The organism is Lysobacter sp. P5_B9, from assembly GCF_054049835.1.
On record NZ_JBFULP010000010.1, the window covers coordinates 1 to 49,338 of the forward strand.

Here is a 49,338-nt window from a genome sequence, read left to right on the forward strand (position 1 = left end):
GATCTGCACCGCGTCGGGACGCAGCGTCGCCTTGTCGAAGTCGAAGTTCACGCCCTTCAGGTCGATCGACACCGGCACCGGGCAACCGTCCGGACCGATCGTCTGGCCGGCCTGCGAACCCGGGCACTTGTCGTCGCAGTTGTTCACGCCGTCGCCGTCGTCGTCGCCATCGGCGCAGCTCGGAGCCGGCGGCGGCGGCGGAGCGGCCACCACGGGTTCCGGACCCAGCGGGATGATGATGCCGACCGAGGCGAGGATGTCGCCGTACCAGTTCGAGTCGGAGTGCACGCTCTGGTCGTCGAAGTCGGCGCGGTAGGCCAGTTCGGTGCGGACGCCCCAACGACCCATGTCGGCCTGGATGCCGGCGCCGACCTTGGCGGCGAAGTTACCGTCCTTGCGCTGGTCCGGCGAGTCCGCGTTCGGGAATGCATCGAACTCTTCCTCGGAACGCTGATAGCCCAGCCCACCCATGAGGTACGGGTTCCAGTTGCGGCCTTCAGAGATGAAGTGATAGCGCGCGTCGAACGAGATGCCGTACTGGCTCCAGTTGAGGTCCTGGTTGTCGTCGAAGTTGGGGTTCTGGTAATTCAACTCGGCATCCACCGACCAGTTGTCGGTGAAGAACTTGCCGACGCCGAGGCTCACGAAGGGGTCGTTACCGGTGCCGCGATCGTTGTCCTGGAAGTTGAAACCTACAGCACCGGTCAGGTACCAGCGGTCATCGAAGTCTTGCGCTTGCGCTACTTGGGCAAGGCTCAGCCCACCCAGCAGGGCGGCGCAGAGGAGTTTCTTATTCATCTTGTGCTCCTTTGAATTGGAAAGCCGCCACTGCGGGGTTCCTTGGTCTTGGGGGATGGCATACCTGAACGACACGCCACCCGCGCAGGCTAGGTACCCCCTCGTGAAAGCAGTGTTAAAAAATACGTGTTTCGTACAAGTCTGAATCCGCATTTGAAACGCCTGCGCTTGTCAGCAGCGCCATGAAGGCAGTTACCGGGAGGGCATCCAGCCTTTCGGGGTCGCCGGCCAGTGCCAACAGGGTCTCGACATTGGCGGCAGGCAGCTTCGTGCGGACCGCGGCTTCGAACTTGGCCATCAATAAAGGGATCGCTTCGGCGCGGCGCTTGCGGTGGCCCAGGGGGTAGTCGATCGAGATCTTGGCGGTGGCCGTACCGTCCTTGAAAAAGGCCTGCACCGAATTACCGATGTAGCGCTTGTCCGGATCGAAGTAGTCGCGGGTGAAGCGTGGGTTCTCCTTCACCACCATCCTGTCGCGCAGTGCATCGAGGCGCGGGTCCGCGGCCACTGCATCGCTGTAGTCGGTCGCGACGAGGCGACCGAAGACCAGCGGCACCGCGACCATGTACTGCAGGCAATGGTCCCGGTCCGCGTAGTTGGCGAGCGGGCCGGTCTTGTCGATGATGCGGATAGCCGCCTCCTGGGTTTCCAGTTCGATGCGTTCGACCTGGTCGAGCCGATCCTTCACCTGGTCGTGCAGCCGCAGCGCGCATTCGACCGCGGTCTGCGCATGGAACTCGGCCGGAAAGCTGATCTTGAAGAGCACGTTCTCCATCACGTAGCTGGCCAATGGGCGTTCGAACTCGAACGGCTTGCCTTCGAAGGCGATGTCGTAGAAACCCCAGGTCGGAACACTCAGTGCACTCGGGTATCCAACCACGCCCTTCACCGCGTTCAACGCATGGATGACGGCACGGCGACAGGCATCGCCAGCGGCCCAGCTCTTGCGCGGGCCGGTATTGGGGGCATGGCGATAGGTGCGCAGCGCGCCGTTGTCGATCCAGCTGTGCGAGATGGCGGTGATCACTTCGTCCCTGCCGCCGCCGAGCATTCGCGTACTGACGGCGGTCGAGGCCAGGCGCACCAGGATCACGTGGTCAAGGCCAACGCGGTTGAACGAATTCTTCAACGCGTAACAGCCCTGGATTTCGTGCGCCTTGATCGCATGACCCAGCACCTCCCTCATGGCCAGGGCCTTGCCGCCTTCCCGCTCCGCCTTTCGGCCGAGATAGTCGGCGACCGCGAGGATCGCGCCGAGATTGTCGGACGGGTGCCCCCACTCCGCGGCCAGCCAGGTGTCGTTGAAGTCGAGCCAGCGGATCTGGACGCCGATGTTGTAGGCGCCCTGTGCCGGGTCCAGCGCGTGCGAGGTGAATGGCACGCGCGCACCACCGGGCATGTCGGCGCCGGCAACCAGCGGCCCGAGGTGCTTCACGCATTCCTTGTGGTCCATTGCCAGCGCGGCGCAGGCCAGTGAATCGAGCAGCATGTAGCGTGCGGTGTCGAAGGCCTCCCGGGAATCGATCCGGTAATCGACAACGTAGTCCGCGATCTCCGCCATCGGCGGGTCGGGCTCCGGGCGGACGGTAGAACGGGTGTTGAACTGGCCCATGGGTGTGCTCCGCAGGTGGGCGACGCTCGCGGGGTTGGCCGCGGCGCATTTCGCCGGGCGGGATGCCGGACGGCTCGCGCATTGTGGAACGCATCGACGCGAAGGGCGTGCTTGGAATCCAGCGGTGCCGGGCTCACCCTGACGGCATGGATATCGAACGCCTGCCCACCGTTTTCCTCTCCCACGGCTCGCCGATGCTGGCGACGGACGACTCGCCGGCGGGTCGCTTCCTCGATGGGCTCGGCGCGGCCCTGCCCCGCCCCCGCGCGATAGTGGTTGCCTCTGCGCACTTCCTGACCGACCGGCCCGTGCTGGGGGGCCATGCCCAACCGCATACCGTCCACGACTTCGGCGGATTTCCAGAACCGCTGTACCAGCTCCAATACCCCGCGCCCGGTTCGCCCGAACTGGCGGAAGACATCGCCGGGCGACTGGCAAGCGCCGGCCTGGCGGCCAGGGTGCGCCCCGGCCATGGCCTGGATCACGGCGTCTGGGTGCCGCTGCGGCGCATGTATCCGCAGGCGGATATTCCGGTCGTGCCGCTGTCGGTGAATCCCCTTGCCGATGCCGCCGCGCACTTCGCGCTCGGGCAGGCGCTGGCCGGCCTGCGGGGGGAAGGCGTGCTGGTGATCGGCTCCGGCGGCTTCGTCCATAACCTGGGCGACCTGGACTGGCAGCACCGCGATGTCCCGCTGGCCCCCTGGGCGGCTGCCTTCGCCTCCTGGATGCACGAGAAGCTGGCCAGCCATGACTGGGCCGCCCTGCTCGACTGGCAGGCGCAGGCGCCCAATGCCCGGCACGCCCACCCCACCACGGAGCATCTGATGCCCTTGTTCGTCGCGTTGGGCGCCGCGGGGGCCGACCCGGAAGTCGAAGTCCTGCATCGCTCGCACGAGTTGGGCACCCTCGCCCTGGACGCCTTCGCCTTCCGCTGACCCTCCATGACGGATACTCGCGCCTAGCACCGGACCGGGCTGGGCACAATCCGTGACCGGCTTCACCAATTCAGCTACGGTTAGGAAAACCGCCGCTACCGTGCGCCAACTTTTCAGCCGCCCCCCGGCGGCACCGTCGCAACGCCCGCGCCCTCGCGCGGTCCCGATGCCCGGGCAAAGCACGCCAGAGAGCGTGCCGCCCTCCCCAGTACGCCATACCGGATCCCGCCCCCGGCAGCCGCCTCCCGAATGGAGACGACGCCGACGTGCGGACCGGCCAACGGAGCAAGGAGTACGACATGAAACTCGCCTGGATCCTGTGGCTGGCGTCCGTGCTGCCACCGCAATCAGCCGATTCGCTGTGCCTGAGTACCACCGTCTACCTCGAAGCCCGCGACCAGTCGGTCCGTGGCCAACAGGCGGTGGCCGAGGTCGCCCTGCGCCGCCGTGACAGCGGCCTGTGGGGCAACACCGTGTGCGACGTGGTGACGGCCCGCAAACAGTTCGCGCCGACCCTGGTCTCGCCCTCGACGCAACTGGGCAATACCGAAGCCTGGGCGCAGGCCGTGACCGTGGCGCTGGAGGCGGAGAACAACTGGTCGCTGCCCGCCGGCAAGCGCAAGGAAATCGTTCCGGGCGCCAGCCACTTCGCCGCGCTCGGCATCGCCAGTCCTACGTGGCGCAACGCCTACCAGGTGGCGACGATCGGCGATCACACCTTCTATAAGGTGCAATCGCTCAAGCCGCGCAGGACCTGATCCGAAAGCCCCCTGGAAGAAGCAAAAAGCCGCGCAATGCGCGGCTTTTTTTCGGGCTTCGCAATCCATCAGCGCGAGGCTGGCTCGCGCCAAAGGCGCGACATCTCCAGGTAAGTGAAGGAAGCCGACCAGGTGATCAATAACAATCCGGTCAAGGACTCCATGCCGGATACCAGCCGAATGGCGCCCACCGGCGCCAGGTCGCCAAACCCGACGGTGCTGAACGTGATCGCCGACAGGTAGACCGCGTCGAAGACTGTGTCGGTGCCTGGGTTGCCATGCAGGAATCCGGTCCCCGGCACCTGGATCAGGCCCCAATAAGTGAGGCCATAACACCAGATCTCCACGATGTGCAGCCCCAACAACGCGAAGATGATCTGGAGCATCGCGCCGCGGTCGTGCCTGGGCGCGCGCCGCGAATAGCGGCGCGCCAGCCAATGCACCCCTTCGTAATGGATCACCACCACCAGCGCCGTCACCACGAAGGCGACTGCGGCGACCAGCAGGTGCGCCCTGAACTGACCTTCCGGGATGAACCAGCTCAAGGACGGCACCTCGCGCGTTGTCAGCGCTTGTCGATCGCCACGTATGCGCGATCTTCCGGCCCGATGTAGTTCGCGCTCGGGCGGATGATCTTGCCGTCCTCGCGCTGCTCGATGACGTGCGCGCTCCAGCCGGTGGTGCGGGCGATGACGAACAGCGGCGTGAACATCGGCGTCGGGATTCCCATCATGTGGTAGGCCGATGCCGAGTACCAGTCGAGGTTCGGGAACATCTTCTTGGTGTCCATCATCAGGTTCTCGATGCGCTCGGACACGTCGAACAGCGTCTGGTTGCCGCCGTCCTTGCACAGCTTGCGCGAGAGTTCCTTGATGATCGGATTGCGCGGATCGCCGATGGTGTAGACCGGATGTCCGAAGCCGATGATGATCTCCTTGCGTTCCATGCGCGCGCGGATATCGGCTTCGGCCTCGTCGGCGCTGTTGTAGCGGCTGATGATGTCCATCGCCACTTCATTGGCGCCGCCGTGCTTGGGACCGCGCAATGCGCCGATCGCGCCGGTGATGCACGAATGCAGGTCCGACCCGGTGCCGGCGATGACACGCGCGGTGAAGGTCGACGCATTGAATTCGTGTTCCGCGTACAGGATCAACGACTTGTCGAGCGAGTCGGCATGCAGGGCGGACGGCTCTTCGCCGTGCAGGAGATGCAGGAAATGTGCCGCGACGCTGTCGTCGTCGGTTTCAACGTCGATGCGGCGTCCATTGCGGGTGAAGTGCCACCAGTACAGCAGCATCGAACCGAAGCTGGCGATCAGCTTGTCGGCGATGTCGCGCGCCTCGGACGCCGGGTGGCCCTCGCGTTCCGGCAGTACGGCGCCCAGCACGGAGCAACCGGTGCGCAGCACATCCATCGGATGCGCGTTCGCCGGCACCAGCTCCAGTGCTTCCTGAACGATCGCAGGCAGGCCACGCAGGCGCTTGAGCTTGACCTTGTAGGCATTGAGCTGCGACTGCGTGGGCAGCGCCCCGTGCACGAGCAGGTGTGCGACTTCCTCGAACGTCGACTTCGTTGCGAGGTCGTGGATGTCGTACCCGCGGTAATGCAGGTCGTTGCCACTGCGGCCCACGGTGCACAACGCGGTGTTGCCCGCGGCGGTGCCGCTCAGGGCGACGGATTTCTTGGCCTTCGGCAGGACCTGGGCAGCGGAATCGGTCATCGGATCTCTCCTTGGGGTTGCAGCAGGATGTTGTTCATCCTGCTTGTCATTGCCGTGTCCGGAATCGGTAAGCAGCGGCGTTTTCTGTTGTAGGAAATAGCCTGGATGCGACCATTGGGGGTCGCGACGACTGCGGCGGGCCAGATCGCGCTCGCCGCAGTCGGAGGGCGGACGGACGCGCCGGCGGAGGAGGCTACAGGGGGCACGCATCGCGTGAACCTGTTCCGCTCCGTCGGCCGACCCCGCATGTTCAGTCCTTGCCGCCGGCAAACAACGCGTCGAGCTTGTCCTCGTAGGCGTGATAGCCGAGGAAGTCATACAGCTCGGCGCGCGTCTGCAGCGTGTCGACAATGTTCTTCTGCGTGCCTTCGCGACGCACGGTCTCGTAGAAGTTGAGCGCCGCCTTGTTCATGGCACGGTAGGCACCGCAGCAGTAGAGCGCGATGTCGACATTGGCATCACGCAGTTCACCGGTGGTGAAGAACGGGGTGGAACCGAATTCGGTGAGGTTGGCCAGGATCGGCACCTTCACCGCTGCCTTGAACCGGCGGTAGTCGTCGAGCGAGTTCATCGCTTCAGGAAAGATCATGTCGGCGCCGGCCTCGACATAGGCCACGGCACGCTCGATCGCCGAATCGACGCCTTCCACGGCCGCGGCATCGGTGCGGGCCATGATCACGAAGCTGTCGTCGGTGCGCGCATCGACGGCGGACTTCACGCGATCGACCATTTCGTCCTTCGACACCACTTCCTTGCCCGGGCGGTGGCCGCAGCGCTTCTGCCCCACCTGGTCTTCCATGTGCACGGCGGCAACGCCGACGTTGATGAAGGAACGAATGGTGCGGCCGATGTTGAAGGCTCCGCCCCAACCGGTGTCGATGTCGACGAGCAGCGGCATCTGCGTTGCGTCGACTATCCGGCGTGCGTCGGTGAGGACGTCCTCCATCGTGCTGATGCCGAGATCCGGCACGCCAAGCGAATTGGCGGCGACGCCGCCGCCGGACAGGTACAACGCCTTGTAGCCCGTACGCTTGGCCATCAGGCCGGCGTAGGCGGTGATGGCACCCATCACCTGCAGCGGGGATTCTTCGGCAACGGCAGCACGGAAACGCGCGCCGGCGGAGGGTGACGTGGTCATGGCTTCTCCAGAGGGACCGGCCATTTTAGCCGAGTGCCCCAGGCTGGTTGCCCCCCGATCACCCCCCCGTGGGCGGCTCTGGCGCTCCAAAGCAATGGGGCGGCCGAAGCCGCCCCACTGTGCACTCTTGTTACTGCTTGCCCGGTTCGCGCCGGCACGGGTGTCCGTCGGCACGACCCGTGGCTCGCAAGTCCGCTCACCCCAGGAGGTGAGCCACACCGGCACGCTCTTCTTCCAGTTCGGCCAGCGTCTTGTCCATCGCCGCGCGGCTGAAATCGTCGACCGGCAGGCCTTCGATGCGCGTGTACTCGCCATTCGCGCAGGTCACCGGCACGCCGTACATCACGCCTTCCGGGATGCCGTAGCTGCCGTCCGACGGCACACCCATCGTCACCCACTTGCCGTTGGTGCCCAGTGCCCAGTCGCGCATGTGGTCGATGGCCGCATTGGCGGCCGAGGCGGCCGACGACAGGCCGCGCGCCTCGATGATCGCCGCGCCGCGCTTGCCGACCACCGGAATGAAGGTGTTGGCGTTCCAGTCGGCGTCGTTGATCTTGTCCTTCAGCGACGCGCCATTGACGGTTGCGAAGCGGTAATCCGGGTACATGGTCGGGCTGTGGTTGCCCCACACGACCATCTTCTCGATGTCGGCGACGGCGACACCGGCCTTGCTGGCCAGCTGCGACAGCGCGCGGTTGTGGTCGAGGCGCAACATTGCAGTGAAGTTCTTCGCCGGCAGCGACGGTGCCGACTTCATGGCGATGTAGGCGTTGGTATTGGCCGGGTTGCCCACGACCAGCACCTTGACGTTGCGCGAGGCCACGTCGTTCAGCGCCTTGCCCTGCACCGTGAAGATCTCGGCGTTCTTCAGCAGCAGGTCCTTGCGCTCCATGCCCGGGCCGCGCGGCATCGCGCCGACCAGCAGGGCGTAGTCGGCGTCCTTGAACGCGACCTTGGGATCATCGGTGCCGACCATGCCGGCGAGCAGCGGGAACGCGCAGTCCTCGAGCTCCATCATCACGCCCTTGAGCGCGGCCTGGGCCTTCTCCATCGGCAGCTCCAGCATCTGCAGGATGACGGGCTGGTCCTTGCCAAGCATTTCGCCGGAGGCGATGCGGAACAGCAGGGCATAGCCGATCTGGCCGGCAGCACCGGTGACGGCAACGCGGACGGGGGTCTTCATGTGGGGCAACTCCTGGATGGAAAGGCGGGGCGTTCACGCGCCCCGCGACAAACGGATCGTTGGATCAGGACAGTTCGTTGAAGAAGTCCTGGAAACGCTGCAGGCCCGGGGCAAGCTGCGGTGTCGGGCAGGTGTAGCTGATGCGCAGCGCGCGCGGCTCGCCGAAAGCCGAGCCGGGTACGCAGGCCACGCCCTTGGCTTCGAGCAGCGCATCGCAGAAATCAACATCGTTGTTGACCTTGATGCCGGTCGGACCGTGGGTCTTGCCGAAGGCGACGCTGACGTCGGGGAACACGTAGAACGCGCCCTGCGGACGCGGGCACACCACGCCCGGCAGCGAATTCATCACCGCCATGACCTGGTCGCGCTTGGCCTGGAACTCGGCGTTCTTCTGCGTCGGCACGTCCTGCGGTCCGCACAGCGCGGCCACCGCGGCGGCGGTGACGATTTCCGGAATGTTGGTGATGTGATTCGAGTTCATTGTCGCGATCGCCTGCGCGACCACTTCGGGACCGGCCATGAAGCCAACGCGCCAGCCCGGCATGCCGTAGGTCTTTGACAGCGAGTCGATGAAGATCACGCGGTCGCGCAGTTCCGGCCGTGCGTGCACGAAGTTGTGGTAACCCACGCCATCGAACACCATGCGGTTATAGATGTCGTCGGTGATGATCCAGGTGTCGGGATACTTCGCGGCGACGTCGGCGAGCGCGCTGATTTCTTCCTTCGAGTAGACCATCCCGGTCGGATTCGAAGGGTTGTTGAACAGGAACACCTTGGGCTTCTTCGCCAACGCCACGTCGAGCTGGGCCGGCGTGAGCTTGTAGTCCTGCGAAGGCGGGCACGGCAGCAGGTCGATCTTCGCGTTGACGATTTCCGCGATGTCGAGGTAGCTGGTCCAGTACGGCGTCGGGAAGGTGATGGTGTCGCCTTCGTCGAGCAATGCCTCGGCCAGGTTGTAGATCACGTGCTTGGCACCGATGCCGGTGGCGACGTTGACCTTGGCGTAGCCGTCCAGGCCGATCTTGTGGATATGGGCAAGGAACGCATCCAGCAACACGTCGGCACCGCGGTTGCTGCCGTACTGGCCGCTGTCCTTGGTCAGCGCCTCGCGCGCGGCGGCGTAGACATGCTCGGCGGGGAGGAAGTTGGGGACACCGATCGAGAAGCTGATGATGTCGCGGCCTTCGGCCTTGAGGCGCTTGGCCTTCTCGGCCACCTGCATGATCGCGCTGGGCTTGGCGCGACCGATGCGCCGGGCAAGCTGAGGCATGGGGCGGAACCTGTGGAGAGGAAGCTTCATATTGTAGCGGCGCAAGTGTTGCGTGGCAGCCACGCAGTTTTCCGCCGGCCCAAATGAAAAGGGGCGCTTGCGCGCCCCTTCCCTGCTCCACCCGGCCGACTCAGGCCGCGAGGATCTTGTTCCACTCGGCCACGCGGTCGGCCTTGGCGGCCAGCGCCGCGGCGGCGTCGCCTTCGATCTTGAGCGAGTTGATCTTGTCGCCCTGCTTGATCGAGTCGACCACGTCCTGGCCCTCGAGCACCTTGCCGAAGACGGTGTGCTTGCCGTCCAGCCAGCCGCAGGGCACGTGGGTGATGAAGAACTGGCTGCCGTTGGTATTGGGGCCTGCATTGGCCATCGACAGGACGCCGCGCTCGTGGCGCAGGCCGTTGTTGGCCTCGTCCTCGAACTTGTAGCCCGGGCCGCCGGTGCCGGTGCCCAGCGGGCAGCCGCCCTGGACCATGAACTCGTTGATGACGCGGTGGAACTTGAGACCGTCGTAATAACCGCGCTGGGCCAGGTTGACGAAGTTGGCGACGGTCAGCGGCGCCTTGTCGGCGGCCAGTTCGACGCGGATCGTGCCGCGGTCGGTGTCGAAATTGGCGATCAGGCTCATGGGGAACGGCTCCGGTAGTGGAATTCACGGCCCGATATGGGGTCCGTGAACAGGACCGACAAGAATACCGCAGCTGTTCAACCTGAACAGGACGCGGGTAATCGGGGCGGGCTATACTTACCGGCTTCCTTCCGCTGACTTTGCGTCCTCGCCGGCGCCTTCCTGCATGTCTATCGAACGCCTGCGCAATATCGCCATCGTCGCCCACGTCGACCACGGCAAGACCACCCTCGTCGACTGCCTGCTGAAGCAGTCGGGCACCCTGTCCGAACGCACGGTGCTGGCCGAACGCGCGATGGACAGCAACGACCAGGAAAAGGAACGTGGCATCACGATCCTGGCCAAGAACACGGCCATCACCTGGCAGGGCAACCGCATCAACATCGTCGACACCCCCGGACACGCCGACTTCGGTGGCGAGGTGGAGCGCGTGCTGTCGATGGTCGACTCGGTCCTGATCCTCGTCGACGCGATGGACGGCCCGATGCCGCAGACCCGCTTCGTCACCCAGAAGGCGTTCGCGATGGGCTTCAAGCCGATCGTGGTCGTCAACAAGATCGACCGCCCCGGCGCGCGTCCGGACTGGGTGATCGACCAGGTGTTCGACCTGTTCGACAAGCTCGGCGCCACCAACGAGCAGCTGGATTTCCCGATCGTGTACGCCTCGGCGCTGCACGGCTATGCCAGCCTCGACGATGCCGCGCGCGACGGCGACATGACCCCGCTGTACGAAGCGATCATGAAGCACGTCCCGCCGCCGCAGGTCGACCTCGACGGTCCGTTCCAGATGCGCATCAGCCAGCTGGACTACAGCAATTTCGTCGGGCTGATCGGCATCGGCCGCATCCAGCGCGGCAAGGTCCGCCGCAACATGCCGGTCAGCGTGGTCGACCGTGAAGGCAAGAAGCGCCAGGGCAAGGTCCTGCAGGTACTGGGCTTCATGGGCCTGGAGCGCCTGGAGACCGAGGAAGCCGAGGCCGGCGATATCGTCGCCATCTCCGGCGTCGCCGACCTGTCGATCTCCGACACGGTTTGCGCACTCGACACCCCGGAAGCTCTGCCCGCCCTCACCGTGGACGAGCCGACCATCAGCATGACCTTCCAGGTGAACAACTCCCCGTTCGCCGGCAACAAGGAACTGAGCGGCGGCAAGTTCCTCACCAGCCGCCAGCTGCGCGAGCGCCTGGAGCGCGAAACGCTGCACAACGTGGCGCTCAAGGTCGAGGAAGGCTCCGATCCGGACAAGTTCCTGGTCTCGGGCCGTGGCGAACTGCATCTCTCGGTGCTGATCGAGAACATGCGCCGCGAAGGCTTCGAGCTGGCCGTGTCGCGCCCGGAAGTCATCATCAAGGAAATCGACGGCAAGCTCATGGAGCCGATCGAACAGCTGGTGGTCGACATCGAGGAGCAGCACCAGGGCGGCGTCATGGAGAAGCTGGGCACCCGCAAGGGCCAGCTGAAGAACATGGAATCCGACGGCAAGGGCCGTGTGCGCCTGGACTACATGATCCCGGCGCGTGGCCTGATCGGCTTCCAGAACGAGTTCCGCACCCTCACCCAGGGTTCGGGCCTGCTGTTCCACGTGTTCGACCATTACGGTCCGAAGGAAACCGGTGCGATCGCCAAGCGCATCAACGGCGTGATGATCGCCAATGCCCCCGGCACGACCCCGGCCTACTCGCTCGGCCCGCTGGAAGAGCGCGGCCGCCTGTTCGCCGCGGAAGGCGACCAGGTGTACGAAGGCCAGCTGATCGGCATCCACTCCAAGGACAACGACCTGACCGTCAACGCGATCAAGCCCAAGCCGCTGACCAACATGCGCGCCTCGGGCAAGGATGACGCGATCAAGCTGACGCCGGCGATCAAGTACACCCTTGAGCAGGCGCTGGACTTCATCGAGGAGGACGAGCTCGTCGAAGTCACCCCGAAGGAAATCCGCCTGCGCAAGAAGTTCCTCACCGAAAGCGATCGCAAGCGCGCCTCGCGCGCCGCGTAAGCCATGCTGCTGATTGCCACGGGCGTCGCCTGTCCATGACCGACGTCGCCCAGCATCAGCATCCGCACTACAACCCGGATCCGCATGCGCATCCGGGACTGCATGTCATCGCGATCTTCGAAGCGGCCAAGGGCCTGCTCGCCCTGGTGGCGGCCAGCGGCCTGGAAATCCTCGGCCCTGCCCCGCTGCAGCGCTGGCTGCATGAGCTGATCAACCGCTTCCAGCTCGATCCGCACCACGGCGCGATCGACTGGTTGTCCCACGTCATCAATCCCGGTTCCGTGCACCTGGCCGCGGCGATCGGCTTCGGCTATGCGGCGCTGCGTTTTGTCGAGGCCTGGGGCCTGTGGCGCGTGCGCAGGTGGGGATCGTGGCTGGGCTGCATCAGCGCCGCCGTGTACCTGCCCCTCGATGTGTATGCGCTGGTCCAGCATCCCGGCTGGCTGGCGGTGACCGTGCTGGTGGTCAACCTGATCGTGGTCTGGGTGCTGGCGCGCGACCTGTTCAACCGCCGCTACTGACCGCGCCCCTCGGCGACGCAGGCGGCGAAATATCCGCAGCGTGACCGCGACCACAGCTTCAAGCCCGCCCTGCCCTTGTCTGCACGCCCGTCCGCGGTGATGCTGAACGGGGCCCGCGCCATGCCGCGGCAAGGGGAAAATGCAATGTCCGTGTTGAGCCGAATCCGCGGCGGCCATGGCGTGCGCGCCGCCGCATTGTCTGTTGCCGTGATCGTCGCGCTGGGCGCCTGCGACCGGATCAGGGACCTGATGACCTCCGCCGACGGAGACGCGGTCCGGCCGGAAGCCACGTCCCCCACCGATTTCGCCTTCGCCGAAGCCGGCATCGGCGATCTGTCCGCGCGAATGGACCGCGGCGAACTGAGCAGCCATGCACTCACGCGTGCCTATCTCGATCGCATCGCCGCCATCGACGACGCCGGGCCAACCCTCAACGCGGTGATCGAACTCAATCCCCTCGCGCTCAAGGAAGCCGACGCGCGCGATGCGGAGAGAAAGGCAGGTCGCGTCCGCGGTCCGCTGCACGGCATCCCGGTGCTGCTCAAGGACAACATCGATGCCACGCCCATGGTGAATTCCGCCGGCTCGCTGGCGCTGGCAAACCACAAGCCCGGGCGCGACGCATTCGTCGTCGCGCGGCTGCGTGCGGCCGGCGCGGTGATCCTCGGCAAGGCCAACCTCAGCGAATGGGCGAACTTCCGCTCGCCGCATTCGACCTCCGGATGGAGCGCACGCGGTGGGCTGACACGCAATCCTTACGTGCTTGACCGCAGCGCCTGCGGCTCCAGTTCCGGCACTGCGAGCGCGATCGCCGCCAACCTGGCCACCGCGGGCATCGGCACCGAAACCGACGGCAGCATCATCTGCCCCGCTGCGGTCACCGGCCTGGTCGGCCTGAAGCCGACCGTGGGCCTGGTCAGCCGCGACGGCATCATTCCGATCTCCCGCAGCCAGGACACCGCCGGTCCGATGGCACGCAGCGTTTCCGATGCGGCCTATCTGCTTGCGGCCATGGTCGGGCGTGACGAAGGCGACGCGGTCACCGCCAACAGCGTCGGGCATGCGGTTTTCGACTACCCGCTGCACCTCAAGGTCGACGGCCTGCGCGGTGCACGCATCGGCGTGCTGCGACAGAAGATGGGGGCCAACCCGGTCGTCGATGCCGCGATGGAACGGGCCATCGCCGCGATGCGGCGCGCAGGCGCCCTCGTGGTCGATGCCCAGATCCCCACCGACGGGCAGTGGCAAGCGGGTGAACTCGACGTGCTCACCTGGGAATTCAAGGCCGGCCTCGAGCATTACCTGGAAAGCCATGACGCACCGGTGCGCACGCTCGCCGAGCTCATCGACTTCAACAAACGCCATGCCGGCGACGAACTCAGCTACTTCGGCCAGGAATTGTTCGAGCAGGCCGACGCGAAGACCCCACTGAGCGATCCGGTCTACCTCGACGCGCGCAGCACGATCCGCCGGCTGGCCGGCGTGCAGGGCATCGATGCGGCCCTGCAGGCGCAGCAACTGGATGCGCTGGTCGCACCGGCGGCCGGCGCCGCGTGGTTGGCCGACATGACCAATGGCGATCCCCACATGGGTGCAGGCTCCGACGCCGCCGCGGTGGCGGGCTATCCCAGCCTGAGCGTGCCCATGGGCGAATCGCGCGGACTGCCGTTGGGCATCGTCTTCATGGGCACGGCGTGGAGCGAGCCACGACTGCTCGAACTCGGTTACTCCTTCGAACAGGCGACGAAGGCACGCAAACGGCCACGGTTCCTTGCCACCCTGCCGGCCCTCAATTCCCCGACGGCCAGAGCCGCGAGGTAGCTATTCCAACCGCGCCAGCTGGGCCTGCTTGCGCACGATCAGCATCGCGATTTCCAGCGCCTGCTCGTAGTTGAGGCGCGGATCGACGGTGGAACGGTAGGCGCGCTCCAGATCGCTCTCGGTAAGCTCGCGCGCGCCGCCGAGGCACTCGGTCACGTCTTCGCCAGTCAGTTCCAGGTGCACGCCGCCCAGGCGCGTGCCTGCCGCGCCATGCAGGTCGAAAGCCTGCTCCAGCTCGCTGCGGATGTTGCGGAAGCGGCGCGTCTTGTAGCCGTTGCTGGTGCTTTCGGTGTTGCCGTGCATCGGATCGCAGATCCACAGCACGCGGCGGCCTTCGCGCTTGACCGCTTCAAGCAGTGCCGGCAGTTTCTCCGCCACGTGGGCGGCGCCCATGCGGTGGATCAGTGTCAGGCGGCCGGCCTCGTCGTTGGGGTTGAGCACATCGATCACGCGCAGCAACTGGTCCACCGTCGCCGACGGCCCGACCTTCAGGCCGATCGGATTGCGGATGCCGCGGAAGTATTCGATGTGGGCGCCATCGAGCTGCGCGGTGCGCATGCCGATCCACGGGAAATGGGTGCTGAGGTTGAACCAGCCCCATTGCCGCGGCACCTGCCGCGTCTGCGATTCCTCGTAGGGAAGCAGCAGCGCTTCGTGTGAGGTGTAGAAGTCGACCCGGTTGAGGTTGTGCACCTCGCTGCCGGACAGCGTTTCCATGAAGCGCACCGCATCGCCCACGCCGTCGACCATGCGCTGGTACTCGTCCGCGAGTGGCGAGTGACCGACCCAGCTCAGGTTCCAGTATTCGGGATGGTGGAGGTCGGCGAAGCCGCCATCGATCAGCGCGCGGATGAAGTTCATCGTCATCGCCGAGCGCGCATGCGCCTTCACCATGCGCCGCGGGTCGGGAACGCGCGCCTCCTCGGTGAAATCCGGTCCGTTGATGATGTCGCCGCGGTAACTCGGCAGCGTCACGCCATCACGCGTTTCCGTGTCGGTCGAACGCGGCTTCGCATACTGGCCGGCGAAACGTCCCACGCGCACTACCGGCAAACGCAAGCCATGCACGAGCACCAGGCTCATCTGCAGCAGCACCTTCAGCCGGTTGGAAATCACCTCCGGCGTGCAGCCCTCGAAGACCTCCGCACAATCGCCACCCTGCAGCAGGAAGCGCTTGCCTTCCTGCGCCTCGGCGATCTGCTTCTGCAGCGCCAGGATTTCCCACGATGTCACCAGTGGCGGCAGCGCATGCATTTCCTGCAGCACGCCCTCGAGCGCGGCGGCGTCCGGATACGTCGGCATCTGCAATGCAACCTTTCTGCGCCAGCTTGCCGGCGACCACTCGGTCGGCAGGTTGACGGCGCGGAGATTGCGATCGGAAGCGGACATGGCACTGGAAACGAGAAGGTGCTGCGGTGCAGCGAACTTGCATCATCCGCCGTAAATGCGGGCGCTGCAACGGTTGCAGGGGCAACCGCTGATTCCGTTTCTGCATGGGAAATTCTGCATGGGAAACGCCGCACCTGCACGGCGTGCGATCAGCGGCGACGGAATGCGGCGTAGCCCGCCCACAGCGCCAGCAGGATCAGGCAAAGCAGGCTCCATGCCGGCATCGACAGGCCCAGAAACGTCCAGTCGACCTTCGCGCATTCGCCCGAACCGGTCATCACTTTCTGGATGAGTTTCATCGGCCCCATGGTCTGGCGCATGAACTCGAACGGCGCGCCGCAGCTGGGCACCTGGTCGGCGGGCAGATGGGTGATCCAGACATGGCGGCCGGCCACCGCGATGCCGACCCCCGCAGCGATCAGGGCCAGGACGCCATAGACGCGGCGCCAGCCCCGCTGCGCAGGACCATGCAGCGCACCGAGCAGGAACACCACGCCCAGCGAGAAGAACGCGATGCGCTGGAAGATGCACAGCGGGCACGGATTGAGCGGGTTCACATCGCGGAACTGCGTATGGAACGCATAGGCAAGCATCCCGGCACAGGCCAGGAAACCCAGCAGGAACTGGATGCGGAACGAAGCGCGGAAAGGATTGATCATGTCGCTACCTTAGCGGTTGGCCAGATCCATGCAAAGACAACGGCCGCGTTGTCCCGGTTCCACCGCGCGGGAATCGAACCGAACCAGCGGCGGGGAATTTACGACCCCCGAAAAGACGAAAGCTCCGGCCGGGGGCCAGAGCTTTCGCGATCGAATACTGCAGCGACTCACACCGCGCGAGGCGGCACCCGAAGCGGATTACTGCGCGGCTTCAGGACGGTCGACCAGCTCGACGTAGGCCATCGGCGCATTGTCGCCAGCGCGGAAGCCGCACTTGAGGATGCGCAGGTAGCCGCCCGGGCGAGCCTGGTAACGCGGACCGAGGGTCGTGAACAGCGTGCCCACGGCTTCCTTGTCGCGCAGGCGCGAGAAGGCAAGACGACGGTTGGCGACGCCATCGACCTTGGCGAGGGTGATGAGCGGCTCGGCGACGCGGCGCAGCTCCTTGGCCTTCGGCAGGGTGGTGCGGATGAGGCCGTGCTTGATCAGCGAGGCAGCCATGTTGCTGAACATCGCTTCGCGATGGGCAGTGGTGCGGCTGAGGGCACGTCCGGATTTCTGGTGGCGCATGGCTTTGATTCCTGATGAATGTTGGAACTATTGGATTTCGCTGTCGCCATCGTGGCGTTGGAACTTGGACTGCGGATGGTCCGAACCGATCTTTTCCCTGACCGGCGTGTCGCGAACCTTCTGGTCCGTCGACTGGTGTTGCACGATCCCCGTCCGGGGACGGGGATCGCTTATTGCTCTTAGCCCATCATCCCGTGCGAAGCGATACCGGCCGGCGGCCAGTTCTCGAGCTTCATGCCGAGCGAAAGACCACGCTGGGCGAGGACTTCCTTGATCTCGGTGAGCGACTTCTTGCCGAGGTTCGGCGTCTTGAGCAGCTCGACTTCGGTCTTCTGGATCAGATCGCCGACGTAGTAGATGCTCTCGGCCTTGAGGCAGTTGGCCGAACGCACGGTCAGTTCGAGATCGTCGATCGGACGCAGCAGGATCGGATCCACGCCACCGGTCTGCGGCTTGGCAGCACCGCGGTCGCGGTGGGTGAAGTCACCGAACACCGACAGCTGGTCGCTGAGGATGTCGGCGGCGGTGCGCACGGCTTCCTCGGCGTCGATCGTGCCGTTGGTTTCGATGTCCAGAACCAGCTTGTCGAGGTCGGTACGCTGTTCGACGCGCGCGGCTTCCACGGCGTAGGCAACACGACGGACCGGCGAGAACGACGCATCCAGCATCAGGCGACCGATCGTGCGGGTTTCCTCATCCGGACGACGACGCGCGGCAGCCGGCTGGTAGCCGAAACCGCGTTCGATCTTCAGACGCATGTTCAGCGCAGTGTCCTTGGTCAGGTGCGCGATCACGTGCTCCGGATTGAGGATCTCGACGTTGTGGTCGGTCTTGATGTCGGCAGCGGTGACGATGCCGGGACCCTGCTTGCTCAGCGACAGCATGGAGCTGTCACCGGTGTGCATGCGGATGGCGACGTCCTTGAGGTTGAGGAGGACTTCCAGCACGTCCTCTTCGAGGCCTTCGACCGTGGTGTACTCGTGGAGCACGCCGTCGATCTCGACTTCGGTGATCGCGAAGCCGGGGATCGAGGACAGCAGCACGCGGCGAAGCGCGTTGCCGAGGGTGTGGCCGTAACCGCGTTCAAGCGGCTCGATCACGACCTTGGCGCGGTGGCCGGAGATGCGTTCGATCTGGGGACCACGCGGGCGTAGTACCTGGTTTGCGGTAACCGTCATGTTGTTGCGTTCTCCTGCAATGCCTTCGTTCGTTGTGGGGGTAACGACGTCGGCTGAGGCTTTTGGAGCTCCCTCTGTTCGAGGGAGAGGCCGGTGCGCAGGGCGCACCAGCCTGGGTTTTGGCGGGAGCGACCCTTGCGGGTCGCGGCCGTCCTTACTTCGAGTACAACTCGACGATCAGCGCTTCGTTGATGTCGCTCGGCAGGTCGGAACGATCCGGCACGGCCTTGAACACACCAGCGAACTTCTTGGCATCCACTTCGACCCACGACGGCGACAGGTCCATCTGGGCGGCGACGCCCAGGGATTCCTGCACGCGCAGCTGCTTCTGTGCGCGTTCCGACAGGGCGATCGCGTCGCCGGCCTTGACCTGGTAAGACGGCAGGTTGACCGACTTGCCGTTGACCGTGACGCCGCGGTGCGAGACCAGCTGGCGAGCGGCCGGACGGGTCACAGCGAAGCCCATGCGGTAGATGACGTTGTCAAGACGGGTCTCGAGGAGCTGCAGCAGGTTCTCACCCGTGTTGCCCTTCTTGTTCGAGGCCTTCTTGTAGTAGTTGCGGAACTGACGCTCCAGCAAGCCGTAGATGCGCTTGACCTTCTGCTTCTCACGCAACTGGGTCGCGTAGTCCGACAGCTTGCCCTTGCGGGCAGTCGGGCCATGCTGGCCAGGTTTTTGTTCGAGCTTGCACTTCGAGTCGAGAGCGCGGACGGGCGACTTCAGCGAGAGGTCGGCGCCTTCACGACGGGAGAGCTTGCACTTGGGACCAATATAACGAGCCATGTGTCTTCAGCTCCTCAGACGCGACGCTTTTTGGGCGGACGGCAGCCGTTGTGCGGGATCGGCGTGACGTCGATGATGTTTACGATCTTGTAGCCGACGTTGTTCAGAGAACGAACGGCGGACTCGCGACCGGGGCCCGGGCCCTTGATGCGCACTTCCAGCGACTTGACGCCGTAGTCGAGCGCAGCACGGCCGGCCTTTTCCGCGGCAACCTGCGCGGCAAACGGGGTCGACTTACGCGAACCGCGGAAACCCGCGCCGCCCGAAGTCGCCCACGAGAGCGCGTTGCCCTGGCGGTCGGTGATCGTGATGATGGTGTTGTTGAAAGAAGCGTGGACGTGGGCGATGCCGTCGGTGACGACTCGCTTGATCTTCTTCTTGGTCTTGGCAGCAGCAGCCGGCTTGGCCATGGTTGTCTACCCCTTACTTCTTGATGGCCTTGCGCGGACCCTTGCGGGTACGTGCATTGGTACGGGTGCGCTGACCACGCAGCGGCAGGCCGCGACGGTGACGCAGGCCGCGGTAGCAGCCCAGGTCCATCAGACGCTTGATCGACATGCCGATCTCACGACGCAGGTCGCCTTCGACCACGAACTTCGCGATCTCGCCACGCAGGCGCTCGACTTCCGGTTCCGACAGGTCGCGGATCTTGGTCGACAGGGTGACCCCGGCCGATTCACAGACCTGCTTCGAACGGGTACGGCCAATGCCGTAGATGCTTTGCAGCCCGACCCAGACGTGCTTCTGGGCAGGCAGGTTGACGCCAGCAATACGCGCCATGACGCGATTCTCCAACTGGTTTGACGGCCGGGGAATAAACCCGGCGGAGTGAACAAGAAATTTTAGCAGGGTCTCGGGTTACTTGGAAGCACTGCGACCGAAGTCGCACTACCCGGCATGGGGAGTGTGCCCATGCTCCGGCGACAGCCCCGGACTGGCCGAACCGGACGGGGCGCCCTGGTGGGAGCTCCGCCTTGTCCGGCCCCGCGCGCTACTCTGGCGCGCGAAAGGCCCGGAACCACTCGTGCGCGAGACGCCGCCCGAGTCGCCCATCTGAATCCCGGGGTCTATCCCGGGATTCGTTGCGGCCAGGATTCACCCTGGCCACCAATCGGTCCCGGCCAGGCCGGAACCGCCTTGTCTTGCTTAACGGCCGAGTCCGCTGCGCGAACCCTTGAGGTTCGCCTTCTTCAGCAGGCTCTCGTACTGGTGCGACATCAGGTGCGCCTGGATCTGCGCAATGAAGTCCATCACCACCACCACCACGATCAGCAGCGACGTGCCGCCGAAATAGAACGAGGTACCGAGCTGCGTGCGCATGATTTCCGGCAACAGGCAGACGATTACCAGGTAAATGGCACCGGCGGCCGTCAGGCGGGTCAGCACGCCGTCGACGTAGTCGGCAGTGGCCTTGCCAGGACGGATGCCAGGGATCAGCGCGCCCGACTTCTTCAGGTTGTCGGCGGTTTCCTGCGAGTTGAACACCAGCGCGGTGTAGAAGAACGCGAAACCGATGATCAGCGCCGCATACAGGATCATGTGCAGCGGCTGGCCCGAATTGAGCATCTGCGCGACCTTCTGCAGCCACGTCGCGGAACTGCTCTGGCTGAACCACGCCGCGGCCGTCGCCGGGAACATCACGATGCTCGAGGCGAAGATCGGCGGGATCACGCCCGCCATATTGAGCTTGAGCGGCAGGAACGAGGACTGGTTCATGTACGCGCTTCGGCCGCCTTGGCGCCGCGCGTAATTGACCGTGATCCGCCGTTGCCCGCGCTCAACGAACACCACCAGGTAGGTGAAGCCCAGCACCAGCGCGGCAATGACGATCGCCGCCAGCGCGTTCATGTCGCCGTTGCGGATCTGCTCGAACATGCCGATGACCGCAGCCGGCAGACCAGCGACGATGCCGGAGAAAATGATCAGCGACACGCCGTTGCCGATGCCGCGCTCGGTCACCTGCTCGCCGAGCCACATCAGGAACATGGTGCCCGCGGTCAGCGCGATCACCGCAGTCAGGATGAAACCCGGGCCGGGGTTGTAGACCACCGGAATGCCCTGGGCGGCGCCGCCGCTTTGCAGCGCAGTTGCAATCCCCCAGGCCTGGAACACGGCCAACGGAATCGCACCCATGCGGGACCACTGGTTGATCTTGCGACGACCCGACTCGCCTTCCTTCTGGATGGCCTTCAGGCTCGGCACGATCTGCGTCAGCAGCTGCACGATGATGGATGCCGAGATGTACGGCATCACGTTCAGCGCGAACAGACTGAAGCGATGCAGGGCGCCACCGGAGAACATGTTGAACATGTCCACGATGGTGCCCTGCTGGGTCTTCATCAGTTCCAGCATGGCATCCGGATTGACGCCCGGCACCGGGATGTAGCAACCGATGCGGTAGACCATCAGGGCGCCGACGACGAACAGCAGGCGTTGACGGAGCTCGGTGAACTTTCCGAGACCGCCGCCGAGGCCGGCCGCTGCGTTGCTGCTCTTCGCCATTCGTGGATTACTCCGCCGAGACCTTGCCGCCAGCCGCTTCGATCGCGGCCTTCGCACCGGCCGTAGCCAGCACGCCCTTGAGCACGAACTTCTTGGTGAGCTCGCCCTTCTTCACGATCTTGGCCTGCTTGGCGTTCGGCGGCACGAGCTTGGCTGCCTTCAGGGCGGCCAGGTCGATGTCACCGGCGGCGAGCTTGTCCAGCGCGTACAGCAGGACTTCGGCCGTGTCCTTCTTGATCAGCGAACGGAAGCCGACCTTCGGGAGGCGACGCTGCATGGGCATCTGGCCGCCTTCGAAGCCAGCCTTGATCTTGCCCTTGCCCGAACGAGCGAACGAGCCCTTGTGGCCGCGGCCGGCGGTCTTGCCCAGGCCCGAACCGATGCCGCGACCGACGCGCTTGCGATCGGTGCGCGCACCGTCAGCGGGTTGCAGAGTGTTGAGACGCATGTTGATTACTCCTCGACGCGAACGAGGTAGTGGAGCTGATTGATCAGGCCGCGCACAGACGGGCTGTCCTTCAGTTCACGCACATCGTTGAGCTTGTTCAGGCCCAGCGCCTTCACCGACAGACGGTGACGGGACTGGGTGCCACGCAGACCCTTGACCAGGCGCACCTTGACGGTGCCGGCAGCTGCCGCTTCCTTCTTAGCCATGGTTCAGGTCCTCCACCTTCTTGCCGCGCTTGGCTGCGATCTTGGCCGGCGAATGCATTTCGCCCAGGCCACGCAGGGTGGCGCGCACCAGGTTGATCGGGTTGCGCGAACCGACGGCCTTGGCCAGCACGTTCTTGACGCCAACCGCTTCCAGCACGGCGCGCATCGCGCCACCGGCGATCACGCCGGTACCTTCGGAAGCCGGCTGCATGAACACGCGCGCCGCGCCGTGGCCGGACTTCACCGCATGCCACAGGGTGCCGTTGTTCAGGTCGACATTGACGAAGCTCTTGCGGGCGTATTCCATCGACTTCTGGATCGCGACCGGCACTTCGCGTGCCTTGCCGTAACCGAAACCGACCTTGCCATTGCCGTCGCCCACAACCGTCAGCGCGGTGAAGGTGAACTGGCGGCCGCCCTTGACGGTCTTGCTGACGCGATTGACCGCGATCAGCTTCTCGATCATGCCGTCATCGACTTCTTCGCGGTTGCGATCGCGATCGCGGCCCCGCGGTGCACGTTGTTCTTCTGCCATTTCGATTACTCGGTAGTTGAAGGATTTGCGGCGTGGCCGCTTATCGTTGTTGAGTACTTCGGGCGTTTCGCCATACCGGCAATCCGGCATGGCGCCCGATGCGGCCCGCATCGGCAGGTTGGGTCAAGGTGCGCTTGGTGCGGCATTGCCGCGCCGCCTTGGCGAACGCCCGGCCATGGATGGCCGGGCCGGACGATCCGAAGGCACGTGACGTCTCGCCATGGATGGCTGCCGTCACTCGCACTTTCAACCCGTGGGCGGGCAGGCTTCCAACAGCGAAGCTGGTCAACCCTCCCCTACAGCAAATCAGAACTGCAGACCGCCGTCGCGCGCGGCATCGGCCAGCGCCTTGATGCGGCCGTGGTAGCGGTAGCCAGAACGGTCGAATGCGACCTTCTCGACGCCCGCGGCCTTGGCCTTCTCGGCGATGGCGCGACCGACCTTGGCGGCAGCGTCGGTGTTCTTGCTGCTCTTCAAGCCGTCCTTGACGTCGGCCTGCACGGTCGAGGCGGCGGCCAGGACCTTGGAGCCGTCGGCGGTGAACACCTGGGCGTACAGATGCTGGCCGGTGCGCAGCACCGTCAGGCGCGGCACGCCGAGGTCGCGGATGTGCGCGCGGGTCGATTTGGCGCGGCGCAGACGGGCGTTGTTCTTGATGCTCATGATCTGGTTCCTCGAAAGCTGAAGACCGATTAGGCCTTCTTGGCTTCCTTGCGAATGATGACTTCACCGGCGTACTTCACACCCTTGCCCTTATAGGGCTCCGGCGGACGGAAGCCACGGATCTTGGCGGCGACTTCACCGACGCGCTGCTTGTCCGCTCCGGAGACCAGGATTTCGGTCTGCGTCGGGGTGGCGATGGTGATGCCTTCCGGCGTCTGGAACAGCACCGGGTGCGAGAAACCCAGCGACAGATTCAGATCCTTGCCCTGCATGGCGGCGCGATAACCGACGCCCACCAGCTCGAGCTTGCGCTCGAAGCCTTCGGAGACGCCCTTCACCATGTTGGCGAGGATCGCGCGCAGGGTGCCGGTGAGGGCGATCTGCTCCGCGTTTTCGGTCGAGAACAGGGCATTGCCGTCTTCGACCTTGAGTTCGATCCCGGCCGGCTTCGCGATGCTCAGGGTGCCCTTCGGGCCCTTGGCACTGATGCTGTCGGCGGCGACGTTGACTTCGACACCCTTCGGGAGGGCGACCGGCTTCTTGGCTACACGAGACATGTCAGTGGGCTCCCGTTAGGCCACGAAGCACAGGACTTCACCGCCGACGCCCTGCTGGCGCGCCTGCGCATCGGTCATGATGCCCTTGGAGGTGGAAATGATGGCGACGCCGAGGCCACCGAGAACCTTCGGCAGCGCGTCCTTGCCGCGGTACTGGCGCAGGCCGGAACGCGAGTAGCGCTCGAGGCGCTCGATGACGGGCTTGCCTTCGAAATACTTCAGCACGACTTCCAGCTGGGCCTTGGCGCCATCCTGGGTCACGCGAAAATCAGCGATATAGCCCTCGTCCTTCAGGACGGTGGCGATCGCAGTCTTGATCTTGGACGACGGCATCTTCACCGTCTGCTTCCGAACAGCGGCCGCATTCTTGATGCGGACCAGCATGTCGGCGATGGGATCAGTCATGCTCATTAAAAGTCACCTATGAGTGCACCGATATCCGCAGGATTGCGAATACTTCAGTTGTGACGCCCAGCCGGGCTGAATAGCCGGGCCGGGCGTTGGAGCAGCCGGCAAGTCTAGCAGACTTCCCGGCTTTTTTACTGCTGCTTACCAGGACGCCTTGCGCAGGCCCGGAACGTCGCCGTTCATGGTCGCCTTGCGCAGCATGTTGCGGCCGAGGCCGAACTTGCGGTAGACGCCGCGCGAGCGGCCCGACAGTTCGCAGCGGTTGCGCTGGCGGCTCTCGGAGGAGTCGCGCGGCAGCTTCTGCAGCTTGGTCGCGGCTTCGATCTTCTCTTCGTACGACGCGGTCAGGCTGGAGATGATCTTCTTCAGCGCTTCGCGCTTCGCGCCGTGCTGCTTGTTCAACTTCTTCCGCTTGATTTCGCGGTTGATCATTGAGGTCTTGGCCATGATCTATGTCTCTCGAAATCAGTTACGGAACGGGAAGCGGAACGCTTCGAGCAGCGCCTTGGCTTCGGCGTCGGTCTTGGCGGTGGTGGTGATGGCGATATCCATGCCGCGGATCGCGTCGACGGCGTCGAAGTCGATTTCCGGGAAGATGATCTGTTCCTTCACACCCATGTTGTAGTTGCCACGGCCGTCGAACGAACGGCCCGACACGCCACGGAAGTCGCGGACGCGCGGCAGCGAAACGTTGATCAGGCGATCGAGGAACTCGAACATCTGGGCGCGGCGCAGCGTGACCTTGCAGCCGATCGGCCAGCCGTCACGGATCTTGAACGAAGCCACCGACACGCGGCTCTTCGTCACGATCGGCTTCTGGCCCGCGATCTTGGTCAGGTCGGCGACGGCGTTTTCCAGGATCTTCTTGTTCGTGGCGGCTTCGCCGACGCCCATGTTGATCGTGATCTTGGTCAGGCGCGGCACTTCCATCGGGTTCGTGTAACCGAACTTCTTGGTCAGGGCCGGGACGACTTCGTCCTTGTAGAACTTTTCAAGACGGGTGTTCATGTCAGATAGCCTCGCCGCTGGAGCGGAACACACGCAATTTGCGTCCATCCTCCAGCACCTTGAAGGCAACGCGTTCGCCCTTGCCCGAGGCAGGGTTGAACAGCATCACGTTGGAAATGTGGATCGGCGCTTCGCGCTCGATCACGCCGCCGGGCTGGCCGGCCTGCGGGTTCGGCTTGGTGTGGCGCTTGATGATGTTGATGTTGGACACGACGATCTTGTCGCCGGCCACGCGGATCACATCACCCTTCTTGCCCTTGTCCTTGCCGGCGATGACGACAACCTGGTCGCCCTTGCGGATACGGTTCATCTCAATTCCTCCGCTCAGAGCACTTCAGGTGCCAGCGAGACGATCTTCATGAACTTCTCGGTACGCAGCTCGCGGGTTACTGGCCCGAAGATGCGGGTACCGATCGGTTCCTGCTTGTTGTTCAGGAGCACGGCGGCATTGCCGTCGAAGCGGATCAGCGAACCATCCGGGCGACGGACGCCTTTGCGGGTGCGGACCACGACGGCGTCATAGACGTCGCCCTTCTTGACCTTGCCACGCGGGATCGCGTCCTTCACGGTGACCTTGATGATGTCGCCGATGCCGGCGTAACGGCGCTTGGAGCCGCCCAGCACCTTGATGCACATCACTTCCTTGGCACCCGAGTTGTCAGCCACGTCGAGGTAGCTCTGCATCTGGATCATGATTCAGCCCTCCTCTTATTCGGCCGCACGGGTGACGATCGTCACCACGCGCCAGTTCTTGGTCTTGGACAGCGGTGCGCATTCGGCCACGCGGACGATGTCGCCCTCGTTGCACGAGTTGTCGGCGTCGTGGGCGTGCAGCTTGGTCGAGCGGCGGATGTACTTACCGTACAGCGCGTGCTTGACCTGGCGCTCGACGAGCACCGTCACCGTCTTGTCCATCTTGTTGCTAACGACCCGGCCTTCTACCGTGCGCAGCGCCTTCTCTGTTTTGTTGTCGGTCATGACTGCGGGTCCTTACTTCTTCTGCCCGAGCAGCGTGTTGACGCGAGCAATCTCGCGGCGCACGCGGCGGGCTTCGTGGGTCTTGGCGAGCTGGCCGGTAGCCTTCTGCATGCGGAGAGCAAACGTCTCCTTGTGCAGCGCGGCCAGGTGGGCCTTCAGCTCGTCGGCCGACTTCGCGCGGAGTTCTTTCAGTTCCATTAGCGCACCGTACGGGTCACGAAAGTGGTGGTGACCGAGAGCTTGGCCGCGGCCAGACGGAACGCTTCGCGCGCCGTGGCTTCGTCCACACCTTCGATCTCGTAGATCATGCGGCCGGGCTGGATCTGGGCGACCCAATACTCGACGTTGCCCTTACCGGAGCCCATTCGGACTTCGATCGGCTTCTTGGTGATCGGCTTGTCGGGGAACACGCGGATCCACATCTTGCCGCCGCGCTTGACGTAGCGGCTGATGGAACGACGTGCAGCCTCGATCTGGCGCGCGGTCAGCTGACCGGTCGCGGTCGACTTGAGGCCGTACTCGCCGAAGCTGACGGCGTTCGCGCTCCAGCTCAGACCGTCGTTACGGCCCTTGTGCATCTTGCGATACTTGGTTCGCTTGGGTTGCAACATGGTCAATTACCTCGCTTCGCGGGCCGGACGGCCACGACCGGGACGATCGTTGCGATCCTTGCGGTCGCCACGGTCCGGACGGTCACCACGCTCAGCGCGCGGCGTGTCGTCCTGCTTTTCCTGGCCAACCTGGGAGAAATCGAAGATCTCGCCCTTGTAGACCCATACCTTGATACCGATGATGCCGTAGGTCGTCTTGGCTTCTGCGAAGCCGTAGTCGATGTCGGCACGCAGCGTGTGCAGCGGCACGCGACCTTCGCGGTACCACTCCGAACGCGCGATTTCGGCGCCATTGAGACGGCCGGCGACGTTCACCTTGATGCCCAGCGCGCCCAGGCGCATCGCATTGCCGACCGCGCGCTTCATCGCACGGCGGAACATGATGCGGCGCTCCAGCTGCTGCGCGATCGACTCGGCGACCAGCTGTGCGTCCAGTTCGGGCTTGCGGACTTCGGTGACGTTGATGTGCGCCGGAACGCCCATCACATCGCTGACTTCCTTACGCAGCTTCTCGATGTCCTCGCCACGCTTGCCGATCACCACGCCCGGACGGGCGGTGTGGATCGTGACGCGCGCGTTGTTGGCCGGACGCTCGATCAGGATCTTGGAGATGCCAGCCTGTGCAAGCTTCTTGCGCAGCATCTCGCGAACCTTGAGGTCGGCCGCCAGGAACGAGGCGTATTGCTTCTTGCCAGCGAACCACTTCGACGTCCAGTCCTTGGAGATGCCCAGGCGGATGCCGGTCGGATGTACTTTGTGACCCATATCTATGCTCCGCCTTACTTGCCCGCGCCCACAACCACAGTGATGTGGCTGGTGCGCTTGAGGATACGGGTGCCGCGGCCCTTCGCACGCGCCATGAAGCGCTTCAGCGAGGGACCCTCGTCCACCGTGATGGTCTTGACGCGGAGGTCGTCGACGTCGGCGCCCTGGTTGTTCTCGGCGTTGGCGATGGCGGACTCGACGACCTTGCGGATCATCGCGGCTGCCTTCTTGTCCGAGAACTTCAGCAGGTTCACTGCGCGCTCGGCCGACAGGCCACGGACCTGGTCGGCGACCAGGCGGGCCTTCTGGGCGGAGATGCGCGCGCTGCGCAGGATGGCTTTCGCTTCCATTGTCATCTCCTTACTTGCCCGACTTCTTGTCGCCGCCGTGACCCTTGAACGTACGGGTCAGGGCGAATTCGCCAAGCTTGTGGCCAACCATGTTCTCGTTGACCAGCACGGGGATGTGGTTCTTGCCGTTGTGGACGGCGATCGTGAAACCCACCATGTCCGGCAGGATCATCGAACGGCGCGACCAGGTCTTGATCGGCTTCTTGTTGCTACCGGCCGTCTCCACCTTCTTGAGGAGGTGGTGGTCGACGAACGGACCTTTCTTGAGGGAACGTGCCATGGCCGATTAGCTCCTACGATCGCGCACGATGAACTGCGAGGTGCGCTTGTTCTTGCGCGTCTTGTAACCCTTGGTCGGCACGCCCCACGGGGTGACCGGGTGCGGGTTGCCCTGACCGGCCTTGGCTTCACCACCACCGTGCGGGTGGTCGACCGGGTTCATGGCCGCACCGCGGACGGTCGGCTTGATGCCGCGCCAGCGCTTCGCACCGGCCTTGCCGAGCTTCTCGAGGTTGTGTTCGTCGTTGCCGACTTCACCAATCGTGGCGGCGCATTCGACCGGCACCTTGCGCATTTCGCCGGAGCGAAGACGCAGCGTGGCGTAGCCCTGCTCGCGAGCGACCAGATAGGCGCTGGCGCCGGCCGCGCGGGCCAGCTGGGCGCCCTTGCCCGGCTTCATCTCGACGCAGCACACGGTGGTGCCCACCGGGATGTTGGTCAGCGGCAGCGTGTTGCCGACGCGGATCGGGGCTTCGCGGCCCGCGATCACCTGGTCGCCATCCTTCAGGCCCTTCGGCGCGATGATGTAACGACGCTCGCCGTCGACGTAGCACAGCAGTGCGATGTGCGCGGTGCGGTTCGGATCGTATTCAATGCGCTCGACGCGGGCGGGGATGCCGACCTTGTCGCGCTTGAAGTCGATGATGCGGTAATGCTGCTTGTGACCACCACCGATGTGACGGGTGGTGATTCGACCGTGGTGGTTGCGGCCACCGGTCTTGCTCTTGGCCTCAACGAGGGCCGCGTGCGGCGCGCCCTTGTGCAGGCCCGGCGTCACCACGCGGACCGCGCTGCGGCGGCCGGGTGAGGTGGGCTTGAAAGTCATCAATGCCATGAATCTATCCTCAGGCCGTGGCCATCACGTCGATCGACTGGCCTTCGGCCAGCGTCACGTACGCCTTGCGCGAATCGGCGCGGCGGCCCATGCGGAACTTGAAGGCCTTGTTCTTGCCCTTCACGTTCACGACGTTGACCGCTTCGACCTTGACCGCGAAAAGCTTCTCAATGGCCGACTTGATGTCTGCCTTGGTAGCGTCCGTCGCGACTTCGAAGACGTATTTGTTGGAAACTTCCTGCAGGCGCGCGGTCTTTTCGGACACGAGCGGTGCGCGGATGATGTTGTAGAGCTTGGCGTCGTTCATGCCAGCCACTCCTCGATCTTCTTGACAGCGTCGGCGGTGACCACGACCGAGTCGGCGCCGACGAGGGCTACCGGATCCAGGCCCTGGACGTCACGCACTTCGACGTACGGCAGGTTGCGTGCCGAGAGATACAGGTTCTCGGTGGCGTCTTCGGTAACGATCAGCGGACGCTTGCCGACTTCCAGGCCCTTGAGCTTGGCGATCAGGCCCGAGGTCTTCGGTGCGTCGACGTCGAACGATTCGACGACCATGATCCGGCCCTGGCGGTTCAGCTCGGACAGGATCGCGGCGATCGCGGCGCGATACATCTTGCGGTTGACCTTCTGCGCGAAGCTGCGCGGCTTGGCCGCGAAGGTCACGCCGCCGCCGACGAAGATCGGAGCCGTCAGCGCGCCGTGACGCGCACCGCCGCCCTTCTGCTTCTTCGACTTCTTGGTCGTGCCGTTGACTTCCGAACGGGTCTTCTGTGCCTTGGTGCCAGCGCGACCGGCGTTGCGGTAGGCAACGACCACCTGATGGACCAGGTCTTCGCTGAATTCGCGGCCGAAGATCGCGTCGGAAACCGACACCGTCTTGGTGCTGTTATTGATTGCGAGTTCCATCATCAAACTCCCTTGCTCGACGGACGCACGATCACGTCGCCGCCCGGAGCACCCGGAACCGCGCCCTTGATCGCGATCAGACCGCGCTCGGCGTCGACCTTGACTACTTCCAGGCCCTGCGTCGTCTGCTGTACGTCGCCCATGTGACCGGACATCTTCTTGCCCGGGAACACGCGGCCCGGCGTCTGGCGCTGGCCGATGGAGCCCGGCGAGCGGTGCGAGAGCGAGTTACCGTGGGTGGCGTCACCCATGGTGAAGTTCCAGCGCTTGATCGTGCCCTGGAAGCCCTTGCCCTTCGTTACGCCCTGGACGTCGACGATCTGGCCGGCTTCGAAAATGTCGGCCTTGATCTCGCCGCCAATTTCAAAGCCACCGATCTGGTCGGCTTCAACGCGCAGCTCCCACAGGCCACGACCAGCATCAACCTTGGCCTTGGCCAGGTGACCGGTTTCCGGCTTGCTCAGCAGCGAAGCGCGCTTCACGCCAGCGGTCACCTGCACGGCGCTGTAGCCGTCGGTTTCGACCGTCTTGATCTGGGTGATGCGGTTCGGCGTGGCTTCGATCAGGGTCACCGGGACCGACTTGCCGTCGGTGGTGAAAAATCGGCTCATGCCGGCCTTACGGCCGACGATGCCCAACGAATACTTCTTCGCGGTCATGGTGGCGGGCCTCAGGTCAGCTTGATCTGCACGTCGACGCCAGCCGCGAGTTCGAGCTTCATCAGCGCGTCCACGGTCTTGTCGTTGGGGTCGACGATGTCGAGCACGCGCTTGTGCGTGCGGGTCTCGTACTGGTCACGCGCGTCCTTGTCGACGTGCGGGGAGACGAGAATGGTGTAGCGCTCGATCTTGGTCGGCAGCGGGATCGGGCCGCGCACTTGCGCGCCGGTCCGCTTGGCCGTCTCGACGATCTCGCTGGCCGAGCGGTCGATCAGGCGATGATCGTACGCTTTGAGCCGAATCCGGATCTTTTGGTCCGCCATGGCGGAAACTCCTTCGTTTAAAGAGCGACAGGTCCGATAACTGGGTGTATCGGACCCCTGGACTTGGTGCTTCAACTTCCCCGGGACCGCACCAAACCCCGGACAACCTTCAAAAACAAAGGCAGACCGGTTTCCCGGCCCGCCCAGACTGGAAGTCATGAACGCGCAAACGGCCCCGTCATCGATGTCCCGAACTATCTTTCGGGACGGACGGAGCACTGCCGCGCGACATTTCCCTGTCTGGCGAAAACGAAGCGCTTCCTGCACCTCATTTCGCTGGTTCGCACCCTTTCCCGAGAGAAAGGCCGCGAGGGTCTTGCATTCTAGAGGGTCTGGGCAGGTCTTTGCAAGCCTGCCCAGTCCTTTTTCTGCCTCCCGGCGTTGACCGGCCGGAGCTGGTCAACGATGGGTTGCCATCCCGGACCGTTTTGTGGCCGGGACAACCAGACATCAGCCTTACTTGATGATCTTGGCCACGACGCCGGCGCCGACGGTACGACCGCCTTCGCGGATCGCGAAGCGCAGGCCGTCGTCCATCGCCACGGGGTGGATCAGCTCCACCACCATCTTGATGTTGTCGCCCGGCATGACCATTTCCACGCCTTCCGGCAGGGTCACGGCGCCCGTGATGTCGGTCGTGCGGAAGTAGAACTGCGGACGGTAGCCCTTGAAGAACGGGGTGTGACGGCCGCCTTCGTCCTTGCTCAGCACGTAGACTTCGGCTTCGAACGTGGTGTGCGGGGTGATCGAACCCGGCTTGCACAGCACCTGGCCGCGCTCGACGTCGTCACGCTTGGTGCCGCGCAGCAGCAGGCCGGCGTTGTCGCCCGCCTGGCCCTGGTCCAGCAGCTTGCGGAACATTTCCACGCCGGTCACGGTGGTCTTCTGGGTCGGACGGATACCGACGATTTCGATTTCGTCACCGACCTTGATGATGCCGCGCTCGATACGACCGGTCACCACGGTGCCGCGGCCCGAGATCGAGAACACGTCTTCCACCGGCATCAGGAACGGCTTGTCGATCGCGCGCTCCGGCTGCGGGATGAACGTGTCCAGCGCGTCCACCAGCTTCAGGATCGCCGGCACGCCGATTTCCGACTGGTCGCCTTCCAGCGCCAGGCGGGCCGAACCCTTGATGATCGGGGTGTCGTCGCCCGGGAAGTCGTACTTGCTCAGCAGCTCGCGCACTTCCATCTCGACCAGCTCGAGCAGCTCGGCGTCGTCGACCATGTCGGCCTTGTTCAGGAACACGACGATGTACGGCACGCCGACCTGGCGCGACAGCAGGATGTGCTCGCGCGTCTGCGGCATCGGGCCGTCCGCGGCCGAGCACACCAGGATCGCGCCATCCATCTGCGCTGCACCCGTGATCATGTTCTTCACGTAGTCGGCGTGGCCCGGGCAGTCAACGTGCGCGTAGTGGCGGTTGGCCGATTCGTATTCCACGTGCGCGGTCGAGATCGTGATGCCGCGCGCCTTCTCTTCCGGCGCCGCGTCGATCGCGTCATAGGCCTTGAACTCGCCGCCGAAACGCTCCGCGCCCACCTTGGTCAGCGCTGCCGTCAGCGTGGTCTTGCCGTGGTCCACGTGGCCGATCGTGCCGACGTTTACGTGGGGCTTGGTGCGCTCGAACTTACCCTTAGCCATGGTATGTCTCTCTTTAAATTACGTATTGATTGAACTGGAAAGCTTGCTTCGAAATTCGATCGGAAACCGATCAGGCCTTCTTCATCACCGCTTCGGCGATGTTGTTCGGCGCTTCAGCGTAGTGATCGAACTCCATCGTGAACGTCGCACGGCCCTGCGTCAGCGAACGGATGGTGGTCGCGTAGCCGAACATTTCGCCCAGCGGCACCATCGCGTTGATCGTCTTGCCCGACGGCGTGTCGTCCTGGCCTTGGAGCAGGCCGCGACGGCGGCTCAGGTCGCCCATGACGTCACCGACGTACTCTTCCGGCGTCACGACTTCGACCTTCATCATCGGCTCGAGCAGGACCGGATCGGCCTTGCGGAAGCCTTCCTTGAACGCCATCGACGCGGCGAGCTTGAACGCCATTTCCGACGAGTCGACGTCGTGGTACGAACCGAACACGAGCTTGGTCTTGACGCCCACGACCGGGAAGCCCGCGAGCGGACCGCTGGTGATGGTTTCGCGCAGGCCCTTCTCGACCGCCGGAATGAATTCCTTCGGAATGACGCCGCCGGTGATGTCGTTGATGAACAGGAAATCGTTCTCGACATCCGGATTCGCCTTGTCGGCGTCGTTCATCGGCGACAGCTCGATCACGACGTGGCCGTACTGACCCTTACCGCCCGACTGCTTGGCGTGCTTGTAGTCCGACTTGACGTCCGACTTGCGGATCGTCTCGCGGTAGGCCACCTGCGGCTTGCCGACGTTGGCTTCCACGTTGAACTCGCGACGCATGCGGTCGACGATGATGTCCAAGTGCAGCTCGCCCATGCCGGCGATGATGGTCTGGCCGGATTCCTCGTCGGTACGCACGCGGAACGAAGGATCTTCCTGCGCCAGGCGACCCAGCGCCATGCCCATCTTTTCCTGGTCGGACTTGGTCTTCGGCTCGACCGCCATCGAGATGACGGGCTCCGGGAAGATCATGCGCTCAAGGGTGATGATGTGGTCCTGCGCGCACAGCGTGTCGCCGGTCGTCACGTCCTTCAGGCCCACGGCCGCGGCGATGTCGCCGGCGCGGACTTCCTTGATTTCAGCGCGCTCGTTGGCGTGCATCTGCAGGATGCGGCCCACGCGCTCCTTCTTCGACTTGACCGGGTTGTAGACCTGGTCGCCGGAGTTGAGCGTGCCCGAGTAGACGCGGAAGAACGTCAGCGAACCCACGAACGGGTCGGTCATGATCTTGAACGCCAGCGCCGAGAACGGCGCCTTGTCGTCGGCGGTGCGGGTGTCTTCCTTGTCGTTATCGTCGATGCCCAGAACCGGCGGACGATCGGCAGGAGACGGCAGCAGGTTGATCACGCCGTCGAGCATGGCCTGCACGCCCTTGTTCTTGAACGCCGAGCCGCAGAACACCGGCACGATCTCGACCTTCAGCGTGCGCGCGCGCAGGCCGGCGATGATTTCGGCCTCGCTCAGTTCGCCTTCGTTGAGGTACTTGTCCATCAGCTCTTCGGTCGCTTCGGCGGCGGCTTCGATCATGAAAGCGCGCGCTTCCTCGGCCTTGGACTGCAGGTCAGCCGGGATGTCGCCGTATTCGAACTTGGTGCCCTGCGATGCGACGTCCCAATGGATCGCCTTCATCTTGAGCAGGTCGACCACGCCTTCGAAGCCGTCTTCGGCGCCGATCGGCACCTGCATCGGCACGGCATACGCGCCCAGGCGCGACTTCAGCTGCTCGACGACCTTGTCGAAGTTGGCGCCGGTGCGGTCCATCTTGTTGACGAACGCCATGCGCGGCACCGAGTACTTGTTGGCCTGGCGCCACACGGTCTCGGACTGCGGCTGCACGCCACCGACGGCGCACAGCACGAACACCGCGCCGTCGAGCACGCGCAGCGAACGCTCGACTTCGATGGTGAAGTCAACGTGGCCGGGGGTGTCGATGATGTTGAAGCGATGCTGCGGCAGGGACTTGTCCATGCCGGTCCAGAACGCGGTCGTCGCAGCCGACGTGATGGTGATGCCGCGCTCCTGCTCCTGCTCCATCCAATCCATGACGGCGGCACCTTCGTGCACTTCGCCGATCTTGTGGCTGACGCCGGTGTAGAAAAGGATGCGCTCAGACGTGGTGGTCTTGCCGGCATCGATGTGGGCCATGATGCCGAAGTTGCGGTAACGCTCGATGGGAGTGGTGCGGGCCACGGGTCACTCTCTTAAGTTTGCGATCTTTGAACTGCGATCTGCAGATGGCCAGATGCCGCCTCGGGGGCGGCGTCCGGTCTGCCGGGCGACATGACGTCACCACGGCAGCAAGGCTGGTTCAGGTGGGCCGCGACGAACGCGGCGCCTGGATTACCAGCGGTAGTGGGCGAACGCCTTGTTCGCTTCCGCCATGCGGTGGGTTTCTTCGCGCTTCTTGATCGCGCCACCACGGTTCTCGGAAGCGTCCATCAGCTCAGCGGCCAGCTTGCGCGGCATGCTGTTTTCGCCACGCTTGCGGGCCGATTCGATCAGCCAGCGCATTGCCAGCGCCAGGCGGCGCGAGGAACGCACTTCAACCGGGACCTGGTAGGTCGCGCCACCGACACGGCGGGACTTCACTTCGACCGCCGGGGACACGTTACCAAGGGCCTTTTCGATCAGCTCGACGGCATTGGGATTCTTTTCGCCGATCACGTCCATGGCGCCATAGACGATCTTTTCAGCGATCGACTTCTTGCCGCTCTGCATGACCATGTTGATGAAGCGCGCGATCGTCTCGCTGCCGTGCTTGGGATCGGGCAGGACCGAACGCTGCGGGGTGGAACCTTTACGCGACATGGTGCGTACCTTTTGCTAAATCTTTGACAAAGCCGGTGCGGATGCAGCGGCGCGGATCGTATGCCTGGAAATCAGGACTTGGGACGCTTGGCGCCGTACTTCGAACGGCTCTGGCGACGCTTGGTCACACCAGCGGCGTCGAGCGAACCGCGCACGGTGTGGTAACGCACACCCGGCAGGTCCTTGACGCGGCCGCCGCGGATCAGCACCACGGAGTGTTCCTGCAGGTTGTGGCCTTCGCCGCCGATGTACGAAATGACTTCGTAACCGTTGGTGAGGCGCACCTTGGCCACCTTGCGGAGCGCCGAGTTCGGCTTCTTCGGGGTGGTGGTGTACACGCGGGTGCAAACGCCACGACGTTGCGGGCAGTTCGCCAGCGCCGGCGAGGCGCTCTTGTAGGTTTCAGGGTTGCGCGGCTTGCGCACCAGCTGATTGATCGTCGCCATCTGTGACTCTTTGTTGAAGGCCGAGGCCTGCGGGTGAATCCCGGGAAAACGAACGGCAAGCCGGATGCAATCCGGCCCGCCGAGACGAAAAAGCATAGCTCGCGTTTGACCTTGTCGTCAACGCGAACTATTGGCCCCAAGCGCGACGCATCTGCGCGCCCGGGAAACTCAGCGATCCCGCCCTGCCCTGGGCCCAACACGAGGCGCTCCGTGCGCCTCATTTGGTGATCTGGACGGATCCCACTCATGGAGCGGACCGTCGGAAAGCGGGCGATTCTACATCGAATCGCCCGCCTTGTGCAGCTTTGACGCGAAATTACGAAGCTTCGGCCTCGTCGCCCGTCACTTCGGCCGTTTCAGCCGGGGCTTCAGTGCTGCCACCCGTCAGGGTTTCCAGCTCGGAAGCCGTCAGGCCAGCGGCATTGCGGCGGCGCTGGGTGTGATAGGCCAGACCGGTACCCGCCGGGATCAGGCGGCCGACGATCACGTTTTCCTTGAGGCCGCGCAGGCCGTCGCGGGTGCCGCGGACGGCAGCCTCGGTCAGCACGCGGGTGGTCTCCTGGAACGACGCCGCCGAGATGAACGACTCGGTGGCCAGCGAGGCCTTGGTGATGCCCAGCAGGACCGGGTCGGCCTTGGCCAGGATCTCGCCCTTGGACTGCAGGCGGGCGTTCTCTTCGACCAGGCGCTGGCGCTCGACCTGTTCACCGTTGAGGAACTTGCTGTCGCCAGCGTCGGTGATCTCGGCCTTGCGCAGCATCTGGCGGACGATCACCTCGATGTGCTTGTCGTTGATCTTCACGCCCTGCAGGCGGTAGACGTCCTGGATTTCCTTGGTCAGGTACACGGCCAGCGGCTCCACGCCGAGCAGGCGCAGGATGTCCTGCGGGCTCGGCTCGCCGTCCACAACGGTCTCGCCCTTCTCCACGTGTTCGCCTTCGAACACGATGATCTGGCGGTACTTCGGGATCAGCTCTTCGTGCTCGTCGCCGTCGATCGGCTTGATGATCAGGCGCTGCTTGCCCTTGGTGTCCTTGCCGAATGAGACGATGCCGGAGATCTCGGCGAGGATCGCCGGGTCCTTCGGCTTGCGCGCCTCGAACAGGTCGGCCACGCGCGGCAGACCGCCGGTGATGTCGCGGGTCTTCGACGCTTCCTGCGGAATCTTCGCAACCACGTCACCCACGCCGACCGGAGCGCCGTCCTGCAGGTTGACGATCGAGCGCGGCGGCAGCATGTACTGCGCCGGCAGGTCGGTGCCCGGGATCGACAGGTCCTTGCCGTTCTTGTCGACGATGCGGACGATCGGGCGCAGGTCCTTGCCCTGCGAACCGCGACGCTTCGGATCGGTGATCTCGCGCGAGGCCAGGCCGGTCAGTTCGTCGGTCTTCTCGATGACGGTGACGCCATCGATGAAGTCGATGAAGCGGATGAAGCCGGCGACTTCCGAGACGATCGGGTGGTTATGCGGATCCCAGTTGGCGATCTGCTGGCCGGCCTTGATCTCGGCGCCGTCCTTGATCGCGATGGTCGCGCCGTACGGCAGCTTGTAACGCTCGCGCTCGCGGCCATGGCCGTCGAGCACGGACAGTTCACCCGAACGCGACACGGCCACGCGGTGGCCCTGGCTGTGTTCGACGAACTTGAGGTTGTTGTACTTCAGCGTACCGGTGGTCTTGACCGTCACGTTGTCGATGGCAGCCGCACGCGACGCCGCACCACCGATGTGGAAGGTACGCATGGTCAGCTGGGTGCCCGGCTCGCCGATCGACTGCGCGGCGACGACGCCGACCGCTTCGCCGTGGTTGACCAGGTGGCCGCGGCCAAGGTCACGACCGTAGCAGTGCGAGCACACGCCGAACGAGGACCGGCAGGTGATCGTCGAACGCACCTTGATCGACTGCACGCCGGCGTCTTCGAGCTTCTGCACCCAGGCTTCGTCGAGCAGGGTGTTGCGGGTGACGATCGGATCCTCGTCGTTGCCCGGCAGGAACACGTCCTCGGCCACGACGCGGCCCAGCACGCGGTCACGCAGCGGCTCGACCACGTCGCCGCCTTCGACGATCGGGGTCATGGTCAGACCCTCGAGCGTGCCGCAATCGGTTTCGGTGATCACCACGTCCTGGGCCACGTCGACGAGGCGACGGGTCAGGTAACCGGAGTTGGCGGTCTTGAGCGCGGTATCCGCGAGGCCCTTACGGGCGCCGTGGGTCGAGATGAAGTACTGGAGGACGTTCAGGCCTTCGCGGAAGTTCGCGGTGATCGGCGTCTCGATGATCGAGCCGTCCGGCTTGGCCATCAGGCCGCGCATACCGGCGAGCTGGCGGATCTGCGCCTGCGAACCACGCGCACCCGAGTCGGCCATGATGTAGATCGAGTTCATCGACTTCTGCGGGACCGTTTCGCCCTTGGCGTTGGTCACCGAGTCGGTACCGATCGTGTCCATCATCGCCTTGGCGACGCGTTCATTGGTGCGCGACCAGATGTCGACGACCTTGTTGTAACGCTCGCCGGCGGTGACCAGGCCCGACTGGTACTGCTGCTGGATGTCGAGGACTTCCTTCTCGGCTTCGTCGAGGATGCCTACCTTTTCCGGCGGGATCTTCATGTCGTCGATGCCGATCGACACGCCCGCGCGGGTCGCGTAGGCGAAGCCGGTGTACATCAGCTGGTCGGCGAACACGACCGTGTCCTTCAGGCCCAGCATGCGGTAGCACGAGTTGATCAGGCGGCTGATGTTCTTCTTGGTCAGCTCGACGTTGGCCAGCGCGAACGGCAGGCCGTCCGGCAGGATCTCGCGCAGGAGGGCGCGACCGACGGTGGTGTCGACGATCGAGGTCTTCTTGGAACGGGAACCGTCCTCGGCGACCACGGTTTCGGTGATGCGGACCTTGCACTTGGCGTGCAGCTGCACGACGCGGTTGTCGTAGGCGCGCTTGACTTCGGCGACGTTCGCGAACGCCATGCCCTCGCCCGCCTTGTTCTCCAGGGCGCGGGTCATGTAGTACAGGCCGAGCACGACGTCCTGCGACGGCACGATGATCGGCTCGCCGTTCGCCGGCGACAGGATGTTGTTCGACGCCATCATCAGCGCGCGCGCTTCCAGCTGGGCTTCCAGCGAGAGCGGCACGTGCACGGCCATCTGGTCACCGTCGAAGTCGGCGTTGAAGGCCGTACACACGAGCGGATGCAGCTGGATCGCCTTGCCTTCGATCAGCACAGGCTCGAACGCCTGGATGCCGAGGCGGTGCAGGGTCGGGGCGCGGTTGAGCAGGACCGGATGCTCGCGGATCACCTCTTCGAGGATGTCCCACACCTCGGCCTCTTCACGCTCGACCAGCTTCTTCGCCGCCTTGATGGTGGTGGCGAGGCCACGACGCTGCAGCTTGGCGAAGATGAAGGGCTTGAACAGTTCCAGCGCCATCTTCTTCGGCAGGCCGCACTCGTGCAGGCGCAGGGTCGGGCCGACCACGATGACCGAACGGCCCGAGTAGTCGACGCGCTTGCCGAGCAGGTTCTGGCGGAAGCGGCCCTGCTTGCCCTTGATCATGTCGGCGAGCGACTTGAGCGGGCGCTTGTTGGTGCCGGTGATGGCGCGGCCGCGACGGCCGTTGTCCATCAGTGCGTCGACCGATTCCTGCAGCATGCGCTTCTCGTTGCGCACGATGATGTCAGGCGCATTGAGCTCGAGCAGGCGGCGCAGGCGATTGTTGCGGTTGATGACGCGGCGGTACAGGTCGTTCAGGTCGGAGGTCGCGAAGCGGCCGCCGTCCAGCGGCACCAGCGGACGCAGGTCCGGCGGCAGCACCGGCAGCACGGTCATGACCATCCACTCCGGACGGTTGCCGGATTCGAGGAAGGCTTCGACCAGCTTGATGCGCTTGGTGAGGCGCTTGAGCTTGGTTTCCGAGCCGGTGGAAGCGATGTCTTCCTTCAGCTGGATCATTTCCGACTGCAGGTCGATCGTGCGCAGCAGGTCGTAGACCGCCTCGGCGCCCATTGCGGCCTCGAAGTCGTCGCCGTGCTCCTGGCGCGCCTGCATGTACTGCTCTTCATTCAGCAGCATGCCGCGTTCCATCGGGGTCAGGCCCGGCTCGGTCACGACGTAGGCTTCGAAGTACAGGATGCGCTCGATGTCGCGCAGGGTCATGTCCAGCATCAGGCCGATGCGCGACGGCAGCGACTTGAGGAACCAGATGTGCGCGACCGGCGAAGCCAGGTCGATGTGGCCCATGCGCTCACGGCGCACCTTTGCCAGGGTGACTTCGGTGCCGCACTTTTCGCAGACCACGCCACGGTGCTTCATGCGCTTGTACTTGCCGCACAGGCATTCGTAGTCCTTGATCGGACCGAAGATCGCGGCGCAGAACAGGCCGTCACGTTCCGGCTTGAACGTGCGGTAGTTGATGGTTTCCGGCTTCTTCACTTCGCCGTAGGACCACGAGCGGATCAGGTCCGGCGAAGCCAGCGCGATCTTGATCGCATCGAAGTCGATCGCGGGGCGCTGCTGGTTGAACAGATTGAGCAGGTCTTTCATTTCTTTTCTCCAATCGGAGGAATTCGTCGAGGGCTGTGGATCGCTGCATCAGTGGATCGGGAAGCGCGCGGGTCGCGGCGCTTCCCGTCCAGGGTTCAGGTCTCTTCCAGCTCCATGTTGATCGCGAGCGAGCGGATTTCCTTCACCAGCACGTTGAAGGATTCCGGCATGCCGGCCACCATCTCGTACTCGCCGTCGACGATGTTCTTGTACATCTGGTTGCGGCCCTGCACGTCGTCGGACTTCACCGTCAGCATTTCCTGCAGGGTGTAGGCCGCGCCGTAGGCTTCCAGCGCCCAGACTTCCATTTCGCCGAAACGCTGGCCGCCGAACTGCGCCTTGCCGCCCAGCGGCTGCTGGGTGACGAGCGAGTACGGACCAGTCGAACGGGCGTGCATCTTGTCGTCGACCAGGTGGTTCAGCTTCAGCATGTGCATGTAGCCGACCGTGACCGGACGTTCGAATGCCTCACCGGTACGACCATCGTGGAGGATGGTCTGGCCGCTGAGCGGCAGCTCGGCGAGTTCGAGCATCTTCTTGATCTCGAATTCGGCCGCGCCGTCGAACACCGGGGTCGCCATCGGCACGCCGTCGGTCAGGTTCTTCGCCAGCGTCAGCAGCTCCTCATCGGAGAACTGCTTCAGGTCGACGCGTTCCTCGTGCGTGGTGCGATCGTGGTTGTAGATCTCGTCCAGGAACTTGCGCAGATCGGCAACCTTGGCTTGCGCCTGCAGCATGCGGTCGATCTTCTGGCCCAGGCCCTTGGCAGCCCAGCCCAGGTGGACTTCAAGCACCTGGCCGATGTTCATACGCGAAGGCACGCCCAGCGGGTTCAGCACGATGTCGACGGTCTCGCCGTTCGCCATGTAGGGCATGTCTTCGACCGGCACGATCGTCGACACGACACCCTTGTTGCCGTGGCGGCCGGCCATCTTGTCGCCCGGCTGGATGCGGCGCTTCACGGCCAGGAACACCTTGACCATCTTCAGCACGCCCGGGGCGAGGTCGTCGCCCTGGGTGATCTTGCCGCGCTTGTCGGCGAAGCGCTTTTCGAATTCCTTCTCGTGCACTTCAATCTGCTTCTGCGCGCGCTCGATGGCCTCGATGGCCTCGTCGTCCTTCATGCGCAGGGTGAACCAGTCCTTCTTCGACAGGCTGTCCAGCACCAGCGAGGTGACGGTGTCGCCCTTCTTCAGGCCGGCGCCGCCGTTGGCGACGCGCCCGATCAGCTGCGAACGCAGGCGATCGTAGATCGCGCCTTCGAGGATGCGGAACTGGTCGTCGAAGTCCTTCTTGACGCGCTTGATTTCGGACTCTTCGATCTGGCGCGCACGCTTGTCCTTCTCGATGCCGTCGCGGGTGAAGACCTGGACGTCGATGACGACGCCGTCCATGCCCGGCGGAACGCGCAGCGAGCTGTCCTTCACGTCGGACGCCTTCTCGCCGAAGATCGCGCGCAGCAGCTTTTCTTCCGGAGTGAGCTGGCTCTCGCCCTTCGGCGTGACCTTGCCGACGAGGATGTCGCCGGCGCGCACTTCCGCACCGATGTACACCACGCCCGACTCGTCGAGGCGGTTCAGGGCCTGCTCGGAGACGTTCGGGATGTCGGCGGAGATTTCTTCCGGCCCGAGCTTGGTGTCGCGCGCCTGGACGGTGAGTTCCTCGATGTGGATCGTGGTGTAACGATCCTCTTCGACCACGCGCTCGGAGAGCAGGATCGAGTCTTCGAAGTTGTAGCCGTTCCACGGCATGAACGCGATGAGCATGTTCTGGCCGAGCGCGAGCTCGCCGATGTCGGTCGAGGGACCGTCGGCCAGCACGTCGCCGCGCGCAACCACGTTGCCCACCTTCACCAGCGGAGACTGGTTGATGCAGGTGTTCTGGTTGGAGCGCGTGTACTTGATCAGGTTGTAGATATCGACGCCGGCATCATGCTCGTCGGTGATCTCGCTCTCGTTGACCTTGACCACGATGCGGGCCGCGTCGATCTGCTCGATAACGCCGCCACGCAGTGCGTTCACGGTCACGCCCGAGTCGCGCGCCACGGCGCGCTCGATGCCGGTACCGACCAGCGGCTTCTGCGACTTCAGCGTCGGCACGGCCTGGCGCTGCATGTTCGCGCCCATCAGCGCGCGGTTGGCGTCGTCGTGCTCGAGGAACGGCACCAGCGCGGCCGCGACCGACACGGTCTGCATCGGCGAGACGTCCATGAAGTGGATCTCGCTCGGCGGCTTGAGCATCGACTCGCCCGCGAAGCGGCAGTCGACGAACTGGGCGGTGATGTGGCCCTTCTCGTCGCGCGGCGCGTTGGCCTGGGCGATGACGTACTCGTTTTCTTCGATCGCCGACAGGTACTCGATGTCGTCGGTCACGCGGCCTTCCACGACCTTGCGGTACGGCGTCTCGAGGAAGCCGTAGCGGTTGGTGCGTGCGAACACGGCAAGCGAGTTGATCAGGCCGATGTTCGGGCCTTCAGGCGTCTCGATCGTGCAGACGCGGCCGTAATGGGTCGGGTGCACGTCGCGCACTTCGAAGCCGGCGCGTTCGCGGGTCAGGCCGCCCGGGCCCAACGCCGAGACGCGACGCTTGTGCGTCACTTCCGACAGCGGGTTGTTCTGGTCCATGAACTGCGACAGCTGCGAGGAGCCGAAGAATTCCTTGATCGCGGCGGCCACCGGCTTGGCGTTGATCAGCTCCTGCGGGGTCAGGCCTTCGGACTCGGCCATCGACAGACGTTCCTTCACGGCGCGCTCGACACGCACCAGGCCCACGCGGAATACGTTCTCGGCCATTTCGCCGACCGAACGCACGCGACGGTTGCCCAGGTGGTCGATGTCGTCGACGGTGCCGCGACCGTTGCGGATCTCGGTCAGCACGCGGATCGCGTCGAGGATGTCGGACATGCCGCCACAGGCTTCGCGCAGGCGCGCGGACTCTTCGTCCTTGCGTTCGGCAAAGTACTTGGCGTCATACAGCACCGACGCGCCAGTGACTTCCTTGCGGCCGAGGCGGCGGTTGAACTTCATCCGCCCCACGCCCGACAGGTCGTAGCGCTCGAAGGTGAAGAACAGGTTGTGGAACAGGTTCTGGGCGGCGTCCTTGGTGGGCGGTTCGCCCGGACGCATCATGCGGTAGATCTCGACCAGCGCTTCGAGCTGGGTCTTGCTGCCGTCGATGCGCAGGGTGTTCGACAGGTACGCGCCGCGATCGAGGTCGTTGACCCACAGCGTACCGACGGCGGCAACACCGGCCTTGCGGAACTTGGCCAGATGGTCGTCGTTGATCTCGTCGTTTGCCAGCGCCAGCAGTTCACCGGTGTTGGGATCGACGACGTCCTGCGACAGGATGCGGCCGACGAGGTAGCTGTCCGGCACGGCCAGCGCGGCGATGCCCGAGGCTTCGAGCTGCTTGACGTGGCGCGCGGTGATGCGGCGGCCGGCTTCGACGATGACCTTGTCGCCATCGGCGAGGTCGAAGTCGAGCGTTTCGCCACGCAGGCGTTCCGGGACGAGCTCGAGCTGGACGCCTTCCTTCGGATCGATGTGGAAGGTGTTGATCTCGAAGAACTCGCGCAGCATTTCTTCGTTGTTGTAACCGAGCGCGCGCAGCAGCACGGTCACCGGCAACTTGCGGCGGCGATCGATACGGGTGAACAGCGCGTCCTTCGGGTCGAACTCGAAGTCCAGCCAGGAGCCGCGGTAAGGAATGATGCGGGCGCTGTACAGCAGCTTGCCCGACGAATGGGTCTTGCCGCGGTCGTGGTCGAAGAACACGCCCGGCGAACGGTGCAGCTGCGAGACGATGACGCGCTCGGTGCCGTTGACGATGAAGGTGCCGTTGTCGGTCATGAGCGGGATCTCGCCCATGTAGACCTCCTGCTCCTTCACGTACTTGATGGCCTTGGTCGACGACTCGCGGTCGTAGATCACCAGGCGCACGGTCACGCGCAGCGGGGCGCCGTAGGAGAGGCCGCGGTTGCGGCATTCGCGCTCGTCGAACGGGGGCTCGCCGAGCTTGTAACCGACATATTCCAGCGCGGCATTGCCGCTGTAGCTGACGATCGGGAACACCGACTTCAGCGCCGCATGCAGGCCCTTGTCGTCGCGCTTGGCGGCGTCGACCTTTTCCTGCAGGAACTCGCGGTAGGAATCGACCTGGATCGCGAGCAGGAACGGAACTTCGAGAATGGACCGGCGCTTGCCGAAGTTCTTGCGGATGCGCTTCTTTTCGGTGAACGAATAGTTCGTTTTGGAAGCTGTCGTCATGGGGAGCTACCGCCTCAGTTTTGGAGCCGGGAATCGGGAATCGGGAATCGGGAATCGTTTTTTGTCGTCCCGTTCACAGCCACGGATGGGCCGCTCTGGGATAACTGACAAAAGCAGGACCTTTGTCTTTTTGACGACTCTCTAATCTCGAATCACAAATCCCTGGGAAGAGATTTGAACTGTCAGTTGGAAGCCGCGGGTATTGCCGGCACCCGCACGCCCTCTACAGCTGCTTCCAACTACCAACTCGGTTGGTTTTCTGCCTCGCTCGTGGATCCCAGGCAGTCCGGTTAGAGCGACGCGGAGTCCGGACTGCGTTTTGTTGCGTCCCGGGGCAGGGTTTGGAGCACGCCTGACTCGGGCTTTGATGCTGTTATTTGCGTTACTTCAACAACGGCCAAAGGCCGGGGACTTTCGCCCCCAGCCTTTGGTGGTCGCCATGAGTAACCGGCGACGCAAGTACCGCTTACTTGACTTCGACGGTCGCGCCAGCGGCCTCGAGGTCCTTCTTCATCTTCGCAGCGTCGTCCTTCGACACGGCTTCCTTCACCATGCCGGTCGCTTCGACGAGATCCTTGGCTTCCTTCAGGCCCAGGCCGGTGATGGCGCGGACGGCCTTGATGACCTCGACCTTCTTCTCGCCGGCGGCCTTCAGGATGACATTGAACTCGGTCTGCTCTTCGACCGGGGCAGCGGCAGCGGCCGGGCCGGCGGCCATCATGACCGGGGCAGCGGCGGTGACGCCGAACTTCTCTTCGATGGCCTTGACCAGCTCCATCACTTCCATCAGGGTCTTCGAGGCAACTGCGTCGACGATCTGTTCGTTGGAAAGGGACATTTTATTTACCTCTGGAAATTGTTTATTCAGGATCGCGAGATCTTGCGAATCGGTTAGTGAGTCGCTTCGGCGAATCAGGCTTCGGCTGCGGCTTCGGCGGGGGCGGTTTCACCACCACCCTGCTTGTCGGCCACGGCCTTGACGGCGCGGGCGAACATCGAGGCCGGCTCGGCCAGGACGCGGGCCAGCATGGCCAGGGCCTGATCGCGGGTCGGCAGCGACGCCAGGACTTCGACGTGGCTGGCCGGATACACCTGGCCACCCACGGAGACGACCTTGGCCTGCAGCTTGTCGTTGCCCTTGGCGAATTCCTTGATCAGACGACCGGCAGCGCCGGGTTCCTCGGTCGAGAACGCGTACAGCAGCGGGCCGACGAGCTTGTCCTGGACAACCTCGAATTCGGTACCTGCCACGGCACGTGCGGCCAGCGTGTTCTTGACAACCTTCAGGAACACACCGGTTTCACGGGCCTTCTTGCGCATCGCGGTCATCTGGCTGACCGTGGTGCCCGCGTACTCGGCTGCGACCAAGGAGTGGGCCTTGGCGGCGACGTCTGCCAGCTCGGCGACTACTTCTTGCTTCTGGGACAGATTGAGAGCCATTGCACTCCTCCATATTGAATTCCGCTCACGGCTCCTGCCGCTTGCGGTCCTGGGCGGCGCCTTCCCTGACGCCGGGGATGCTTGCGCATCCCGGTGGTGGCCCTTCCGGAATTTCCAGAGGGGGCTTCACCATCTACGCAGGCCTGCTCCTCACGAAGCCGGATTAAGCGATCCCGCTGGTGGCGACGGCGATTCCCTGCCAGTAACGAGCTCCCTGCCCGTCGTCGTCACGCGCTGACCGCGCCTGCGGTCTTTGACGGCGATCGCCGTAGACGGATGTCTTCGGCGATGCCCTCAAAAACGTTGCTGACGGCGCAAGCGCCGCCAGCCTTGAAACGAATTACTTGAGCGCCAGCGAGGCCTGGTCCACGGTCACGCCGGGGCCCATGGTCGAGCTGATCGCGATCTTCTGCAGGTACTGGCCCTTCGAGGTCGCCGGCTTGGCCTTGATCAGGTCATGCAGCAGCGCTTCGAGGTTGCCCTTCAGGTCGGCATCGTTGAACGAAGCCTTGCCGATGGTGCAATGGATGATGCCGGCCTTGTCGGTGCGGTAACGGACCTGGCCGCCCTTGGCGTTCTTGACCGCTTCTGCCGGGTTCGGCGAGACGGTGCCGACCTTCGGGTTCGGCATCAGGCCGCGCGGACCGAGCACCTGGCCGAGCTTGCCGACGACGCGCATGGCGTCCGGGGTGGCGATGACCACGTCGTAGTTGAGGTCGCCGGCCTGCATCTTGTCGGCCAGGTCGTCCATGCCGACGATGTCGGCGCCAGCGGCCAGGGCTTCATCAGCCTTGGCACCGGCCGGGGCGAACACGGCCACGCGCACGGTCTTGCCGGTGCCGGCGGGCAGCACGGTCGAACCGCGGACCTGCTGGTCGGACTTCTTCGCGTCCACGCCCAGGCGGACGGCGACGTCGACGGACTCGACGAACTTGGCCTTGGTCGAGGTCTTGATGATCTTGATGGCTTCATCGAAGCCGTAGGCCTTGCCCGGAACCACTGCGGCCAGGATGGCCTTCTGTCGCTTGTTCATTGCCATGACTTAGCCCTCCACCACCAGACCCATGGAACGGGCGGAGCCCGCAATCGTCTTCACCGCCGCGTCCAGATCGGCCGCAGTCAGGTCGGCTTCCTTCGCCTTGGCGATGTCTTCCAGCTGCTTGCGGGTGACCTTGCCCACCTTCTCGGTGTTCGGGCGCTTGGAGCCGGACTGGATGCCGGCAGCCTTCTTCAGCAGCACCGAAGCCGGGGTCGACTTGGTGACGAAGGTGAAGGTACGGTCGGAATAGGCCGTGATGATGACCGGGGTCGGCAGACCCGGCTCGAGCTTGGAGGTCGCCGCGTTGAACGCTTTGCAGAACTCCATGATGTTCAGGCCGCGCTGGCCGAGGGCAGGACCCACCGGCGGCGACGGGTTGGCCTGGCCGGCCTTGACCTGAAGCTTGATGTAACCAACTACTTTCTTAGCCATTTTGTTCTCTCCGGGTGCTAGCGCCTGTTGTTCAGGCTCCCCATCGGACCGGGAAAATCGCGTGTCCCGGCTTCACGTGTTGCAGGTTTTCCAGACGCTGACAGCCGCCAAAGCGGCGGCTGAGGTTCCTGAACGAGCTCGCGCCTTCGGCGGCGAGCCCGCGACTATAGCAGTTTTTTTGGGGCCTTGCCCGGGCTAAGCCCGCCTGGCTTGGCTAGCCGCGGCGGCGGCCCGACCTGAGCCGCCACTTCCGGCGTTGCGCTACTTCGCCTTTTCGACCTGGCCAAACTCCAGCTCGACCGGGGTCGAGCGGCCGAAAATGAGCACCGCCACGCGCAGGCGGCTCTTGTCGTAGTTGATTTCCTCGACCACGCCATTGAAGTCGATGAACGGGCCATCGGTGACGCGGACCATCTCGCCCGGCTCGAACAGCACCTTGGGCTTGGGCTTTTCGACGCCTTCCTGCACGCGCTGCAGGATCATGTCGGCCTCGGAATCCTTGATCGGCAGCGGCCGGTCGGCGGTGCCGCCGATGAAACCCATGACCTTCGGGGTTTCCTTGATCAGATGCCAGCTTTCGTTGTCAATGCGCGGAATGCCGGCTTCGTCGTGCGTCGCGATCTGGACAAGGACATAGCCCGGGAAGAACTTGCGCTCGGAACGGCGCTTCTGGCCGGAACGCATTTCCACGACTTCTTCGGTCGGAACCAGGACGTCGCCGAAGCGGTCCTGCATCTCGGCGCGCACGATGCGGTCACGCAGCGCCTGCGCCACCGACTTCTCGAAGCCGGAATAGGCGTGGACGACGTACCAGCGCTTGTTGTTGCTGCCTTCGGACACCGACATCTCCTTAGCGTTCCAGAAGGAACTTGACCGCGGTCTGGATCAGCACATCGAACCCGGCCAGGATCAGGCTCAGGATGAGCACGGCGATCATCACCACCCAGGTCGTGCGCAGGGCTTCCTGGCGGGTCGGCCATACGACCTTGCGCAGCTCGAAGCGGGATTCCGAGAGGAATTCGCGAACCTGGGCGCCCTTGGCAGTGGTCAGGAACACGACCGCGCCGGCCACCAGGCCACCGCACACGGCCAGTGCGCGCAGCACCGTCGCCCAGTCGGCGAACCAGTAGAACGCGAACACGCCGGCGGCAACGAGGGCGAGCGCCAGCACGTATTTGACGATGTCGCCGCCGGAAGCCGACGAGCCGGGTTGTTCGACCTTGCTGTTCATTCGGTCCATTGCGCGACCAAGGCCGCGTCACCTGATTGGATACCGGTCCTGAGACCGGCCGCGGAACGATCCGCATCTGAAACGTGGCACGCCAGGAGGGACTCGAACCCCCAACCTGCGGTTTTGGAGACCGCTGCTCTGCCAATTGAGCTACTGGCGTGTATTGCTTGAAACACTTTTGGGTCGCTTCCGAAAAAGGCAACGGCGGCTCGCGCCGCCACGCCTTGTTCGCATGTCAGTGCCGCGCGCCCGGCGCGCGGCACCAACGGGTCTTACTTGATGATCTTGGCCACGACGCCGGCGCCGACGGTACGACCGCCTTCGCGGATCGCGAAGCGCAGGCCGTCGTCCATCGCCACGGGGTGGATCAGCTCCACCACCATCTTGATGTTGTCGCCCGGCATGACCATTTCCACGCCTTCCGGCAGGGTCACGGCGCCCGTGATGTCGGTCGTGCGGAAGTAGAACTGCGGACGGTAGCCCTTGAAGAACGGGGTGTGAC

General features: G+C 64.4%; 55 protein-coding genes and 1 tRNA gene. 5 read left to right on the forward strand and 51 right to left on the reverse strand.

Annotated features, from left to right (window positions below):
- Positions 1–798: outer membrane beta-barrel protein (locus ACXJJ9_RS16200; RefSeq protein ID WP_457098156.1), on the reverse strand; the 798-nt coding region annotated here is incomplete at its 3' end.
- A 115-nt stretch (positions 799–913) separates the two neighbouring features.
- A complete protein-coding gene (locus tag ACXJJ9_RS16205) occupies positions 914–2,410 on the reverse strand; it encodes a bifunctional 2-methylcitrate dehydratase/aconitate hydratase (protein ID WP_457098157.1) in 1,497 nt (498 codons plus the stop codon).
- Between the two features lie 152 nt (positions 2,411–2,562).
- Here ACXJJ9_RS16205 and ACXJJ9_RS16210 point away from each other — a divergent pair, with 152 nt between their 5' ends.
- A complete protein-coding gene (locus tag ACXJJ9_RS16210; protein WP_457098173.1) occupies positions 2,563–3,345 on the forward strand; it encodes a dioxygenase family protein in 783 nt (260 codons plus the stop codon).
- 299 nt (positions 3,346–3,644) lie between these two features.
- A complete protein-coding gene (locus ACXJJ9_RS16215) occupies positions 3,645–4,103 on the forward strand; it encodes a cell wall hydrolase (protein WP_457098158.1) in 459 nt (152 codons plus the stop codon).
- A gap of 68 nt (positions 4,104–4,171) precedes the next feature.
- Here ACXJJ9_RS16215 and ACXJJ9_RS16220 read toward each other — a convergent pair whose 3' ends face one another.
- The 6 genes from ACXJJ9_RS16220 to ACXJJ9_RS16245 all read right to left on the reverse strand — a co-directional run bounded on the left by ACXJJ9_RS16220 (position 4,172) and on the right by ACXJJ9_RS16245 (position 10,039).
- Positions 4,172–4,648, reverse strand: coding sequence for a potassium channel family protein (locus ACXJJ9_RS16220; protein WP_457098159.1), 477 nt, complete (start codon positions 4,646–4,648; stop codon positions 4,172–4,174).
- Between the two features lie 20 nt (positions 4,649–4,668).
- Entirely contained in the window at positions 4,669–5,823 is a 1,155-nt protein-coding gene (gene prpC, locus ACXJJ9_RS16225; RefSeq protein WP_310053750.1) for a bifunctional 2-methylcitrate synthase/citrate synthase, read from the reverse strand.
- Positions 5,824–6,073: 250 nt separating this feature from the next.
- The gene (gene prpB, locus ACXJJ9_RS16230; protein WP_457098160.1) at positions 6,074–6,961 is read right to left on the reverse strand and encodes a methylisocitrate lyase; all 888 of its coding nucleotides are present in this window, start codon (positions 6,959–6,961) and stop codon (positions 6,074–6,076) included.
- Between the two features lie 196 nt (positions 6,962–7,157).
- Positions 7,158–8,144, reverse strand: a complete 987-nt coding sequence (locus ACXJJ9_RS16235) for a malate dehydrogenase (protein ID WP_310053752.1) — start codon at positions 8,142–8,144, stop codon at positions 7,158–7,160.
- Between the two features lie 64 nt (positions 8,145–8,208).
- Complete coding sequence (locus ACXJJ9_RS16240; RefSeq protein WP_457098161.1) at positions 8,209–9,414, reverse strand: pyridoxal phosphate-dependent aminotransferase; 1,206 nt, start codon at positions 9,412–9,414, stop codon at positions 8,209–8,211.
- A gap of 130 nt (positions 9,415–9,544) precedes the next feature.
- Positions 9,545–10,039, reverse strand: a complete 495-nt coding sequence (locus ACXJJ9_RS16245) for a peptidylprolyl isomerase (RefSeq protein ID WP_310053754.1) — start codon at positions 10,037–10,039, stop codon at positions 9,545–9,547.
- A gap of 166 nt (positions 10,040–10,205) precedes the next feature.
- Between ACXJJ9_RS16245 and typA the strand changes: the two genes are divergently transcribed.
- The 3 genes from typA to ACXJJ9_RS16260 all read left to right on the forward strand — a co-directional run bounded on the left by typA (position 10,206) and on the right by ACXJJ9_RS16260 (position 14,377).
- Positions 10,206–12,035, forward strand: a complete 1,830-nt coding sequence (typA, locus tag ACXJJ9_RS16250) for a translational GTPase TypA (RefSeq protein ID WP_457098162.1) — start codon at positions 10,206–10,208, stop codon at positions 12,033–12,035.
- Positions 12,036–12,070: 35 nt separating this feature from the next.
- Positions 12,071–12,556, forward strand: a complete 486-nt coding sequence (locus ACXJJ9_RS16255; RefSeq protein WP_457098163.1) for a DUF2127 domain-containing protein — start codon at positions 12,071–12,073, stop codon at positions 12,554–12,556.
- A gap of 195 nt (positions 12,557–12,751) precedes the next feature.
- Positions 12,752–14,377 carry an amidase gene (locus ACXJJ9_RS16260; protein WP_457098174.1) on the forward strand — a complete coding sequence of 542 codons (1,626 nt, stop codon included), beginning with the start codon at positions 12,752–12,754 and terminating at the stop codon, positions 14,375–14,377.
- Here ACXJJ9_RS16260 and ACXJJ9_RS16265 read toward each other — a convergent pair whose 3' ends face one another.
- The 43 genes from ACXJJ9_RS16265 to ACXJJ9_RS16475 all read right to left on the reverse strand — a co-directional run.
- Positions 14,378–15,766, reverse strand: coding sequence for a class II 3-deoxy-7-phosphoheptulonate synthase (locus ACXJJ9_RS16265; protein WP_457098164.1), 1,389 nt, complete (start codon positions 15,764–15,766; stop codon positions 14,378–14,380). It lies immediately after the preceding gene.
- A gap of 149 nt (positions 15,767–15,915) precedes the next feature.
- Positions 15,916–16,422, reverse strand: a complete 507-nt coding sequence (locus ACXJJ9_RS16270; RefSeq protein WP_457098175.1) for a disulfide bond formation protein B — start codon at positions 16,420–16,422, stop codon at positions 15,916–15,918.
- Positions 16,423–16,623: 201 nt separating this feature from the next.
- Complete coding sequence (gene rplQ / locus ACXJJ9_RS16275; RefSeq protein WP_310053758.1) at positions 16,624–16,995, reverse strand: 50S ribosomal protein L17; 372 nt, start codon at positions 16,993–16,995, stop codon at positions 16,624–16,626.
- Between the two features lie 179 nt (positions 16,996–17,174).
- Positions 17,175–18,173, reverse strand: a complete 999-nt coding sequence (locus ACXJJ9_RS16280) for a DNA-directed RNA polymerase subunit alpha (RefSeq protein ID WP_310053759.1) — start codon at positions 18,171–18,173, stop codon at positions 17,175–17,177.
- 154 nt (positions 18,174–18,327) lie between these two features.
- On the reverse strand, positions 18,328–18,957 hold the full coding sequence (rpsD, locus tag ACXJJ9_RS16285) for a 30S ribosomal protein S4 (protein ID WP_310053760.1): 630 nt from the start codon (positions 18,955–18,957) through the stop codon (positions 18,328–18,330).
- A gap of 14 nt (positions 18,958–18,971) precedes the next feature.
- The gene (rpsK, locus tag ACXJJ9_RS16290; RefSeq protein ID WP_056135964.1) at positions 18,972–19,367 is read right to left on the reverse strand and encodes a 30S ribosomal protein S11; all 396 of its coding nucleotides are present in this window, start codon (positions 19,365–19,367) and stop codon (positions 18,972–18,974) included.
- 13 nt (positions 19,368–19,380) lie between these two features.
- On the reverse strand, positions 19,381–19,737 hold the full coding sequence (gene rpsM / locus ACXJJ9_RS16295) for a 30S ribosomal protein S13 (protein WP_310053761.1): 357 nt from the start codon (positions 19,735–19,737) through the stop codon (positions 19,381–19,383).
- A 366-nt stretch (positions 19,738–20,103) separates the two neighbouring features.
- On the reverse strand, positions 20,104–21,459 hold the full coding sequence (gene secY / locus ACXJJ9_RS16300; RefSeq protein WP_457098165.1) for a preprotein translocase subunit SecY: 1,356 nt from the start codon (positions 21,457–21,459) through the stop codon (positions 20,104–20,106).
- A 7-nt stretch (positions 21,460–21,466) separates the two neighbouring features.
- Positions 21,467–21,913 carry a 50S ribosomal protein L15 gene (gene rplO, locus ACXJJ9_RS16305; protein WP_310053899.1) on the reverse strand — a complete coding sequence of 149 codons (447 nt, stop codon included), beginning with the start codon at positions 21,911–21,913 and terminating at the stop codon, positions 21,467–21,469.
- A complete protein-coding gene (gene rpmD, locus ACXJJ9_RS16310; RefSeq protein ID WP_386750769.1) occupies positions 21,913–22,113 on the reverse strand; it encodes a 50S ribosomal protein L30 in 201 nt (66 codons plus the stop codon). The genes rplO and rpmD overlap by 1 nt, the downstream gene beginning before the upstream one ends.
- The gene (gene rpsE, locus ACXJJ9_RS16315) at positions 22,106–22,648 is read right to left on the reverse strand and encodes a 30S ribosomal protein S5 (protein ID WP_310053764.1); all 543 of its coding nucleotides are present in this window, start codon (positions 22,646–22,648) and stop codon (positions 22,106–22,108) included. The genes rpmD and rpsE overlap by 8 nt, the downstream gene beginning before the upstream one ends.
- Before the next feature lie 306 nt (positions 22,649–22,954).
- Positions 22,955–23,311, reverse strand: a complete 357-nt coding sequence (gene rplR, locus ACXJJ9_RS16320) for a 50S ribosomal protein L18 (RefSeq protein ID WP_457098166.1) — start codon at positions 23,309–23,311, stop codon at positions 22,955–22,957.
- 29 nt (positions 23,312–23,340) lie between these two features.
- Positions 23,341–23,868, reverse strand: coding sequence for a 50S ribosomal protein L6 (gene rplF, locus ACXJJ9_RS16325; RefSeq protein WP_457098167.1), 528 nt, complete (start codon positions 23,866–23,868; stop codon positions 23,341–23,343).
- Positions 23,869–23,883: 15 nt separating this feature from the next.
- Complete coding sequence (gene rpsH, locus ACXJJ9_RS16330; protein ID WP_310053767.1) at positions 23,884–24,279, reverse strand: 30S ribosomal protein S8; 396 nt, start codon at positions 24,277–24,279, stop codon at positions 23,884–23,886.
- Positions 24,280–24,417: 138 nt separating this feature from the next.
- Positions 24,418–24,723: a 30S ribosomal protein S14 gene (rpsN, locus tag ACXJJ9_RS16335; protein ID WP_310053768.1), complete on the reverse strand. Its 306-nt coding sequence runs from the start codon at positions 24,721–24,723 to the stop codon at positions 24,418–24,420.
- Between the two features lie 18 nt (positions 24,724–24,741).
- A complete protein-coding gene (rplE, locus tag ACXJJ9_RS16340; protein WP_310053769.1) occupies positions 24,742–25,284 on the reverse strand; it encodes a 50S ribosomal protein L5 in 543 nt (180 codons plus the stop codon).
- Position 25,285: 1 nt separating this feature from the next.
- Complete coding sequence (gene rplX, locus ACXJJ9_RS16345; RefSeq protein WP_056135999.1) at positions 25,286–25,594, reverse strand: 50S ribosomal protein L24; 309 nt, start codon at positions 25,592–25,594, stop codon at positions 25,286–25,288.
- 14 nt (positions 25,595–25,608) lie between these two features.
- Positions 25,609–25,977 (reverse strand): 50S ribosomal protein L14, encoded by a 369-nt coding sequence (rplN, locus tag ACXJJ9_RS16350; RefSeq protein ID WP_056136003.1) that lies wholly within the window; start codon positions 25,975–25,977, stop codon positions 25,609–25,611.
- Between the two features lie 15 nt (positions 25,978–25,992).
- Positions 25,993–26,262 carry a 30S ribosomal protein S17 gene (gene rpsQ, locus ACXJJ9_RS16355; RefSeq protein ID WP_310053770.1) on the reverse strand — a complete coding sequence of 90 codons (270 nt, stop codon included), beginning with the start codon at positions 26,260–26,262 and terminating at the stop codon, positions 25,993–25,995.
- A 12-nt stretch (positions 26,263–26,274) separates the two neighbouring features.
- Entirely contained in the window at positions 26,275–26,460 is a 186-nt protein-coding gene (gene rpmC, locus ACXJJ9_RS16360) for a 50S ribosomal protein L29 (RefSeq protein WP_310053771.1), read from the reverse strand.
- The gene (rplP, locus tag ACXJJ9_RS16365; RefSeq protein ID WP_056136011.1) at positions 26,460–26,873 is read right to left on the reverse strand and encodes a 50S ribosomal protein L16; all 414 of its coding nucleotides are present in this window, start codon (positions 26,871–26,873) and stop codon (positions 26,460–26,462) included. Before rplP ends, rpmC begins: the two co-directional genes overlap by 1 nt.
- A gap of 6 nt (positions 26,874–26,879) precedes the next feature.
- Entirely contained in the window at positions 26,880–27,638 is a 759-nt protein-coding gene (gene rpsC / locus ACXJJ9_RS16370; protein ID WP_457098168.1) for a 30S ribosomal protein S3, read from the reverse strand.
- A gap of 14 nt (positions 27,639–27,652) precedes the next feature.
- Positions 27,653–27,988 (reverse strand): 50S ribosomal protein L22, encoded by a 336-nt coding sequence (gene rplV / locus ACXJJ9_RS16375; RefSeq protein ID WP_200610756.1) that lies wholly within the window; start codon positions 27,986–27,988, stop codon positions 27,653–27,655.
- A gap of 10 nt (positions 27,989–27,998) precedes the next feature.
- Positions 27,999–28,268: a 30S ribosomal protein S19 gene (rpsS, locus tag ACXJJ9_RS16380; RefSeq protein ID WP_310053773.1), complete on the reverse strand. Its 270-nt coding sequence runs from the start codon at positions 28,266–28,268 to the stop codon at positions 27,999–28,001.
- Between the two features lie 6 nt (positions 28,269–28,274).
- A complete protein-coding gene (gene rplB / locus ACXJJ9_RS16385; protein WP_310053774.1) occupies positions 28,275–29,102 on the reverse strand; it encodes a 50S ribosomal protein L2 in 828 nt (275 codons plus the stop codon).
- Positions 29,103–29,112: 10 nt separating this feature from the next.
- Positions 29,113–29,409: a 50S ribosomal protein L23 gene (rplW, locus tag ACXJJ9_RS16390; RefSeq protein WP_310053775.1), complete on the reverse strand. Its 297-nt coding sequence runs from the start codon at positions 29,407–29,409 to the stop codon at positions 29,113–29,115.
- Entirely contained in the window at positions 29,406–30,011 is a 606-nt protein-coding gene (rplD, locus tag ACXJJ9_RS16395) for a 50S ribosomal protein L4 (protein WP_310053776.1), read from the reverse strand. The genes rplW and rplD overlap by 4 nt, the downstream gene beginning before the upstream one ends.
- A gap of 2 nt (positions 30,012–30,013) precedes the next feature.
- Positions 30,014–30,670: a 50S ribosomal protein L3 gene (gene rplC / locus ACXJJ9_RS16400; RefSeq protein WP_310053777.1), complete on the reverse strand. Its 657-nt coding sequence runs from the start codon at positions 30,668–30,670 to the stop codon at positions 30,014–30,016.
- 11 nt (positions 30,671–30,681) lie between these two features.
- Positions 30,682–30,993, reverse strand: a complete 312-nt coding sequence (gene rpsJ, locus ACXJJ9_RS16405; RefSeq protein WP_027070119.1) for a 30S ribosomal protein S10 — start codon at positions 30,991–30,993, stop codon at positions 30,682–30,684.
- Positions 30,994–31,449: 456 nt separating this feature from the next.
- Entirely contained in the window at positions 31,450–32,640 is a 1,191-nt protein-coding gene (gene tuf, locus ACXJJ9_RS16410) for an elongation factor Tu (protein WP_457098169.1), read from the reverse strand.
- A gap of 70 nt (positions 32,641–32,710) precedes the next feature.
- Positions 32,711–34,828: an elongation factor G gene (gene fusA / locus ACXJJ9_RS16415; protein WP_457098170.1), complete on the reverse strand. Its 2,118-nt coding sequence runs from the start codon at positions 34,826–34,828 to the stop codon at positions 32,711–32,713.
- Between the two features lie 150 nt (positions 34,829–34,978).
- The gene (rpsG, locus tag ACXJJ9_RS16420) at positions 34,979–35,446 is read right to left on the reverse strand and encodes a 30S ribosomal protein S7 (protein WP_310056336.1); all 468 of its coding nucleotides are present in this window, start codon (positions 35,444–35,446) and stop codon (positions 34,979–34,981) included.
- Between the two features lie 71 nt (positions 35,447–35,517).
- Positions 35,518–35,892 (reverse strand): 30S ribosomal protein S12, encoded by a 375-nt coding sequence (rpsL, locus tag ACXJJ9_RS16425; RefSeq protein ID WP_386750850.1) that lies wholly within the window; start codon positions 35,890–35,892, stop codon positions 35,518–35,520.
- Between the two features lie 316 nt (positions 35,893–36,208).
- Positions 36,209–40,429: a DNA-directed RNA polymerase subunit beta' gene (rpoC, locus tag ACXJJ9_RS16430; RefSeq protein WP_310056333.1), complete on the reverse strand. Its 4,221-nt coding sequence runs from the start codon at positions 40,427–40,429 to the stop codon at positions 36,209–36,211.
- 95 nt (positions 40,430–40,524) lie between these two features.
- A complete protein-coding gene (rpoB, locus tag ACXJJ9_RS16435) occupies positions 40,525–44,694 on the reverse strand; it encodes a DNA-directed RNA polymerase subunit beta (protein WP_457098171.1) in 4,170 nt (1,389 codons plus the stop codon).
- A gap of 466 nt (positions 44,695–45,160) precedes the next feature.
- Positions 45,161–45,532: a 50S ribosomal protein L7/L12 gene (gene rplL, locus ACXJJ9_RS16440; protein ID WP_310056329.1), complete on the reverse strand. Its 372-nt coding sequence runs from the start codon at positions 45,530–45,532 to the stop codon at positions 45,161–45,163.
- 74 nt (positions 45,533–45,606) lie between these two features.
- A complete protein-coding gene (gene rplJ, locus ACXJJ9_RS16445; protein ID WP_310056327.1) occupies positions 45,607–46,134 on the reverse strand; it encodes a 50S ribosomal protein L10 in 528 nt (175 codons plus the stop codon).
- A 340-nt stretch (positions 46,135–46,474) separates the two neighbouring features.
- Positions 46,475–47,173, reverse strand: a complete 699-nt coding sequence (gene rplA / locus ACXJJ9_RS16450) for a 50S ribosomal protein L1 (RefSeq protein ID WP_310056324.1) — start codon at positions 47,171–47,173, stop codon at positions 46,475–46,477.
- 3 nt (positions 47,174–47,176) lie between these two features.
- Positions 47,177–47,605 carry a 50S ribosomal protein L11 gene (gene rplK, locus ACXJJ9_RS16455; protein WP_310056322.1) on the reverse strand — a complete coding sequence of 143 codons (429 nt, stop codon included), beginning with the start codon at positions 47,603–47,605 and terminating at the stop codon, positions 47,177–47,179.
- Positions 47,606–47,866: 261 nt separating this feature from the next.
- The gene (nusG, locus tag ACXJJ9_RS16460; RefSeq protein WP_310056319.1) at positions 47,867–48,445 is read right to left on the reverse strand and encodes a transcription termination/antitermination protein NusG; all 579 of its coding nucleotides are present in this window, start codon (positions 48,443–48,445) and stop codon (positions 47,867–47,869) included.
- Positions 48,446–48,455: 10 nt separating this feature from the next.
- Positions 48,456–48,836, reverse strand: coding sequence for a preprotein translocase subunit SecE (gene secE / locus ACXJJ9_RS16465; protein WP_310056316.1), 381 nt, complete (start codon positions 48,834–48,836; stop codon positions 48,456–48,458).
- Positions 48,837–48,920: 84 nt separating this feature from the next.
- Positions 48,921–48,996: transfer RNA gene (locus tag ACXJJ9_RS16470), tRNA-Trp, on the reverse strand.
- 112 nt (positions 48,997–49,108) lie between these two features.
- On the reverse strand, positions 49,109–49,338 hold a 230-nt coding region (locus ACXJJ9_RS16475), incomplete at its 5' end, for an EF-Tu C-terminal domain-related protein (protein ID WP_457098172.1).

Coding starts and splice junctions, on each gene's coding strand:
- ACXJJ9_RS16205 (WP_457098157.1), bottom strand. CDS start 2,410: ATGGGCCAGTTCAACACCCGTTCTACCGTCCGCCCGGAGCCCGACCCG.
- prpC (WP_310053750.1), bottom strand. CDS start 5,823: ATGACCGATTCCGCTGCCCAGGTCCTGCCGAAGGCCAAGAAATCCGTC.
- rplD (WP_310053776.1), bottom strand. CDS start 30,011: ATGGAACTCGCAATCAATAACAGCACCAAGACGGTGTCGGTTTCCGAC.
- ACXJJ9_RS16280 (WP_310053759.1), bottom strand. CDS start 18,173: ATGACGGTTACCGCAAACCAGGTACTACGCCCGCGTGGTCCCCAGATC.
- rplP (WP_056136011.1), bottom strand. CDS start 26,873: ATGTTGCAACCCAAGCGAACCAAGTATCGCAAGATGCACAAGGGCCGT.
- rplJ (WP_310056327.1), bottom strand. CDS start 46,134: ATGGCTCTCAATCTGTCCCAGAAGCAAGAAGTAGTCGCCGAGCTGGCA.
- secY (WP_457098165.1), bottom strand. CDS start 21,459: ATGGCGAAGAGCAGCAACGCAGCGGCCGGCCTCGGCGGCGGTCTCGGA.
- rplA (WP_310056324.1), bottom strand. CDS start 47,173: ATGGCAATGAACAAGCGACAGAAGGCCATCCTGGCCGCAGTGGTTCCG.
- rpsD (WP_310053760.1), bottom strand. CDS start 18,957: ATGGCTCGTTATATTGGTCCCAAGTGCAAGCTCTCCCGTCGTGAAGGC.
- prpB (WP_457098160.1), bottom strand. CDS start 6,961: ATGACCACGTCACCCTCCGCCGGCGCGCGTTTCCGTGCTGCCGTTGCC.
- ACXJJ9_RS16235 (WP_310053752.1), bottom strand. CDS start 8,144: ATGAAGACCCCCGTCCGCGTTGCCGTCACCGGTGCTGCCGGCCAGATC.
- rplF (WP_457098167.1), bottom strand. CDS start 23,868: ATGTCTCGTGTAGCCAAGAAGCCGGTCGCCCTCCCGAAGGGTGTCGAA.
- rpmC (WP_310053771.1), bottom strand. CDS start 26,460: ATGGAACTGAAAGAACTCCGCGCGAAGTCGGCCGACGAGCTGAAGGCC.
- rplC (WP_310053777.1), bottom strand. CDS start 30,670: ATGACCGCGAAGAAGTATTCGTTGGGCATCGTCGGCCGTAAGGCCGGC.
- rpsQ (WP_310053770.1), bottom strand. CDS start 26,262: ATGACCGACAACAAAACAGAGAAGGCGCTGCGCACGGTAGAAGGCCGG.
- secE (WP_310056316.1), bottom strand. CDS start 48,836: ATGAACAGCAAGGTCGAACAACCCGGCTCGTCGGCTTCCGGCGGCGAC.
- ACXJJ9_RS16215 (WP_457098158.1), top strand. CDS start 3,645: ATGAAACTCGCCTGGATCCTGTGGCTGGCGTCCGTGCTGCCACCGCAA.
- rpsL (WP_386750850.1), bottom strand. CDS start 35,892: ATGGCGACGATCAATCAGCTGGTGCGCAAGCCGCGCAACCCTGAAACC.
- rplQ (WP_310053758.1), bottom strand. CDS start 16,995: ATGCGCCACCAGAAATCCGGACGTGCCCTCAGCCGCACCACTGCCCAT.
- rplV (WP_200610756.1), bottom strand. CDS start 27,988: ATGGAAGCGAAAGCCATCCTGCGCAGCGCGCGCATCTCCGCCCAGAAG.
- rplX (WP_056135999.1), bottom strand. CDS start 25,594: ATGAACCGTATCCGCAAGGGCGACCAGGTTGTCGTCATCGCCGGCAAG.
- rpsE (WP_310053764.1), bottom strand. CDS start 22,648: ATGGCAGAAGAACAACGTGCACCGCGGGGCCGCGATCGCGATCGCAAC.
- rpoB (WP_457098171.1), bottom strand. CDS start 44,694: ATGACGACAGCTTCCAAAACGAACTATTCGTTCACCGAAAAGAAGCGC.
- ACXJJ9_RS16240 (WP_457098161.1), bottom strand. CDS start 9,414: ATGCCTCAGCTTGCCCGGCGCATCGGTCGCGCCAAGCCCAGCGCGATC.
- rpsG (WP_310056336.1), bottom strand. CDS start 35,446: ATGTCGCGTAAAGGTTCCACCCCGCAGCGTTCGGTCCTGCCCGATCCC.
- ACXJJ9_RS16245 (WP_310053754.1), bottom strand. CDS start 10,039: ATGAGCCTGATCGCCAATTTCGACACCGACCGCGGCACGATCCGCGTC.
- rplK (WP_310056322.1), bottom strand. CDS start 47,605: ATGGCTAAGAAAGTAGTTGGTTACATCAAGCTTCAGGTCAAGGCCGGC.
- rplN (WP_056136003.1), bottom strand. CDS start 25,977: ATGATCCAGATGCAGAGCTACCTCGACGTGGCTGACAACTCGGGTGCC.
- rpsS (WP_310053773.1), bottom strand. CDS start 28,268: ATGGCACGTTCCCTCAAGAAAGGTCCGTTCGTCGACCACCACCTCCTC.
- rpsM (WP_310053761.1), bottom strand. CDS start 19,737: ATGGCGCGTATTGCTGGCGTCAACCTGCCTGCCCAGAAGCACGTCTGG.
- tuf (WP_457098169.1), bottom strand. CDS start 32,640: ATGGCTAAGGGTAAGTTCGAGCGCACCAAGCCCCACGTAAACGTCGGC.
- rpsH (WP_310053767.1), bottom strand. CDS start 24,279: ATGAGCATGACTGATCCCATCGCCGACATGCTGGTCCGCATCAAGAAT.
- rpsC (WP_457098168.1), bottom strand. CDS start 27,638: ATGGGTCACAAAGTACATCCGACCGGCATCCGCCTGGGCATCTCCAAG.
- rpsJ (WP_027070119.1), bottom strand. CDS start 30,993: ATGGCGGACCAAAAGATCCGGATTCGGCTCAAAGCGTACGATCATCGC.
- typA (WP_457098162.1), top strand. CDS start 10,206: ATGTCTATCGAACGCCTGCGCAATATCGCCATCGTCGCCCACGTCGAC.
- rplL (WP_310056329.1), bottom strand. CDS start 45,532: ATGTCCCTTTCCAACGAACAGATCGTCGACGCAGTTGCCTCGAAGACC.
- rpsK (WP_056135964.1), bottom strand. CDS start 19,367: ATGGCCAAGCCGGCTGCTGCTGCCAAGACCAAGAAGAAGATCAAGCGA.
- rplE (WP_310053769.1), bottom strand. CDS start 25,284: ATGAACACCCGTCTTGAAAAGTTCTACAAGGACGAAGTCGTCCCGGCC.
- rpsN (WP_310053768.1), bottom strand. CDS start 24,723: ATGGCCAAGACCTCAATGATCAACCGCGAAATCAAGCGGAAGAAGTTG.
- ACXJJ9_RS16265 (WP_457098164.1), bottom strand. CDS start 15,766: ATGTCCGCTTCCGATCGCAATCTCCGCGCCGTCAACCTGCCGACCGAG.
- rpoC (WP_310056333.1), bottom strand. CDS start 40,429: ATGAAAGACCTGCTCAATCTGTTCAACCAGCAGCGCCCCGCGATCGAC.
- ACXJJ9_RS16255 (WP_457098163.1), top strand. CDS start 12,071: ATGACCGACGTCGCCCAGCATCAGCATCCGCACTACAACCCGGATCCG.
- rplB (WP_310053774.1), bottom strand. CDS start 29,102: ATGGCATTGATGACTTTCAAGCCCACCTCACCCGGCCGCCGCAGCGCG.
- rplW (WP_310053775.1), bottom strand. CDS start 29,409: ATGAACGACGCCAAGCTCTACAACATCATCCGCGCACCGCTCGTGTCC.
- rplR (WP_457098166.1), bottom strand. CDS start 23,311: ATGAGCATCAAGAACAACGCCCGTCTGCGCCGCGCCAAATCGACCCGC.
- rpmD (WP_386750769.1), bottom strand. CDS start 22,113: ATGGCTAAGAAGGAAGCGGCAGCTGCCGGCACCGTCAAGGTGCGCCTG.